Here is a 56,513-nt window from a genome sequence, read left to right on the forward strand (position 1 = left end):
CGGCCGCGTGGGCGCTGGCGCATTGCCGGGAGGGCCGACGCACGAGGCCAACAGCACCAGGAGGGACGAAGCGGTAGCAAAGGTCGAGGAAAAGCGCATGGTCCCCGTCATGCCGGACCGCGCCGAACGGCTCAACCCGAAAAGGACCGATGGTGCGATCAGCGCCGCCAGCGCGCCCAAATGGCGGTCGGCAGCAGCAACCCGCGCCGTTCCTCCCGCACCGCCAGTTCGCCTGCTTCCACCGTGCCGGGCAGGTCGGCGAACGCCTGACGCAGCAATTCCCCGATCGCCAGCGCCGACATGCGCACGGCATAGACGGTCAGGAACAGAAAATGGCTGTCGGCGTCTAGCAAGGCGCGGCAATTGGCGATCAGGCCCGGCAGATCCTCCTCCAACCGCCACACCTCGCCATCGGGGCCACGGCCATATTTGGGCGGATCGAGCAGGATGCCGTCATAGCGGCGCCCGCGCCGAACTTCGCGGGCAACGAATTTGGCGGCATCCTCGACGATCCAGCGGACCGGCCGGTCCTCCATACCCGACAGCGCCGCATTGGCGCGCGCCTGCGCCACCGATTTCTTCGACGCATCGACATGGACCATCCGCGCGCCGCCCGCCGACAGGGCCAGCGTGCCGACGCCCGTATAGCCGAACAGGTTCATGACCTCCGCATCGGGCTTGTCGGCCATGGAACCGCGCAAATCGTCCCACACCGGCGCCATGTCGGGAAAGAAGCCCAGATGGCGAAAGGGCGTGCAGCTCGACTGGAACGTTACCTCTTTCCAATGGAGCGGCCAGCCCTCGACCGGCACCGGCTGCTCATAATACCAGCGGCCGCCGCCATCCTCGTCCGATCCGGGAATGAATTCGCCGTCCGCGCGCCAATCGTCACTCGCGGGCTGCCACATCGCCTGCGGTTCGGGGCGGATGAAGCGGAAACGGCCATAGCGTTCCAGCTTGCGCCCGTTGCCCGAATCGATCAGGCCATAATCCGACCAGGGTTCGCCGATGAGAGTCGTGAGGTTCAAGCCGGACCGGCTCCGTGCCGCGGCGTCGCGCGCTCAGCGACATAGGTGGTGATGGCCTCGAACGTCGCGGGCAGACGGTCATAATGCTCTTCGCGCGCGAACAGGTCGCCCACCCGCGCCGGCAGCGGCGGACGCAGGCCGGTCGCCCGTTCCACCGCATCGGGAAATTTGGCGGCATGGGCGGTCGCCAGCGTCACCACGGGCACGTCGGCGCCAACGTCAGCGGCGCGTGCGGCGGCAAGGCCGATGGCACTGTGCGGATCGATCACGTGCCCCGCTGCGTCATAGGCCCAGCGCATCGCCATGGTCATGGCGTCGGCGTCGATGCGCGCCGATGACAGCAAGCGCGCCGCGCCGTCGCGCTGCGCATTGGTGAGGCGCATCGCACGGCTCGTTTCAAAGCCGCGCATTTGGTCGGCAAGCGCCGCGCCATCGCGGCCGCCCGCGTCGAACAGCAGCCGCTCGAAATTGGAGCTGACCTGAATGTCCATGCTGGGCGTGGCGGTGGGCACGACCTGGCCCTGGCTATAATCGCCCTCCCCCAGTGCGCGGTGGAGAATATCGTTCACATTGGTCGCGACGATCAGCTTTGCCACCGGCAGGCCCATCCGTGCGGCGACATAGCCGGCAAAGACATCGCCGAAATTGCCGGTCGGGACGGAAAAGGCCACGGCCCGTTCCGGCGCGCCCAGGCGCACGGCAGCGTAGAAATAATAGACGATCTGCGCCATCAGGCGCGCCCAGTTGATGCTGTTGACGGCGGACAGGTTGAAGCGGCTCTTGAAATCCGCATCGTTGAACATGGCCTTCACCAGCGCCTGCGCATCGTCGAAGCTGCCGGAGATCGCGATATTATGGATGTTGGGCGCGCGCACCGTGGTCATCTGACGACGCTGGACGTCGGACACGCGGCCTTCGGGGTGCAGCATGAAGATGTCGATCTTCGCACGTCCCGCCACCGCGTCGATCGCCGCCGATCCGGTATCGCCCGACGTAGCGCCGACGATGGTCAGATGATCGTCGCGGCGCGACAGGAAGCGTTCGAACAAATGGCCGAGCAGTTGCAGCGCCACGTCCTTGAAGGCGAGCGTGGGGCCATGGAACAGTTCGAGCATCCACTGCTGATGGTCCAGCTGGACCAGCGGCGTGACGGCCTGATGGCTGAACCGGGAATAGGCGGCCGCGCACAGGTCGCGCAATTCGTCTTCGCTGAGCGATCCGGCAACGAACGGAGTCATGACCCGAACGGCGGTTTCGACATAGGAGAGGCCGGCCATCGCGCGAATCTGGTCGGCGGTGAAGGCCGGCCATTGCGTGGGCAGGTAAAGGCCGCCATCCGACGCCAGCCCCGCCAGCGTCACATCCTCAAACCCGAGCGCGGGCGCGCTCCCCCTGGTGCTCTGATATTGCATGATGGCTAAGCGCGGTAGCGGCAGCGGGCGCGGGGAGCAAGCGTTTAGGCGGGCTTGCCGCTGCCGCCTCGCCGGCGCAGGGCCAATATGTAGATCACCACCGCCACCGCCGCGAAGAGGAACCATTGGACGGCATAGGCCAGGTGATTGTTGGGAAGGTCGGCGACGCTGGGTGGTGCCAGCGGCTTGAGGCCGGGTGGGGCGGATCGGGCGATCAGCATGGGTCGGAGTGGCGGAGCTGCACCGCCGACGCGCGTGAACAGCGGGCGATGGTCTGGTTCCTGGCTGATCCAGCCGGCAATCTGGCCGCCGGTCCAACTGGGCACCTGATCGGGCTTTTGTCCGACGCCGACTGCGACCAGCACGCCCGGCCCTTCCGCGCCGGTGGCGCACTGCGCGATATGGCGATAGCCGGTGCTGCCATCGGCCGCCCGCCCGGCCTCCACGCGCCAGTCGACCACGCGCAGGCAATGCACGGACGATCGGCGGAACAGCAGGTCGGGCGCAATCGGCGGCAGCATGGGAAAGGCGACGGAGGGACGCTGGGGATTTGCCGCAGCCAAGGCGATGGCGTCACGTTTTTCGGCGCGGCGCTCCAATTGCCAGATGCCAAGGCCGATCATCGTCAAGGCGGCCAGAATGACCAGCAATGTGGGCAGGGTCGGAATGCGTGTAGAAGGGTGAGACGGTCCGGTCATGCGGGATGCTTACCCAATAGCTGCCGATAGAGAAACGGCCGGCGTGTGAAGCGCCGGCCGTCGATCCTGATTGCAATATCGTCCGTGTGCCGGCTCAACCGCCGTGGACCGGCGCGCTCCAGCCGCCCCAGACATAGATGGCGACGAAGAGGAACAGCCAGAGGACGTCGACGAAATGCCAGTACCAGGCTGCGGCTTCGAAGCCGAAATGCTGGCGCGGGGTAAAATGCCCCTGATAGGCGCGGACCAGATTGACGATCAGGAAGATCGTGCCGACCAGGACGTGGAAGCCATGGAAGCCGGTCGCCATGTAAAAGGCCGAGCTGTAGGGATTGCCACCGAAGCCGAAAGGCGCGTGCATATATTCATAGGCCTGGATGCTGCTGAACAACGCGCCCAGAATGATGGTGCACCACAACCCTTTGATCAGGCCATCGCGGTCGCCATGGATCAGGCTGTGATGCGCCCAGGTCACGGTCGTGCCCGAACACAGCAGGATGAGCGTGTTGAGCAAAGGGAGCTCAAACGCGTTCATCACCTCGATATCCTTGGACGGGAACAGCCCCTCGATCGGCGGCAGCAGGCTGGGGAAGAGCGCAAAGTCGAAAAAGGCCCAGAACCAGCCGACGAAGAACATGACTTCGGACGCGATGAAAAGGATCATGCCATAGCGCAGATGGAGTTGCACCACCGGCGTATGATCGCCCGCATGCGCTTCGCTGATGACATTGCCCCACCAGCTGAACATGGTGAACAGCACGCCGGCCAGCCCAATCAGGAAGACCCAGCCGCCGCCCGGCCCCATGGCGTCGGGATGCATCCACATGATCGCGCCCAGCGCCATCACCAGCGCCGACATCGAGCCGAAAAACGGCCAGATGCTGGGCGGAAGAATATGGTAATCGTGATTCTTGGCGCCTGCCATGCGTATCTTCCCCGTTTCCTGTTCTGTGCCGGACCTTAGCCCGCCTTCTGCCTCTGCTCAACAGGGTAGAAAGTGTAGCTCAGCGTAATCTCTTGCGTATCCTTATTGTCGGGATCGGCCAATATCTTGGGATCGACATAATAGAGCACCGGCATCCGCACTTCCTGCCCCGGCTGCAATGTCTGCTGGGTGAAGCAGAAACATTCGATCTTGGTGAAATAAGCGCCGGCCTGAGTCGGAGTGACGTTGAAGCTGGCGGTGCCGGTGACGGGCCGATCCGACATATTTTTGGCGACGAAAATGGCCATCGACTTGGCGCCCACGGTTACGGTCTGCGTCGGGCGTTCCGGATGGAATTGCCAGGGCATGCCGGGCTGAACATTCGAATCGAACCGGATTGAAAGCATGTGCCCGGTCGCCTGCTGCACATCCACGCCAGCGTCAGCGCGCTGTGTCGTGCCATTGAAGCCGGTTTGTTGACAGAAGATACGATAGAGCGGCACCGAGGCGAAGCCGAGCCCCAGCATGGCGAGGCCGACGCCGATCATGGCGAGGAAGGTGCGCCGGTTGCGCCGCGCGCGATCAAAGGGCGAGGGCGGAAGCGTGGCCATCAGATCGCGTCGCTCGCGCCGATCTTCGCCAGCGTGATGGCAAAGAATAATATGACGAGAAAGCCGAGCAGCAGGCCGGTCACGATGGACCGCGACTTTTGCCGGGCGCGCACCAGATCCTGTTCTTCGGGGGTCATGCCAGCAGCCAGCGGTCAACGACCACCGCCCCAAACAAGAGGAAGAGGTAGAGGATCGAATATTTGAACAGGCGCTTTTCCGGCTTCATGCGCGCAGGATCGCTTTCGCGCCGGCGATAGACCTGAAAGGCGAACAGCGCGAACAGCGCCGTACCCAGCAGCGCAGTCGTGCCGTAGATGACACCGGTGAGATTCAGCAGAACGGGCGCGAGCGCCGCGACCGCCATGATGGCGGTGTAGAACCAGATTTGCCGCCGGGTCGCGACCTCGCCCGACACGACGGGCAGCATGGGGATGCCGGCGGCGGCATAATCGGTCTTCACGAACAGGGCGAGCGCCCAGAAATGGGGCGGCGTCCAGAAGAAGATCAGCATGAACAGGGCAATGGGCAGCGCGCTGACATCGCCGGTCACGGCCGCCCAGCCGATCACTGGCGGGAAAGCGCCGGCTGCGCCGCCGATGACGATATTCTGCGCCGTGCGGGGCTTGAGCCAGATGGTGTAGACGAAGACATAGAAGAGGATCGAGACGGCGAGCACGGCGCTCGCCAGCCAGTTGGTCGCCATGCCCATCAGGATGACCGAGAAGAAGGAGAGGCCGACGCCAAAGTGCAGCGCGGCTTGCCGGTCCATCCGGCCGGCCGGCAGCGGGCGGGAGGCGGTGCGCTTCATCTTTGCATCGATATCCGCTTCCCACCATTGGTTGAGCGAGGCGGCGGCGCCCGCGCCAAGCGCGATGCAGAGGATGGCGGTGAAGGCGAGGACCGGATGGATATGACCGGGCGCGGCGAGGAGGCCGCACAGGCCGGTGAACACAACCAGCGTCATCACGCGCGGCTTCGTCAGCGCGACGAAGTCGCGCCAATGGGCCGGCAGGACGGGCGTATGAACCCCGGTCAGGAAGGGCGAACTGGCCATAATCTCCTCATGCGATCAGCGCGCACCATATACCCGCGCGCCGATGTCGCGCAAATGGGCGGAAGGTCCAAGCCGTCCGCCCATGTGCGTCCCCGTTCGTCAGTCGACGACGGGCAGCGTTTCGAACTGGTGGAAGGGCGGCGGGCTGGTCAGCGTCCATTCCAGCGTCGTCGCGCCTTCGCCCCACGGATTGCCTTCCGCCTTCTTGCCGGCCGCGAGCGACCAGATGAGGTTGACGAAGAAAATCAGCATGCCCGCCGCCATGATTTCATAACCATGGCTGGCAATGCCGTTCCAATAGGCAAAGGCTTCGGGATAATCGGGATAACGGCGCGGCATACCCGACAGGCCCAGGAAGTGCATGGGGAAGAACAACAGGTTCACGCCGGCGAAGAAGACCCAGAAATGGAGCTGGCCGAGGAACTCGTTATACATTTTGCCCGACATTTTCGGGAACCAGTAGTAGAAGCCGGCGAACAGGCCGAACACCGCGCCCAGCGAGAGCACATAGTGGAAGTGCGCCACGACATAATAAGTGTCGTGCAGCACATCGTCGACGCCGCCATTGGCAAGCACCACACCGGTGACGCCACCCACGGTGAAGAGGAAGATGAAGCCCAGCGCCCAGACCATCGGTGTCTTGAAGCTGATCGATCCGCCCCAGATCGTCGCGATCCACGAGAAGATCTTGATGCCGGTCGGCACCGCGATGACCATGGTCGCAGCGGTGAAATACATCTTCACGTTCACCGACATGCCGGTGGTGAACATATGGTGCGCCCAGACGACGAAGCCGACCACGCCGATCGCGACCATGGCATAGGCCATGCCGAGATAGCCAAAGACGGGCTTGCGGCTAAAGGTCGAGACGATCTGGCTGATGATGCCGAAGCCCGGCAGGATCATGATGTAGACTTCGGGGTGGCCGAAGAACCAGAAGAGATGCTGGTAGAGTTCGGGATCGCCGCCGCCTGCCGCATCGTAGAAGGTGGTGCCGAAATTGCGATCGGTCAGCAGCATGGTGATCGCGGCGGCCAGCACCGGCAGGGCGAGCAGCAGCAGGAACGCCGTGACCAGCACCGACCAGACGAACAGCGGCATCTTGTGCAGGGTCATGCCCGGCGCGCGCATGTTGAGAATGGTGGTGATGAAATTGATCGCGCCCAGGATCGAGGACGCGCCGGCGATGTGCAGCGACAGGATCGCCATGTCGACGGCAGGTCCGGCCGACCCGCTGGTCGAAAGCGGCGCATAGACGGTCCAGCCGGTCCCCGCGCCATTGCCGGTGCCGCCGGGGACGAAGGTCGAACCCAGAAGCAGCGCGAAGGCAGGGATGAGTAGCCAGAAGCTGATATTGTTCATGCGCGGGAAGGCCATGTCCGGCGCGCCGATCATGATCGGCACGAACCAGTTGCCAAAACCGCCGATCATCGCAGGCATCACCATGAAGAAGACCATGATGAGACCATGCGCGGTGATGAGCACGTTCCAGAGGTGATAGGCCTGATCCAGCGTCGCCGAAGGGCCGTCGCTGAAGCGTGCCCAGGTCTGGAGATACTGGATGCCCGGTTCCGCCAGTTCGGCGCGCATCAAGCCCGAAATCGCGCCGCCGATGATGCCGGCGATGATCGCGAAGATCAGATAGAGGGTGCCGATGTCCTTGTGGTTGGTGGACATGAACCAGCGCTGGAAGAAGGCTGGCTTGTGATCGGCGTCATGATCATGCCCATGGGCGTGATCGCCATGATGATCTGCGGTAATGGTGGTCATGGCCTTGCCCCTCTCAAAGCGTCGTCGTGCCGGCGTCGCTGGCCGGCGGTCCGGGCAGTGCGCTGCCCTGTTGCGGTCCCATCTGGCCGGCCGGAGCGGCGGTGCCGCCCTTCAACGTGCCGCCCTGCGAGAGGACCCACTGGTCGAACTGAGCCGGCGGCAGCGCCTCGATCGCGATCGGCATGAAGCCGTGGCGCGCGCCACACAGTTCGGAACATTGCCCATAATAAACGCCGGGCTTGTCGATGGTGAAGCTCTTTTCATTGAGGCGGCCGGGGACGGCGTCCATCTTTACCCAGAGCGAGGGCACGGCAAAGCTGTGGATCACGTCGGCGCCGGTGATGATCAACTTGATCGGGCGACCGACCGGCAGCACCAGACGATTGTCGGGCGCCAGCAGATAGGGCTCGCCATTGGCCTTCGCCTGATCCTCCGTCAGCATGTTCGACACAAATTCAGGAATGCCGGCGTCGGGATATTCATAGCCCCAATACCATTGATAGCCCGTGACCTTGACGGTCAGCGCATCTTTGGGCGCGGGGCGATACTGGTCGGCGAGCAGTCCGATCGAAGGCACCGCGATCGCCAGCAGGATCAGCACCGGAACCACCGTCCAGACGACTTCGATCACGGTGTTGTGCGAGGTTTTGGACGGCACCGGGTTGGCAGCGCGGCGATAGCGCCACATCACATAGAGCATCAAAACCAGCACGAAGATCGAGATGATGGTGATGATCGGCACCAGCATGACATCGTGCAGCCAGCGGGCGGTCCTGCCGGTTTCGGTAAACTGTTCCTGCAACGTGATTTCGCCCGGACGCGGCATGCCGATGCCTTCGGTCGGCTTCATGCGCGGCGGCGGCGCAACCTTGGCCGCAGGTGCCGCTTCACTGACATTCGCGACATTGGCATCGGCCGAATCGGCAGGCGCGCCAGGATCGGAGGATTTGGGATCGGCATCGACCGGCGTGGCGGCAACGGGTGCGGCCGCTTCATTCTGCGCAAGCGCCTGGCCATTCATCGCCATCGCCGGCGCAAAAGCCAGCAGACCAGCGAGAATGAACGATTTCACCTTCATCATAGCGTCTTCGTACCCCTAACCCCTTGGCGCCGCTGCAACGAAAACGCATCCATTTTGCCGTCCTCGCCCGTTCGGTCTGCGGCGGCTTATAGGGATGCTTTCCCGCTGCCTCAAGCACAGATGGAGCAGATTTTCTTCGCTGTTGCAACGCATCCCCGGCCCGCCTATCTCGCTGCTTCGCGCACAGGGGCGCGGCATGGCGGCGTGTCTGCGCGCGGCCATGGGGTGAAGGCGGCCCGGCCACCGACAGGGTGCCGGCCGCGCGACGGGATGTGAATACGACATGACTGACGAGGACGTATTGGCGGAATTCCGGGCGGCGGGCGCGCTGCTGGAGGGGCATTTCATTCTGTCGTCGGGTCGTCGCAGCGGCAATTATCTGCAATGCGCACGGGTGCTGATGAATGCCGAGCGCGCCGGCAAGCTGGCGCGCGCGATGGTGCAGAAACTGCCCCGCGAAGTGCGCCAGGACATTGATCTGGTGGTGTCGCCGGCGATGGGTGGCCTCATCATCGGGCATGAAGTCGGCCGCGCGCTGGACCGGGACGCGATTTTTCTGGAGCGGCCGGAAGGGACGTTCGAATTGCGCCGGGGCTTTGCCATCACGCCGGGGCAAAAGATACTGATGGTCGAGGATGTCGTGACCACCGGCCTGTCGTCGCGCCAGGCGATCGAGGCGGTGGAGGCCGAGGGCGGCATCGTGATCGGGGAAGTCGCGCTGGTCGACCGGTCGGCGGGCGAGGTCGATTTGGGCGTGCCCTTCTATCCGCTCGTGTCGATCAATTTCCCGGTCTATGACGCGGACGCGCTGCCACCGGAACTGGAGGCCATTCCCGCGACCAAGCCCGGCAGCCGGAAGCAATAGCTCCATGCCCACGCCGCTGCGCCTCGGGGTCAATATCGACCATGTCGCGACCATCCGCAACGCGCGGGGCGGCGCGCATCCCGATCCGGTGAAGGCCGCGTTGCTGGCCGTGAAGGCGGGCGCGGACGGCATCACCGCCCATCTGCGCGAGGATCGCCGCCATATCCGCGACGAGGATATCGCGATGCTGATGGCAGCGCTGGACGTGCCGCTCAATCTGGAGATGGCGGCGACGCAGGAAATGCTGGAGATCGCGCTGCGCCACAAACCGCACGCTGCCTGCATCGTGCCCGAAAAGCGCGAGGAGCGCACGACAGAAGGCGGGCTGGACGCAGCGGGGCAGTATGAGGCGCTGGCACCGATCGTCGAGAAGCTGGTCGAGGCCGGCATCCGCGTGAGCCTGTTCATCGAGGCGGACGCCGCGCAGATCGACGCAGCCATCCGGCTCGGCGCGCCCGTGGTCGAATTTCACACCGGCGCCTATGCCCATCTGGACGGAGCGGCGCGCGCGGGCGAACTGCGCCGAATCGCCGATGCCGCCGCGCTGGCAGCCAAGAACGGGATCGAGCCGCATGCCGGCCATGGCCTGACCTTCGACAATGTCGGACCGGTCGCCGCCATCCCGCAGATCGCCGAACTCAATATCGGCCATTTCCTGATTGGCGAGGCGATTTTCGGCGGGCTGGAAGGCAGCATTCGCGAGATGCGGCGGCAGATGGATCTGGCGCGGTGATGCTCCCAAGCAGGTATCCCGGCAAAGGCTTGGATCGCAGGCGTCAAGGGTTCAATCTGGATGCCCAAGACCCCGGCCTTCGCTGGGGTGACGGCCTTGGACGGCCATCATGATCATCGGACTTGGATCCGACCTCTGCAATATCGAGCGAATCCAGAATTCGCTCGATCGCTTCGGCGACCGCTTCATCCAGCGGGTCTTCACGTCGGTCGAGCAGGCCAAGGCGGCGCGACGTCCGCTGACCCGCGCGGGCACGCTGGCCAAGCGCTTCGCCGCCAAGGAGGCTTTTTCCAAGGCGGTGGGGACGGGGTTCAAGGCAGGCGTGTTCATGAAGGATATCGGCGTCGTTAACGCGCCGTCCGGCGCACCGACGCTCGCGTTGACCGGCGGCGCGCTGACGCGGCTGGAGTCGATTGTACCGGTGGGTTATAGGCCGGTCATTCACCTGACGCTCACGGACGATCATCCATGGGCGCAAGCCTTCGTCATCATCGAGGCGCTGCCTTCGTGACCCTGCCCCCCGCCGAACGCCAAGAGACTTCGCCCATGCCGGCCATCGACACGCCCCAGGACAGCGCCACGCCTGCTGGGGAGCAGGAAAAGGACGGCGTCAACTGGTGGCATGAACTGCGCAGCATCACGCTGCTGATCCTGGCGGTGCTGGCGTTCCACAGCTTCGTCGCCAAGCCTTTCTACATTCCGTCCGAATCGATGATGCCGGTGCTGCTGACCGGCGACCGGCTGGTGGTGAGCAAATTCCCCTATGGCTGGTCCTATGTCTCGCCCAGCTTCCACCCCCTGCCCTTCCTCAAAGGGCGCGTGCTAGGGCGCCTGCCCCAGCGCGGGGACATCGTCATCGTGTCCCCCCACAACCGGCGGGAGGATTATATCAAGCGGGTGATCGGCCTGCCAGGCGACATCATCGAAGTGCGAGGCGGGCAGGTGATCCTCAATGGCACCGCGGTCAAGCAAAAGGCGATGAAGCCGCTGCGCCTGCCGGTCGATGGCAACGCCCCCTGCTCGCCCGATCAGTTTCCCGGCGCGCGCGTACGCGGCGCGGACGGTCGCGACTATTGCGAACTGCCGGTGCGGCAGGAAATCCTGCCCAATGGCAAGACCTACCTCACCATCGACATGGGACCAAGCGCGCTAGACTGGTACGGCCCGGTGCGCGTGCCGGCCGACCATGTCTTCCTGATGGGGGACAATCGCGACAACAGTGCCGACAGCCGCGCGCCGCTGGCGGAAAACGGCCTTGGCGGGCCGGTGCCGTGGGAGGCGATCGGCGGCCGGGCCGAATTCATCACCTTCAGCCTGGACGGCGACGCCAGCTGGAATCCGCTCAGCTGGATCCACGCCTTCCGCAGCGGTCGAGCCGGGAACAGCCTGCGTCCACGGAGCGTTGCTGCCCCTGATTGACGATCAGAGGGGCACGGGGTTTTGAGCGAGACACACAAGCATGTCGAGGAACCCGGCCCCAGCGAAGTGCGCAGCCCCCTGGTCCAGCAGGAACTGAAGCGCGCCGGCGTCTGGTTCGGGCTGGCGATCGCCATCGCGCTGACGGCGCTGCTGGCGCAGCCGCTGATGCTGATCCTTGGGGCGATGGTGCTGGCCACGATGATGGACGGCGGATCGCGGTTACTGGGGCGTATCCTTCCGATCGGCAGGGGCTGGCGGCTGACGATTGTCCTGTTGAGCGCGGTCGCTTTTCTGGTGTGGACATTCTACCTTACTGGATCGAGCCTGGCTGCGCAGGCGCAGGCGATGCGCACCATCGTCGAGGCGCAGGTCACGCGGATTGGCGGCTGGATGCAGCAACTCGGCATCACGGCCACGCCCAGCGATTTGAAAGGCCTGGCCCAGCAGGCAATGAGTTCCATGGGGCGCGTAACGGCGGCGCTCGGCACGGCAATGGGTGCGATCACCGGCGGCGCGATGATGCTGGTACTGGCCATCTTCCTGGCGACCGAACCCAAACTCTACGAGCGCGGGGTCGCCTGGATGCTGCCGATGGACAAGCGCGCGCAATTCTACACCATCGCCGACAAGATGGGCTGGACGCTGCGCCGGCTGATGTTCGGGCGAATCATCGGCATGTCGGTCGAAGGCGTGGGCACCTGGCTGCTGCTGTGGGTGTTCGGCGTGCCGATGGCGGGGTTGCTGGGCATCCTCACCGGCCTCCTCGCCTTTCTGCCTAATATCGGGGCGATCATATCGGGCGTGCTCATTGTCCTGGTGGGCTTTTCCGGGGGCATGGACACGGGTCTCTACGCCGTGGGGGTTTATCTGGTCGTGCAGATCGTCGACGGCTATCTGATCGTGCCGATGGTGGCCAAGCGCGCGGTCGATTTGGCCCCTGCGCTGGTGCTGGCGGCACAGATCCTGTTCGGCGCACTGTTCGGCATCATCGGCCTGTTCCTGGCTGACCCGATCGTCGCGATGATCAAAGTCTATCTGGAGGAACGGTCAAAAGCATCCAGGTCCGACAGGGACAAGGCGCTGCTACAGCCCGCCGATGGTTGATCCAGGGTCAAATATCATAGGGAACATACGGGCTTTCCGTCGCTTGCTTTCAGCGTAAGATAGAAAAAATTGAAAGGAGCGGATCATGATGATGGACCTCGACAAGCAGAAGAAATTGCATTTCGATCTCACCAATGTGGGATTGCGCGCGCAGGCGACGGCGGCTGGATTGCTTCAGCTGTGCCTTGAACTGCGCGATTCGGGTATTCTGGACGAACCGGCGATCGACAGGATCAAGAATGCGATCGCCTGCGATATCGAGGTGTCCGCGCCCCGGTCAGTTGCCTGCCCCGAATATCGCCGCGATGTGCGCGAGCGGCTCGACAAGCTGTTTGCCGGACAGGCCAAGGTCGGCGATGCAGGGGCGCTTGCCTTTGGCGAGACGCCGGAAACCATCTGCAGCGACAACCAGTAAGGCAAAAGAAAAGGGGCCGACAGGCGGCCCCTTCCTCTCACTCGACTGGTTGCACGGCTGACTTATTGCCCCGGCTGCGGCGCCGCGCCCTGCTGCTGCATCATCTGCTGCTGCAACTGCATCAATTCCGCCTTGGACTTGAAGTCATGCAGGGTCACATCGAAGACCAGCACCGAGCCACCGGGGATCGGGCCATTGTCTTCAGCACCGTAACCCAGTTCCGACGGAATCCAGAGCCGGTACTTGCCGCCCTTCTTCATCTTTTGCAGGCCTTCGGAAAAGCCGGGCACGACGCCATCGACCGGCATCGGCGCCTGCGGATTTTCATCGAACACCGTGCCGTCCAGCAGCGCCCCCTTATAGCCGACAAGCGCGACATCGCTGCTCGTCGGGCTGGGGCCGCTGCCCTCTTCCAGCACCTTGTACTGGAGGCCCGATTCGGTCGTAACCACGCCCGTTTCATGGGCATTCTGAGCCAGGAAGGCAGCCGGCGACGGCGCGACGCCCTGCTGCCCCGCCCAGGCGAGGCCGCCCGCCGCCAGCGCGACGATGGCAACGCCGATCCAGAGCCGGGTCAGCGACCCCTTAGCGATGGGACGAAGGGGAACAGCCGTCGTGGACATGGGCTATGCTCGCTAAAGTCAGGGCAGGAAAGTCGTCAGCGGACGGGGCGGCGGCGCCCTCGTCCGGGATCAGGCGTCTTAACGAACGCCGTCGCGCTCGGCGCGCTTGCGTTCCATCTTGCGCGCGCGACGAACAGCGGCCGCCTTTTCACGAGCGCGCTTTTCCGACGGCTTCTCATAGTGACGGCGCAGCTTCATTTCGCGATACACGCCCTCGCGCTGCAGCTTCTTCTTGAGCGCGCGAAGAGCCTGGTCGACATTATTGTCGCGAACGATGATCTGCATAAGTCCGTCAATCTCCAATCAAAAACGGGCGGGTCGCCGGGACGTTTCTGTCCTTCCCGACGGCTCGACCGAATAGCAAAGCCAGTGAGTCGTCGCAGGTCGCCCTGCGCCATGTGGGCGGCGCCCTACCAGCAGAGTCGCGCAAACTCAAGCCTAAAGGCCATGATCTCGACTTTTGCGCCGGGCGGGCGGATAGTGGCCCGATAATAGACAGGAGGATCGCCGATGGCCAGCGCCGCACACAAAGCCGACATGACACCGCAGGAATGGGAAGCGCGCCAGCAACTCGCCGCCTGCTACCGCATATTCGACCATATGGGATGGTCGGAACTGATCTACAACCATATCACGCTGCGCGTGCCGGGCGAGGAGAGCGCCTTCCTGATCAACCCGTTCGGCCTTGGCTATCAGGAGGTGACGGCATCCAATCTGGTCAAGATCGACATTGACGGCCAGGTGCTGGACGGCAGCCCCTATCCAGTGAACCGCGCAGGGTTTACCCAGCATAGCGTCTTTCACCGCCACCTGCCCGACGCCCATTGCATCATCCACACCCACACGACCGCAGGGATGGCGGTGAGCGCCTGCGCCGAAGGATTGCGGCCGATCAGCTTCTACGCCGCCGCCTTTGCAGGGCAGATCGCCTATCATGATTTTGAAGGCGTCACGATCCGGCCGGAGGAAGGCGACAGGCTGATCGCCAATCTGGGCAGCAAGCGGGTGATGATGCTGCGCAATCATGGCACGCTGGTCATGGCGGCGAGCCTGCCGGAGGCCTTTTTGAAACACTGGTCCTTGCAGCGCGCCTGCGAGATCCAGGTTGCGGCCAGCGCGGCGGGCACGCCGGTCGACATCCCGGCCGACGTGATCGCCGTGCATCAGCGAGACCTGGCCGGCGTGCAATTGCCGGTTGGGCCGGGCGTTCCCGATTTCCAGGCGATGGTGCGGGTAATCGACCGGATCGATTCAAGCTGGAGGCAGTAAGCCGGGGCCGCGGGTCAGGCCTTGCCGAACCCGCCGCCACCGGGCGTTTCGATGATGAAGGCGTCGCCGGCGCAAAGCTCGACCGTGGCGGTGCTGCCAAGCGGTTCGACGGTGCCGTCGGCGCGCTCCACCCAGTTGCGCCCCGGCGCGCCGTCCGCGCCGCCGTTCAGGCCGAAGGGCGGCACCGTCCGTCGGTTGGCCAGGATGCCGGCCGTCATATCCTCTAGGAAGCGAATGCGGCGCACCGCGCCATCGCCGCCCCGATGCCGCCCTGCCCCGCCCGAACCCGGCCGGATCGAAAATTCCTCCAGCAATACCGGGAAGCGGGTTTCCAATATTTCGGGATCCGTCAGCCGGCTGTTGGTCATATGCGTCTGGACCACCGAAGCGCCGTCAAAATCTGGCCCCGCGCCCGATCCGCCAGCGATCGTCTCATAATATTGGTGCCGGTCATTGCCGTAGGTGAAATTGTTCATCGTGCCCTGCGCGCCGGCCATGACGCCCAGCGCGCCGAAGATCGCGTCGGTGACGACCTGGCTGGTTTCGACATTGCCCGCGACCACGGCAGCGGGGTGACGCGGCCGCAGCATCGACCCTTCGGGCACGATGATGGTGATCGGTTTTAGGCAGCCGTCATTCATCGGCACAGCCTCGTCAATCAGCGTGCGCACGACATAAAGCACGGCGGCGCGCACGACCGACAGGGGCGCGTTGAAATTGCCGGGCAGCTGGTCCGACGATCCGGTAAAGTCGATGGTGGCGGCGCGCGCGTCGGCATCAATGGCGACGGCGACTTTGACATGTGCGCCATTGTCCATGGCATAGGTGAAGCTGCCATCGTCGAGCCGCCCAATCAGCCGGCGGACGGCCGATTCGGCCTGATCCTGAACATGGGCCATATAGGCTGCGACGGTGTCGACCCCATATTCGTTACTTATCCGTATCAATTCGGATGCACCCTTGGCGCAGGCGGCGATCTGGGCGGACAGGTCGGCGATATTCTGGTCGATATTGCGGGCGGGATAAGGCCCTGAGCCAAGCAGGTCGCGAATCGCCACTTCGCGAAAATCGCCGCGATCGACGACCAGCAGATTGTCGAGGATGACGCCTTCTTCCTCCACCGACTGGCTACCCGGTGGCATCGACCCGGGCGTGATGCCGCCAATATCGGCATGATGCCCCCGCGCCGCGACGTGGAAGGCAGGCGCGGCGCGGCCTTCGACGAAAACCGGCATGATGACCGTGACGTCGGGCAGATGGGTGCCGCCGTCATAAGGCGCGTTGAGCGCGTAGACATCGCCCGGCTGCATGCCGCGCCCGTCGATCGGCCGCCCGTCCGCACCGGGACCGCGGCGTTGCAGGATAGCGCGGATACTGTCCCCCATGCTGCCCAGATGGACCGGCATATGCGGCGCATTGGCGACCAGATTGCCGGCGGCATCGAACAGCGCGCAGGAAAAATCGAGCCGTTCGCGAATGTTGACGGAGGAGGCGCTATGCTGAAGCGCGGCGCCCATTTCCTCGGCGATCGCCATGAAAAGCCCGCCCATCACCTCGAGCCGTACAGGGTCGACGCCGCTGCTTCGGCTCGCCTCTGGCGCGGGGCGGGGCTGGTGCCGGCTGAGGATGAGATTGCCGACGGCGTCCACGCGCGCGCGCCAGCCCGGCTCCACGACGGTGGTCGATACCGGGTCGATGACAAGCGCGGGACCGTCAATGTCGCTGTCGCGATTGAGGCCGGCGCGATCATGCACGGGCGCGGCACGGCCGCCGCAATCGACCTGCGCCAGCGGAGGCGCAGCCGCATCAGGAAAGAAGACAATATCGTCCATCGCCGCCCGGGTGGACGCGATCGCCTCGACCCGCGCCATGTCAATCAGGATCGCGCCACGCCCGTCGAAGCCGAAGCGCGCGCGGTGCTGCGCCAGGAAGTCCGCGCGCATCGCCGGCAAATCAGCAAGCGGCACGTCGAACAGGCTGTCGGTACGGTCATAGCGAAGCCGCAGCAGGATTTCGGTCCGGTCCGCCTGCGGCAGATCGGCGCGCGCGTCCGCCTCCATGGCGGCGAGTGCGGCCTGCAGCTGGGACATGGCGTCAGGCGCGAGCGGCAAGGCGAGCGTGCGTTCCCGCACCGCCCGCCGGTCGGCCAGACCCATGCCAAAGGCCGACAAGACACCGCCAAGCGGATGGATCATCACTCGGTCCATGCCGAGGGCGTCGGCGACCAGACAGGCATGCTGCCCGCCCGCGCCACCAAAACTGGCCAGGGTATAGCGCGCCACGTCATGGCCGCGCGCGACGGAAATGCGCTTGATGGCGTTCGCCATATTGGCGACGGCAACGGCGATGAAGCCCTCCGCCGCCTCGCGCGGGGTCATCACGCGGCCCGTTTCCTCCTTCACCTGCGCGCAGAGGGTGGCGAAACGCTGCGCCACGACGTCGCGATCCAATGGCTGGTCCCCGTTCGGGCCGAAAAGGCTGGGGAAGAAACCGGGCTGGATCTTGCCCAGCATGACGTTGCAATCGGTGATGGTAAGCGGCCCGCCGCGCCGGTAGCAGGCCGGTCCCGGCACCGCGCCCGCGCTTTCCGGCCCGACGCGAAAGCGACCATCGACAAAGGTGCAAATGGAGCCACCGCCCGCCGCGATCGTGTCGATCCGCATCATCGGCGCGCGCAGGCGAACGCCGGCCACCCGCGCTTCATTGTCCCGTTCATAGCTGCCAGCATAATGGGAGACATCGGTCGATGTGCCCCCCATATCAAAGCCGATCACGTCACGGAAACCCGCCTGTTCCGCGGTGCGCGCCAGACCGACGATGCCACCCGCCGGCCCGGACAGGACGGCGTCCTTCCCCCGGAACAGTGAACCGGGCGTCAGGCCGCCATTGGATTGCATGAAGAGCATGTCGGCCCGCCCGCCTAGAGCCGCGTGAAGCCCATCCACATAGGCGCGCAGCACAGGCGAGAGATAGGCGTCGGCCAGCGTGGTGTCGCCCCGGCCCACCAGCTTGATCAGCGGCGTAACATCGTGGCTGACGCTGATCTGGGTGAAGCCGACATCGGCGGCGATTTGCGCCAGTCGTTGTTCATGCGTGGGGTAACGATAGCCGTGCATCAGCAGGATCGCGACAGCGCGCAGCCCCTGGCCATATGCCGACTGGAGCGCGGCGCGCGCGGCCGGTTCGTCCAGTGCCACGCGCACGTCGCCATTGGCGGTCATCCGCTCGTCGATCTCGATGACGTCGTGATGGAGGGGATCGGGCAGGCGGATATTGCGCGCGAACAGATCGGGGCGTTCCTGCGTACCGATGCGAATGGCGTCGCGGAACCCGCGCGTGACGGCAAGGAGGACGGGCTCACCCTTACGCTCCAGCAAGGCATTGGTCGCGATGGTCGTGCCGATGCGCAGCGAACAGGGCGGGATAGGGCCGTCGCCTACGCCAGTGAGGCGGCGAACCGCTTCGACCGCGGCATCGGTATAGCGTTCAGGATCGCTGGAGAGCAGCTTGGCAGTGTGCAACCGCCCATCGGGGTCGCGCGCGACCACGTCGGTGAAGGTGCCGCCACGATCGATCCAGAAATGCCAGGTCATGGCATGCTGATGGCTGGCATCATGGAATATGGCAAGACGGGTTTGGGCGAATGCGGAACGGCTGCAGTCCTAAAAGCCGTTCCGCACCCCAACTCTCAGCCCGGGCGGGAGAGAGGTGACTGGTGAGAGACGGAACGAACAACCAGTGCCCGTCCCGTCCCTTCAAACATCAGAATTTCGCGACGACACCGGCCATCGGACGGATCGAGCGGAAATTGCCCAGCGTGTCGGCCTGAACGCGCAGACGGATGTTGCTGCTCTGGGCCGAGCTGCCCATGTCTGCGGGCGACAGTTCGACGCCAGCACCATAGGTCGTGCCATGAAAGTCGGGGCTGTCAGGACCAAGCGCGTCAAAATTGACCCACTTGTAGCCGACCTTGCCAAAAATCAGGCTGTCCTTGCCCGCTTTGACCCCCGCGCGGCCCGCCACGCCATATTCCCAGTCGATGTCGCCCGACACACCTTTGGATGCGGTGCCCTCGACGCCGACCACCAGCGGGCCAGCGACATTGTAATTCACGCCGGCGACGCCTTCGACCATGCGGCCCTTATAGCCGACGGGCGGGATGCCCTCCTTGCCGGTTTCGCTATCGAAATTATGCACGCCACCCATGACGCCGACATAGGGTTCGATGCGGCGGGTAGCGCCGGCGTCATCGACTGACCCGCTTTGGGCCATCGCGACGGCGGGAATCAGGGACGCGGCAGCGGCTGCCGAAATTAGCAGTGTCTTCATGGGGTTTGACCCTTTGATCTGTTGTTGATGCTTGCGGCGGTTTGGACCCGCCGGGCCGCGCAAATGGTGCTTCAAGCGACCGGAGCGGCAGGGATCAAAATGACCTTGGGCATCGGAAGGTTTCCCGCCTGAATGACGAAAGTGCGGCAAAGCGCGATATTGTGGCGCAGAAAACACGGTTTCTGTCAGCCATATGAACAATAGGCGTGTTTCCTGAACGCTGCATAAATCAAAGTTTCGCGAGGGATCGGCTATTCACAACCAATTCAAACTCCACGCGTTAGGCCAAGCAGCAAGAGGATAAGGAGACAGGCGATGACTGGACCTGCAAGACGGTTTCTGGCCGCCATCGGCTTGGCTGGCGCGTTGGCACTGGGCGGTTGCGCCTATGACGATGGCTATGGCTATGGCGGGGTGGGTGTTGGCAGCGGCTATTATGGCGGCGGCTATTATGACCCCTATTACAGCCCGGGCTATGTCGGCGGCGGCTATGGCTGGTACAATGATTTTTATTATCCGGGCACGGGATATTATGTCTATGATCGCGGCGGCCGGCGTCATCGCTGGACGGCCAGCCAGCGGCGCTACTGGGAAGCGCGGCGAAACGATCGGCGCGACGGCCGGTGGCGGGACCGCGATCGTGACGGACGGCCCGGCTGGCGTGGCGATGGACGGCCCGATCGTGATGGACGCCCCGGCAATTGGCAACGGCCGGATCGCGATGGACGACCCGATCGTGATGGGCGTCCGGGCAATTGGCAACGGCCGGACCGTGACGGACGTCCCGGCAATTATGGTCGCCCGCGTCCCAATGGCAATGACGGTCGCGGAGACGGGCGTGGTCGATGGAATGGCGGGCGCGGGCGCGATGGCGCGGCCACGGTCCGTCCGTCGCCCAGGCCCCAGGCAAGTCAGCCCCGGCCCCAACGCAGCATGAACGCGCGGCCTTCGCCAGGATCGCGCATGTCCCGGCCGATGCGGTCGGGCGGCGGCCGTGAACCGGCAAATCGGGTGCGCCCGAACTGATGCGGGGAGCGATCAGGACAAGCACGCTGGCCACCCTCCTGCTCGTCGCGGCCTGCGACGGGCGGGAGGAGAGCGCAATCGACAATCTGGCCAATGGCGCCAACCAGGCGCAGGTGCAAAATAATGTGCGCGCCGAAGCGATGGCGCTGATGGAACCGCTCACCCCGCCGGAACCCGGCACGCCGGGCGGCCTGCCGGTGGATCCCGCGCCCATCGAAGAAGGGTCGATCGACCCGGACAGTGCGCAGGGCGCGGCCCAGGTGGTGCAGGGCTATTATGGATTGCTGGAAGAAAAGCGGTTCGAGGATGCGCAGGATATGTGGAATCCCGCAACAGCGATCGGCGCGCAGGATGACGCGCATTTCGCGGCGCGGTTCCGGGGCTTCAGCGAAATCCACGCCAATATCGGTGCGCCGTCAGAGCCCGAGGGTGCCGCCGGCTCGCTCTATGTGACCGTGCCGGTTCAGGTTTATGGGCGCATCGCCGCAAACGGCAAGCCTTGGTATGCGCTGCGGCAGGTGACGCTGCGCAGGGTCAACGACGTGCCCGGATCGACCGAAGAACAGCGCCGCTGGCACATCCAGTCGATCGGCGCCTATGCTCCTGAGGAGGCGCAGGTTGCGTCCAGTGTGACCGCGCCGATTTCCATCACCGATGGCATGGCGCGCAGGAAGCAGGCAGAAGCGAAATGAGGGTCGCGGGGCGATGGCCGGGATATCCGGCTATCGCCCCGCTGCCAGTTCAGGCGACGGTCGCCTTGACAATCTTGCCGGGCGTGCGCGGCGGCTCGCCCTTGGGCAGCGCGTCCACATGCTCCATGCCCGACGTCACTTCGCCCCAGACGGTATATTGGCCGTCGAGGAAGGTCGCATCGTCGAAACAGATGAAGAACTGGCTGTTGGCGCTGTTGGGATTGGACGCCCGCGCCATCGAGCAAACGCCGCGCACATGCGGCTGACGGCTGAATTCGGCCTTGAGGTCGGGCTTGTCGGGATGGCCGCCCATGCCGGTGCCGGTCGGATCGCCGCCCTGCGCCATGAAGCCGGGGATGACGCGGTGGAAGACGACGCCATCGTAAAAGCCTTCCTTGGTATTTTCGACGATGCGCGCGACATGGCCGGGCGCAAGGTCGGGGCGCAGCTTGATGACGACGTCGCCGCCGCTGTCGAGGGTGAGGGTGAGCGTTTCGTCGGCCATGAAAAATCCTCTCTTGCCGGGGACATGGGAATGGAGCCCATATAAAGGCTAATGAAGGGGATGGAAGCGCTGTCTCCTTATTGCATTTCCGGTGGGCATGGGCGAAAGCGACGATATGTTACAGGAACCGGACAGTAGGGGGCGCCATGAGCGAGCGCGGCGATGTGGCCGAACCCCTGGTGCATGGGGATGATTTCGAAGATCCGGTGATCGAGGCGGCGGAGGCCAGCCACGATGAGGACGACCGGCTGAAGCCCGAATATCTGACGGCCGTGCTCGACGCGGTCGAGGATGGCGACAGCGAAAAAGCGCGCGAGCTGGTGTCGCCGCTTCACCCCGCCGACATTGCCGACCTGCTGGAACTGGCTCCGTCCGAGCGGCGCGCCGACGTGGCCGCGGCGCTGGGCGACCTGGTCGGCGCGGAAGTCCTTTCCGAACTCAATGATTATGTGCGCGACGACCTGATCGGCGCGCTGGCGCCAGAACAGGTGGCGGAATTCGCGTCCGAGCTGGACACCGACGACGCCGTTGCGATCATTGAGGATCTGGAGGAAGCCGACCAGCAGGCGGTGCTGGAGGCGATGGAGCCGGAAGATCGCGCCGCGATCCAGAGCGCGCTGGCGCACCCGGAGGAATCCGCCGGCCGCCTAATGCAGCGCGACTTGGTCGCGGTGCCCGAACATATGACGGTCGGCCAGGTGATCGACTATCTGCGCGACAGCGGCGACCTGACGCGGGATTTCTGGGAAATCTTCGTCGTCGACGAAGGCCATCGGCCGATCGGCACCTGCCAGCTCAGCTGGATCCTGACCTGCCCGCGCAACGTGCCGATGAGCGACCTCATGAAGCGCGAACAGACGCTGATCCCGGTCGACATGGACCAGGAGGAAGTGGCGCTGCGCTTCCAGAAATATGCGCTGATTTCGGCCGCCGTCGTCGACGGCTCCGGCCGGCTGGTGGGCATGATCACGGTGGACGACATCGTCCATATCATCAGCCAGGAAGCGGGCGAGGATATTTTACGCCTGTCGGGCGCGGGCGAAGGCGACATCAACGAGCCGGTGCTCGACAGCTATCGCGCCCGCGTGCGGTGGCTGCTGACCAATTTGCTGACGGCGCTGGTCGCATCCACCATCATCGGCATTTTCGAAGGCACGATCCAGCAGATGGTCGCGCTGGCGACGCTGATGCCGATCGTCGCGGGGGTGGGCGGCAATGCCGGCAGCCAGACGATGGCCGTGACCGTGCGCGCGCTCGCCACCAACCAGATTACCGGGTCCAACGCCCGGCGCACCATCTTGCGGGAAATTCGCGTCGCGGTGCTCAATGGCGCGACCGTCGCCATCGTCCTGGGGATCGGTGTCTCGCTGGTGTTCCAGAATATGGCGCTGGGCGGCGTCATCGCCGCCGCCATGGTCACGAACATCATCACGGCGGGCCTGGCCGGCGCGTCGGTCCCGCTGGCCTTCGACCGGATGAACCTGGACCCGGCTGTCGCATCCTCCATCTTCGTGACGATGATCACGGATTCAATGGGGTTTTTCGCTTTCCTGGGGTTGGCGACCGCGGCGGGATTGACGAGCTGATCCGAGCGCCCATTTAAGCCCGTAATGCCCCTCCATATGACCAAGATCGCCTTCCGCAGCGAAGGCCCCGCGTCGCTGCGCGCCTGGCTGGAAAGCCAGGCCGGATTGGGCGAGGCGCGGATCACCACCCGCTATCTGCCCAAGCGCGTCGAGGAGATGGCCGGCGGATCACTTTACTGGATTCACGCGCACACTATCATCGGCCGCAGCCCGCTGCTTGGTTTTGAGGAAACGGGCCAAGGGCGATATTGGGTGCGGCTGGCGCCCCGACTGATCCCGGTGCGCGCCATCCCCAAGCGCGCGCATCAGGGATGGCGCTATCTGGAGGACAAGGACGCGCCGCCGGATTTGGGTAGCGGTGAGGCAGATGATCTGGAGGCGATGCCGCCCGCCATGCTCGGCGAGTTGACCCGGCTGGGACTGGTCTAGCGCCAGGACTCTCAGAGCGGCATGAGCGCCGCGACGATCCAGCGTTCCTCGGCGCGCAACACGCCCCAGGCGCGCGCGGCGGCGCGGCTGTCCATCGCTTCGACACCGATGCCCCGCGCTTCCAGGGCGCGCACGAAGGACCGTGGTGGCTGGCGCAGACCAGCGCCCGTGCCCAGCAGCATGAATTCCGGCGCAGGGTCGAGGGTCAGGAGATCGTCGAACTGGGCCATGTCGAGCGCATCGATCGGCGGCGCATCGGTCCAGGCCAGGGCACGCAACGGGCTGAGCAGAAGGCCGTCGGGGAACACATCATCGCGCACGCGAAAGCCGCGCCCCTGAAAGCCGGTGACGATCGGCCCCTGCCCGCTGTCGTCGCGGCGCAGCTTGATGCCCGAATCGGTCAGGGTCGCGCCCCGTCATCGCGCGGCCCGACACGCTCCGCCTGCGCGGCGAGGCCGGCCTTCGACGCCTTTTTCTCCGACGCCTGCGGGGTGAGGCCGAGCGAGATGAGCAGCGACGACGACACATAGATGGACGAATAGGTCCCCACCACCACGCCCAGCATCATCGCGGCGGTAAAGCCGCGCAGCACATGGCCACCAAACAGCAGCAGCGACCCCAGCGCCAGCAGGATGGTCAGCGACGTCATCACGGTGCGCGGCAGCGTTTCATTGACCGACAGGTCGATGAGCGCCTTCATGTCCATCTTGCGATATTTGCGCATATTTTCGCGAATACGGTCGTCGATCACCATCTTGTCGTTGATCGAATAGCCCACGATCGTCAGCACCGCCGCCACGATGTTGAGGTCGAATTCCAGCTGGGTGATGGCGAAAAAGCCGAGCGTCATCAGCACGTCGTGCATGATCGCGACGAAGGTCGAAACGCCGAACTGCCATTCATAGCGCAGCCAGGAAAAGATCGCGATGCCGACCACGGCCAGCACCACGGCCAGGATGCCGTTCTGGATCAGTTCGCCAGACACTTTGCCCGACACCGTGTCGTAGCGGGAAAAGGTGACGCCCGGAAACTGCGCCGTCATCGCGTTACGGGTCTTTTCCACCACCGCGTTGGCCGCGCCCGCGCCGCCCTGCTCAGGCAGCGGCAGGCGGATTTGCACCGTCTTGGGATCGCCGAACTGCTGTAGCGAGCTTTCGCCCACGCCCAGGCGGGCGATGGTGGCGCGCACCCTGTCGGTTTCCACCGCCTGCGGGAACTTCGCCTCGATCATCAGGCCGCCGACGAAATCGACGCCCAGATTGAGACCCCTGTGGGCTACGGCACCAATCGCCAGCACCGTCAGCAAGGCAGTGAGCGCGAACGCCCATTTCCGCATCGCGACGAAGCCGATATTGGTGTTGTCGGGGACAAGCTTGAGCAGTTTCATGGCTTAAAACCTAATGCCGTTCGGGCTGAGCCTGTCGAAGCCCAGTCCTTTTTGAAGACCAGTTCCCTTCCGAAGAAAGAACAGCCCTTCGACAAGCTCAGGGCGAACGGAGATGCGACGCGCGCGCATCAGATCGTGATTTCGGTCGGCCGCTTGGCGCGGACCCAGCGCGACGCCAGCAGGCGTGTGAAGGTGACGGCCGTGAACACGCTGGTCGCAATACCGATCAGCAGCACGATCGCGAAGCCCTTGACCGGCCCGGAACCGAGCGCGAGCATGATGCCGCCAGCGATCGCATGGGTGACGTTGGCTTCGAAAATGGTGCGGCTGGCTTCCTTATAGCCATGTTCGATCGCCTGCACCACGTTACGGCCGCGTCGGCGCTCCTCACGGATGCGTTCATAGATGAGCACGTTGGCGTCCACCGCGGTGCCGATCGTGAGCACGAAGCCGGCGATGCCCGGCAGCGTCAGCGTCGCGCCCAAAATGCCCATCACGCCCAGGATCACCAGAACGTTGATGGCCACGGCGATATTGGCATAGACGCCGAAACGGCCATAGCTCACGAACATGAAGGCGGCGACCGCGACCACTGCGATGATCGATGCGATGAGGCCGGCGCGGATCGAATCGGCGCCAAGGCCCGGCCCGACCGTGCGTTCCTCCACCACCGTCAGCGCGACGGGCAGCTTGCCCGAGCGCAGCGCGATGGCGAGCTGATTGGCGCTTTCCACGGTGAAATTGCCGCTGATCTGCGCGCTGCCGCCAAGGATCGGTTCGTTGATGTTGGGGGCGGACAATACCCTGCCGTCCAGGATGATGGCGAAGGGGCGATTGACATTCTGCGACGTCACCTGCCCGAACTTGCGGCCACCAGAGCCATTGAAGCGGATGTTGACGATCGCCTGGTTATTCTGGTCATAGCCCTGCGTGGCGTCGGTCAGATCCTCGCCCGACACCATCACCTGCCGCTTGACCGCGATCACGGGAACGCCGGACGGATTGTCGGGATAGGGCAGGACTTCGCTGCCCACCGGCGCACGGCCCTGCGCGACTTCCGCCGGATTGGCGGCCGTGTCGACCAGCTTGAATTCCAGCTTCGCGGTCTGGCCGAGCAGGTCCTTCAACGCCTTGGGATTCTGAAGACCCGGCACCTGCACGACGATGCGATTGTCACCCTGCTGCTGGATCGTGGGTTCGCGCGTGCCCATTTCGTCGATGCGCTTGCGGATCACTTCGGTCGCGACTTCCATCGCGCTCTTGACCGCATTGTCGATGCCGGCATCGGTCGGCGTGATGACGATGGTGGAGCTGTTGACCACTTCGACATTGAAGTCGCGCTGGCCGGTGAGGCCCGCCCCCTGGGTCAGCGGACGAATCCGTTCGACCGCGGCATCGACCTGGGCCGGATCGCGGACCATGAAGCTGAGCTTCCCATCGCGACTGGAGATATCGCCGATCGCGATGCGTGGGTCGCCGCGCCGCAATTCGGTGCGGACCTGCTCCTCCATATTGACCAGCCGCTGCCTGGCGACGTCCTGGGTCGATGCCTCCAGCAGCAAATGGCTGCCGCCGGCAAGGTCGAGCCCCAGATTGACGCGCGTCTGCATGAAGCCGGGCAGCTTCGCGACGGCCGCGTCGGGCAGGAAGCTCGGCACGGCGCACAGCACGCCGATCAGGAGCGGCAGGAGGATCGCGGCGATCGCCCAGCGCGAAAAGTTCAGCATGACGCCGCTCAGTCGTTCGCGGGCTTGGCGGTCATCGGATCGATGACGTCGGTCAGCGTGGCCTTGACAGCCTTGACCTTCATGCCCGGCGCCAGTTCGACATCGGCGTAGATATCATCGACGCGCACCACCTTGCCCACCAGGCCGCCGCCGGTGACGACCTGATCGCCCTTCTTCACCGCGTCGATCTTGGCCTTGTGCGCCTTCATCTTCTTTTGCTGCGGACGGATGAGCAGGAAATAGAAGACGACGAAGATCAGGACCAGCGGCGCCATCTGCACCAGGATACCGGCGCCCGAGGCTTGCCCGCCCGCGGTTTGGGCAAAGGCTGGGGTAATGAACATGGGTGGGACTGCCTTGTTGTCTGTCGGTCGCGGGCCGCCACACGGCACCCACGGATCAAGGGCGGGCGGCTAACACAGACAAGGGGGCAGAGGCAATATGATAAGGACATGGGACGAGACGCGCGCGCCAATGCGATTGAGCCCTTGCATCGGGGCGATCATGGCTCTATTGGGCGCCCTCCGGTCGGGACGTAGCGCAGCCTGGTAGCGCATCACACTGGGGGTGTGGGGGTCGGAGGTTCGAATCCTCTCGTCCCGACCAATAATTCAATGACTTAGCCTCACCTACCCTGCCCCACATGGCGCGCGGGCGGGTTATGGGCAGTTTCCACGACCTATCCGGCTAGCCAGTCTGGCAATTAGCTGTTGGTATGTGGCGAAGGCTGCGACGGCGCGTTGAATAGCCGATTCGACAGAATGTGCGTAGGTCTGCGATTTAGAGTTAGACCTTGAGAGCGACGTTTCCTTTGCTAATCTTGAACCATGGGAACGATAGAACTCGCGACGGTTGTGCAAGCCGTTTCTTCCGTTTTGGCCTTTATCGCGGCTTTGATCGCCGTTTTGGTTACATACAAGGCTCCCGCTCAAGCGGCAAATCTTCAGAGAGAACATGATGCGGAATTGGAGCGATAGGGAGAACGTTATCAAATACTGAAAACACTCATGGAGTATCGTGGGGTAGACATTTCAGCACCAGAACCCGTCGCAGCACTCAATATGATAGTCATCGTCTTTCAAGAAGAACGCAATGTTTTGGATGCTTGGCATGAGTTTCTTTGCTACACTAATGGAGCTGATAATCACACCAATCGCTCAAACGCATATATGGGCATAATAGTGGCGATGGCGAAGAGCCTCGGATATTCGGACCAACTTACCGTCGCAGCTATCGACCGAGGATATTACCCACGCACAACGTAACAAACCCCGCCTACGACGGCCGTTCATATTTTGGGAAATGTAGGCGATTTTCCCCCATCGCGGGCCAACCTGTTCGTTCTGGCCGGTTCGTTCCGGTTTGCGGAATATTTCTGGCGGGGGCCGATGCCTTTGTCCTTCACCGACGTCTTCCCGGTATCGTTGCCGCCAAAATAGGCAAATTAAGTGCGCATTGGCCTTCATCCTGATAGGCGGTGAGCCGATCATGTCGACGCCCAACGGTCGACCAGCGCCCGGCGAGGGGGCTATGGTGATCGGCAAGGATACAAGGGGTGTTTCAAGGTCGGATGACTGACGCTATCTTTTACAGCTTCCGCCGCTGCCCTTATGCGATGCGCGCGCGTATGGCTGTTGTCGTCAGCCAGGCCCGCGTCGAACTGCGGGAGGTCAAGCTATCCGCAAAACCGCAGGCTCTGTTGGCGGCCTCACCCAAAGGCACTGTCCCCGTGCTCGTCTTGCCCGAGGGCCGGGTTATCGACGAAAGCCTCGACATCATGCGCCATCTATTGGTCCGGAATGATCCTGACGGCTGGTTGAACCGCGATGACTCGGAGCTGATCGCGCTGAACGACGGCCCTTTCAAGCATGACCTTGATCGATATAAATATCCTGAGCGTCATGGATCGGATTCTCTGTCTCATCGAAGCGCTGCGGTGGCGTTTCTCGAAAGGCTTGAGCGCAGGCTGGCGTGCAATCCCTATCTGGCCGGTGGCGCATGGGGGCTGACGGACGCAGCCATTATGCCGTTCATTCGACAATTCGCCGCGGTCGACCAGGGTTGGTTCGACACTCTCACGCTTCCGGCCGTCAAAAGCTGGCTGCGCGCCTGTACGTCGTCGAACCTGTTTGCCACGGTGATGGTGCGCCCATCCCCCTGGATGCCGGGAGACGCTCCAGTCCATTTCCCGTCATGAGCTGATGTTGGACACGCGGCTGCCGGCGGACTGGTTGCCGTCAGCACGCGACGCCATTCGATCGCAGGCGTCAGCGCGGTACCGACCCTGATCCTGTCCGCCCCCCCCCCCAACGCGCACCGGAATGGGATATATCATGCCATGACGAGCAGGCGGACCAGCGCGTCAGCGCTGTCGCTGCGCTCTGCCGATCAACAAAGTGGTGATGCTGCCAATCATGGTCAACGTCGCCAGCGGGATCAGCGCCATCGGAAAACTGCCCGTCTGATCCTTTATATGCCCCAGCACGGATGTCGCGCCGCCTGTGCCGAGATGGGCTATGGTGTTGATGGCAGCCACGCCTGCGGCGGCCATGCTGGGTGGGAGCGTTTCGGTCGACAGGGCCCAAAATGGCCCCTTGATGGCGTAATTGCCGATCAGAACAAGGGTGAGCAGGATCATGGTAATGGTCAATGACCCCGTCAGCAGCGTCGCGAACAAGCTGACCGAGGTCAGCGCCAAGGGGATAGCCGTCGACCACATCCGCTCTCCCGTCTTATCAGCGATACGGCCCCAGATGACCATGAAAATGGCGGCGAACCCAAACGGGATCATATTGAATAGTCCCGTTTCCCAAGTGCTCAGGCCAAAGGATTTGAGGATTTGCGGCTGCCAGATGGACAAGGCGTTGCTGGTGGCGGAGCTGCCGCAATACACCACCGCCAACGCCCATACTTTGCCATTGGTCAGCGTGCGCCACACCGAACCCGGCTTTGCGGTGCCCGGTGCATGCTCGTTCGCCAGCGTGTCTGTCAGCCAGCTGCGTTCTTCGGCCGACAGGAAGCTCGCGTCCTTAGGACGGCTCGGCAGAAGGAACAACGCGACCAGTCCCAGCAGAACGGCCGGCAAAGATTCCATAATGAACAGCCATTGCCACCCCGCAAAGCCCGCCATCCCATCCAACGAAAGCAACAGCGCGGAAATGGGCGATCCCAGAAAATTGGACAGCGGAATTGCGACCATGAAGGTCGCCACGATCCTGGCCCGATATGCGCGCGGAAACCATTGCGCGAGATAGAGCACCGCGCCGGGGAAGAAGCCCGCTTCCGCCGCCCCCAGCAGGAAGCGCAGGCCATAGAAGGAATAGGCGCCCGTGACAAAAGCCATGCCGATCCCGACCAGACCCCAGGTGATCATGATCCGCGCGATCCAGACCCGCGCGCCGAACTTCTCCATCGCGACGTTGCTCGGCACTTCAAATAGCACATATGCGATAAAGAAGAGGCTGCCGCCGATACCAAAGGCTGTCTGCGTCAGTCCAATGTCGGCGTTCATGGTGAGCGCGGCAAAACCGATATTCACCCGATCGACATAGGCGATGAAATAGCACAGGATCAGGAAGGGAACGATCCGCCACGCCACCTTGCGCATCGTCCGGCGCTCTATCTCGCTCACCAACGCATGGGAATTGGCGGACGTGCCGTCCGGTACAATGGATATGGTCATCAGCTTTCCTTTGTCGGGGAAGATGTCATGCAATCAGAAGGAAACGGCGACGCGGCCAACCACGGTGTTGCCTTCGTCGGCGCCGGCAAAGGCGCCCGCGCGGTTTTCGGTGCGCCAGCGGATCCAGTTCGGGGTCACGCGAACCCAGTCGAGCAGATACCAGTTGAGCCCCAGCGTGGTGGAATAGCCCTCGCCACCCAGAGGGCCGGAATAGGAGACTTGGTCGTAGCGAGCGGCAATTTCGACCGCGCCCCAGCCGCCATCGGTTATGGGCCGCAATACCCGCGGCTTGGACCAAACGCCGCCGCGCGCGACATAGGGCGGCTTCTCTCCGGTCAGATAGACACCGGTGCCGATCGATCCGGCGCGCACGCCGACATGCCGGCCGCCCGCACTGTCGCGCGCCCACACATCGCGCTCGCCATATTCGCCGAACATCCAGAAACTCTTGTAGACGCCCCCCAGTTCAAGGCCAAAGGCTTGCCCATGATCGGGATCGAGCAGACTGGATGCCTGGACGGTGATGAGTTCGTTGAAACGGCCGCCGATGCGGGTCGAGAGCGGGATGCTTGCGACTCCGCTCGAAAAATCTTCGCGATACCCCCAGGCCCCCAGATGGACGATAGCCTCACTGTTGCGCCACGGATTCCAGTGGACCCGGCCGGTCAAGGTCGTGCTGTCGCTCACGCTACCATTGGTGCTGGCTTCGTTGCCGTCGAGCTGAACGGCGGCGTGCCAGGTTTTGCCATAGACCCGCGCCATGGCGCCCAGGCCGAACGATCCCTTTCGCGGGGCTGTTGCCAGCGCTGTGGCATTGCGTTCTAGAAAGGGCTGGCTGTCGGAGCTCGACGCCCCTTCCATCGACCGGTCCGTAAGCCTGTTGCCCAGCGACAATTCGTAAATATTGTCGCCCCATTTCTTGGTGAAGGATAAATAGGCGCCGCGCAGTGCGGCCTGATTGTCGGTTAGATCGAATTCGACCTGATAGCCGATCATGTCGCCAAGCTTGCCTTCGACGCCCAATCGGATCGCGCGCGCCTTGGTCCCGGTGATGTTGCGCCGGTCGAAATTCGACCCGAAGCTGCTCGACGTGTCGAACAGCATCCGGCCGCGAAGCCGCATGGCGGACTTGCCGTCTGCACTGGTGATCTGGGGCAGGCCCTTGGTCCAGTCAAAGCTTTCGTCATCCACATTGGCCGCCTGCGATGGCGATGGTGCAGTCAGCGGATCGGAAGCAGGCCGCATCGCCGCGTTCCCAGCCGGCAGGTTGCGCAGTCGCTCCAGCCGGTCGAGGCGCGTTTCCACGACAGGCCTTGCCTTCGCCACCTCAGCCGCGGTGACCGCCGTTTCCTGCACCACAGGCTCCAGCGCGGCCAGGCGGCGTTCCAGCGCATCGATCCGTGCCTGCTGCGCTTCCAGCGCGGCAGCCTGATCCCTAACCAGTCGTTCGAGCCCCAGCTGCGATGTCTGGGCCGTCGCGGGAAATGCAGGCAGCAGGAAGAGCGCGGCGCCGGCCGCCTTTTGCATGGACATCAGCGTGCCTTGAAAGCTTTGAACCCAAATAGTCGGGTCGGCGTGGATGTGAGGATCGCGGATCTCGCGGCGGGGTCAGGCACCCAGCGGTCCAGCGCGCTGCGGCATTCGCCCGCATCAGCGACATTTTCGAACTGGGTATGAGGCCAGTCACTCCCCCAGAGCAGTCGATCCGGACCAAAGGCGTTCAACAACCGGGGCGCTGCGTTCTCGGCCAGTTTCGCCCCGATCCGATAGGGCGCCGACAATTTTACATAGACCTGGCCGCTGCCGGCAGCCTCCAGAAGATAGCGAAAGCCAGGATCCTTAACGCCAAGGACGGCATCGGGTCGACCGAAATGATCGACCACCACCGGCGCTCCGGACTGGACCAAAGCCGGCAGAAGGCCGGGCAACCGGGCGGCTTCGCATTGGATTTCGATCTGCCAGCCAAGCTGTGCGACGACTGCAAGATGCCGGCGCCATTCAGGACTGCCAAAGTCGGGATCGTTACGGCCGATGAGGTTCAGCCGAATGCCAGCGACTCCCGCCTTTGCCAGACGCGCCATGTCATCGGCCGGCGTCTGGCGCGGCAGAGCCACTATTCCGCGCAATTGCTCCCCATGCTGCTCGAGCGCACGGAGCAGATAGCTGTTGTCGAAGCCCAGGAAGCTGGGCTGGATCAATACGCCCCTGGCCATGCCATTGGCGCGCAACATGATCAGATAGTCATGCAGCGTGGCGTCGTAATCGACAGTGTAGCGACGGCGCTGCGCGAGGGGCAGGTCGCGCCGGAACACATGGGCGTGCGTATCGATTGCGGCTGTTCCTTGGAAATCCCTGCCAAAAGCTGGCGACGCGGCAAAAGCGATCGCGCCTTGGAGGAAGGATCGACGAGCGATCATGCGGTCGCGCCTTCGATCAGATTGACGTCGCGGGTTTCGGGCAGCGCCGGCAGGATAAGAACGACCAGGCCATAGCTGGCCGCAGCAACGATCCCGATCAGAATGTCGAGCGGCATCGCCGCCGATGCCCAGCCGATAAGGCCAGGCAGCAAGGCGGACGCCAACCGCCCGCCATTATAGGCCAGCCCGACGCTGGCCCCGCGCACGGGAGCGGGAAACATCTCGGCAAACCAGCAACCCAATATCGCAGGCGTGCCGCCGGCGGCGAAACCGACGGGCAAGGCAAGGATCAGGATGATCGCTGGCCCGCCATCGGTGAGGGCAAAGAGCAGGGCGAACAGGGCAGAGCAGGTTGCGAACAGGGCAATGACCGGCCGCCGCCCGAGCCTGTCCGACAGAAATCCCGCGACGAGGCAGCCAGTCGCGAAGGCGAGCGTCATCAGCAACAGCGCAAGCCCGGTCAGCGTCGGCGAATAAAGCCGCACCGTGCTGAGCAGCGTCGGCAGCCAGGTGAACAGGCTGTGAAAACCACCATGTGCGCCCAGGCCGACGAGCGAGGCGAGAAGCAGTCGTTTCCGGACAGAAAATTCTGCCAGAGGCGCAATGCCCGCGTTGTTAAGCGCGCCTGGCGCCCGCTCCCGCGCGATGAGCCGCCGGCGAAACCAGAAAATCAGGGCGGCAGGCGCTATGCCGATCAAAAACATCGCGCGCCAGGCCAGATCGCCGGGGAGCCAGAGCGTTGCCGCCAGATACACCAATACGGCAGCCGCCCAGCCGACCGACCAGGCGCTTTGCATCATGCCCAGGAAAGATCCGCGCTTTCGCGGCGGTGCGATCTCCGCCAGCATGACCGCCCCGACGGACCATTCTGCGCCAAATCCCAGCCCCTGGGCACCCTTGAGGACCATCAACTGCCAGGGTGCCGTGACGAAGGCCGCCCCGAATGTCGCAATGGCGACCACCAGGATCGATATGGTGAGAATCCGGATGCGTCCGAAACGATCCGCCAGATGGCCACCCAGCGGACCGCCGACAGCAGCACAGCCAAGGCCGAATGTGATGATCGAACCCGCCTGCTGCGGGCTGAGATGCCAATTGGCGAGCATCAAGGGCAGAGCAAGACCGAACAGCTGATAATCGAAAGCATCGGCTGCCCAGCCGCCAAAGCTGGCAGCAGCTACCGCCTTTCGATCTGTTGGGGCGGAATCACCCTCGACCATTCACCTACTCCTATAGTCATCTATATGACATTAGCGGCACGAGGCTGTCAAATGTCTTTCCGATGAATGTTCGTCAGTGAACTTCGACTTCGTAGACGAACTGGTCCGCCAGACCGTGGGAGGTGCGCCATTCCAAGGGATGGTCCGCATGATCTATCGCTTGCCGTTCGATCCGCACGACACTGGATCCGGCCGGCGCCTCCAGATCGCACGCGACGTCCGCATCCGCGGTCTCCACTGTCAGACGCTCTTTCGCGCGCGCGACGATGCGGCCGAAATGCCGTTCATAGGCCGGATATAGAAGCGGCGTCAGCATTGCGATGTCCATATCCAGTATCGGTCCGAACAGGGTGGCCGATAGCCATATTTCCTCGCGCAGCAGTACTTTGCCTCCGTCGGTTCGCAGACGGATCATGCGGATTGCGTTTTCCTCAGGACCAAGGCGCAGCCTGTCCCGGACGATATCCGAAGGGGTGGCCAATGACCGGGATAATATCCGACTGTCCGGCGCGATCGACCGCTCTCCACACGATCCCAGACGGAAGAAACGGAACAAGGATGTGCTGAAATCGGCGCGCCGCACGAACATCCCTCTGCCATGCGCCCGCTCGATCACGCCGTCGCTGGCCAGCTCATCGATCGCCCGGCGGATGGTGCCGATGGCGACGCCATAGATGCTGGACAACTCCGCCTCCGTCGCGATCGCCTCACCCGCCTTCCACTCGCCGCGCGCAATGCGGGCAGCGATATCGTCGCGGATCTGCTGATACCGTGGCAATCGGGGATCGGCCTTGATCACGATGCGGTCCCCTTTGCTATGCCGGGAGAGCGGATCAATATGCCCTCCATGTCCACCAAAAGCGGTCGCCCGGCAGAATGGGAGTGCCGCCCATTTCGATGACGCCATCAATGTCGCCGACGTCACGATCCGCCGACCTGCGCGGCATCGTACCCAGGCACGCGATGCCGATATCCCTCTCTGCGAGCGCCATCATGTCGCTGACCGCGCCTGGAATGATAAGGTCGCGGGTCGCAAACATGGGATACTCCAAAGTCATATATATGAGCTGGTTAGCTTCGAATATGGAGCAAGGCCAGAATAAATGGATATGTGGCAAAGCCTCGCTCTGCCCGGACGATGGGGCAAAGTGTGAAATGCCCCATTTGCCGACGGCCCAGGCCATTCTGCCTGTTTGGTGCACGGAACAGCGACGTCCTCATTGTCGTCGGCGACGCCCGCCCCGTTAGACAAGACCGATCCGTCGCCAAAACGCGAACGATATCGAGCGGCCCTTTGCCCCGGCGCTCTTCTCGTGCTCTGAGGATGAGAAATGGTGCTGCTGGCGAGGATTGAACTCGCGGCCTCTCCCTTACCAAGGGAGTGCTCTACCACTGAGCTACAGCAGCAAAACCAACTCGATCGGCTCTCCTGACTGCTCTACAGAGCCGGCAGGTTCGCCGTGACTTCCTACGCAGCCCCGCTTTTGCTCGGCAGGCCCCCTCTCAGGGAGCGCTTACCGCCGAGCCAAGGCAGCCCTACGTCCGGTCCGCAACGCCATCTGCGCCTTTGGAGGCCGGGCCTATGACCGCCAGAACCGCTTGTGTCAAGGCGGCTTGCTGCGGATGATGAATTTTGCTTATGCCGCTTTCATGGCTGAAACGCAGGACGAGAAAAAGGCACGGCTGGCGCAGGCTTTGCGAGACAATCTGCGCCGTCGCAAGGCGCAGAGCCGGGACGCTGTCCGCGAAGAGGGGGACGCGTCGCCCCCGCCCGACCCGTCCCGGCGCTAGACATCAAAGCGGCGCGCAGGCGTCCTTGAGCCATATGTGGGCGTCGCCATCCAGTTGCGGGCCGACTACCTCCAGCACTCGGGCGTGATAGGCGTCCACCCATGCGCGTTCGTCGGCGCTGAGCATGTCGACAGCAATCAGCGCGCGATCAATCGGTGCGAAGGTCAGCGTTTCGAAGCCAAGCATCTCCTTTTCCGCACCGGGGATGGCGCGCGGCTCCACCAGGACAAGGTTTTCGATGCGGATTCCATATTCGCCGGTCTTGTAATAGCCCGGCTCATTGGAAAGAATCATGCCAGGCACCAACGGTTCGTCGCCACCGCCAAAGGTGGCGATGCGCTGCGGTCCTTCATGCACCGACAGGAAGCTGCCCACGCCATGTCCGGTGCCATGGGCATAGTCCAGCCCTTCGGCCCAGAGATATTGGCGCGCCAAAATGTCGAGTTGCCCGCCCCGCGTTCCCTTCGGGAAAATGGCGCGGGCCAGCGCGACATGCCCCTTGAGCACCAGCGTGAAGTGGCGCTGCATGGCCTGGGTCGGCTCGCCTACCGCGATGGTGCGCGTCACGTCGGTGGTGCCGTCGCGATACTGGCCGCCCGAATCCACCAGATAGAGCGTGCCGGGTTCGATCGGGCGGTTGGTCTTTTCCTCGACGCGATAATGGACGACCGCGCCATTGGGTCCGGCGCCGCTGATCGTGTCAAACGACAAATCCTCCAGCAGGCCAGTATCCTTGCGGAAAGCCTCCAGTCGATCTGCCGCGGACAATTCGGTAAGGCCGCCCTTGGGCGCTTCAACCGACAGCCAGTGGAGGAAGCGGCTGAGCGCCGCGCCATCGCGCGCCTGGGCAGCCTTGTGCCCGGCGATTTCGGTGTCGTTCTTGATCGCCTTGGGCAGGACGGCCGGATCGCGGAGCGCCAGCACCTTGGCACCGCCCTGTTCCAGCGCCTCGAAAATGGCGGCGACAGCGCGTTCGGGGTCCGCGACGACACTCTTGCCCTGCAAGCCCGCCAGCGCGTCCGCAAAGGCGGCGCGATCATGGACGCGCACGCCATTGCCCAGATGCTGAGCGACGGCATCGTCCATTTTTTCCGGCGCAACGAAAAGGTCAGCGGTGGCATCGGCGTGGACGATGGCATAGGCAAGGGCGACCGGCGTGCGATCGACATCCTTGCCCCGTATGTTGAAAGTCCAGGCGATCGAATCGAGCGCCGACAAGATCGCGGCGTCCGCCTTCTTCGATGTCAGCCAATCGGCCATGGCAGCGCGCTTTTCCGCCGCGCTGCGCCCTGCAAAACGATCATCATGCACGACCAGGCGGGCGTCGCTCGGCGCCGGGCGATCGGGCCAGACAGCGTCGATGGGGTTAGTGTCGACCGCGACGAGTTCCGCTCCCTGCTCGGCCAATGCTTCGGTCGCCTGCCGAACCCAGCTGCGCGTGTGGAGCCAGGGATCATAGCCGATCCGTGCACCCTGCGACGCATGATCCTTCAGCCATTGCGCAATCGAGGTTTGTGGCACGCTTTCATAGTGCCAGTGCGCCCCATCCACCTGTTCGCGCACTTGCAGCGTATAGCGTCCATCCACGAAAATTGCGGCTTCCTGCGGCAGAACGACGGCGCTGCCTGCCGACCCCTGAAATCCCGTCAGCCAGGCGAGCCGCTGGGCATAGGCGCCGACATATTCGCTCATATGTTCGTCGGTCAGCGGCACAACGAAACCGTCCAGCTTCTGGCGCACAAGCTGCGCGCGCAGGGCTTTCAGGCGATCTTCATAACTGGACATCGGTCATTCCTTGGATCATTCCGGCCTCTTGCGCCGGCGACAATGTCGACAACATAGAGGGCCACGCCGCCATATGCCAGCGCGGCCCCTGTCTGGAACATGGATAGTTAATGACCGACCTTATGCAGCCTGCCCCATCCTCACTGTCTTCCCCGCCAATCGCCGCATGTCGTCAGCACAGCGTCACCCATCATGGCATCACCGTGGATGATCCCTACGCCTGGCTGCGCGACCCGGACTACCCCGACGTCAAGAACAAGGAAATTCTGGCCTATCTGGAAGCGGAGAATGCCTGGTTCGAAGCCGCGATGGCGCCGCACAAGCCTCTGGTCGATCGGCTGTTTCAGGAGATGAAGGGCCGCATCAGGGAAGATGACCAGTCGGTCCCGCAAAAAGATGGCGACTATGTTTACTGGCGCGCCTTCGAAATCGGCGCGCAATATCGCAAATGGTATCGCCGTCCTGCCGCGGGCGGGCCTGACCAGTTGATCCTGGACGAACCTTCACTGGCGGATGGCCATGACTATTTCCGTCTTGGCGCACTCTCGGTCAGCCCGGACGGGCGCTACCTCGCCTATGCGATCGACACCAACGGGTCGGAACGGTTCGAGGCGCGGATCAAGGACCTGGAAAGCGGATCATTGCTGCCAGAGATCATTCCCGGCACTTTGTCGTCCCTGGTCTGGACGTCGGACAGCAAGGGGCTGCTCTATGGCCTCGCCAATGAAAGTTGGCGCACCGACAATGCCCGGCTACATTGGCTGGGACAGGATGTCGCCAGCGATGTCGAGCTGTTTCACGAGGATGACGAGGGCTTTCGCGTATCCATCGGCCTTACCTCCTCGGAAAAATATATCGTCATCGCGACCGGCGACCATGTGACGAGCGAAGCGTGGCTGCTGCCCGCCAATGACCCCACGGCAACGCCGCTTCTGGTAGCTGGTCGGCACCCCGGCCGCGAATATGACGTCGATGAACATGACGGGACGCTCTATATTCGCACCAACGACAGCCACCCCAATTTCCGTCTGGTAAAGGCGACGCTGGAAGCCCCTGGCGAATGGGAGGAAGTGATCGGCCCGGACGCGCATTTCTATCTGACCGATTTCACCCTCTTCAAACATTTTTACGTGACCGAAGGGCGGCAGGACGGGCTCGACCAGATCGAGTTGCGCGACTATGCGACGCATGAAGCCAAGCGCATCCCGTTCCCGGAGGCGAGTTATTCGGTCAGCCTGGACGATAATCCCGAATATGATGTGACGAAGCTGCGCATCGGCTATGAATCGATGGTCACGCCAGACACCATCTATGATTATCATCTGGATACGGGCGAACTGGAAGTACTGAAAGTCCAGGAGATCCCGTCGGGCTATGACGCGACCCGCTATGCGACCGAGCGGCTGATGATCCCGGCGCGCGACGGCACGGACATCCCGGTGTCGATCGTCTATCCCGCCGATTTTCCCAAGGATGGCAGCGCGCCGCTGCATCTTTATGGCTATGGCGCCTATGGCATGGCGATGGAGCCGGGCTTTTCGACGAGCCGCCTGTCGTTGCTTGATCGCGGGTTCGCCTTCGCCATCGCCCATATCCGTGGCGGCGACGATCTGGGTCAGCAATGGTATCTGGACGGCAAACTGGACAAGCGCGGCAACACCTTCACCGATTTTGTCGATGTGGCCAAGGGGCTGATCGAACGCGGCTATGCCGCCAAAGGGCGGGTGAGCATTTCGGGCGGCTCGGCCGGTGGCGAACTGATGGGCGCTGCCATCAATTCCGATCCCGATCTGTTCGGCGCGGTCGTCGCACATGTCCCTTTCGTTGACGTGCTCAACACGATGCTGGACGCCAGCCTGCCGCTGACGCCGGGCGAATGGCCGGAATGGGGCAACCCGATCGAGGATGCGGAGGCGTTTCGCACCATTCAATCCTATGATCCCTATGGCAATGTCAAAGCGCAGGCCTATCCGCCGCTGATGGTGACGGCCGGTCTGAACGACCCGCGCGTCACCTATTGGGAGCCGGCAAAATGGGTGGCGCGGCTGCGCGCAACGAAGACGGACGAGAATATCCTGCTGCTCAAGACCAATATGGGCGCTGGCCATGGCGGCAAATCCGGGCGGTTCGAAAGCCTGCATGAAACGGCCGAGGAGTTCGCCTTCATTCTCTGGCAATTGGGGGTGAAGGGCTGATGGCGGCGAGCTTCACCAAACAGATCACCGCGCTGCCCGAGCATATTGACGAACTCGGCCATGTGAACAATGCCGTCTGGGTGCAGTGGATGGAGCAGGTGTCGGTGGAGCATTGGCGACAGGACGCCGATCCTGCCCATGTCGAAGCCTATATTTGGGTCGTGACCCGTCACGAAGTGGACTATCGCGGCAATGTGAAGGAAGGGGAGAAGGTGACAGCGCGCACCTGGATACCCGAAGGTCCGCGCGGGGCGCGGTTCGACCGGATGATCGAGTTTATCGGTCCGGATGACAAAGTGAAGGTGGCGGCCAAATCCACCTGGGCGATCATTGACAAAGCATCGGGCCGAATCCTGCGCGTACCGGCCGAGGTGGCGGCGAACTTCGTGTGAGCGCGCCGCCAGCGTCGAGCGCGGTCGAGGAGCAGGAAGCGCGCTTGCCCTGTTACTCGACTGCGCCCGAAACCAAGGACGACTAGCTCAGGCGGCCTGCGCCTTGAGCAATTTGTCGATAGTGAGCGGATAGTCACGCAGGCGGATACCGGTGGCATTGTAGATTGCGTTGGCCACCGCAGCGCCCGCACCACAAATGCCCAGTTCACCCACGCCCTTCGCCTTCATCGGTGAACTTTTGTCGTCCAGTTCGTCCACGAACAAGACGTCCTGATGCGGGATGTCGGCATGCACGGGCACCTGATATTCGGCCATGTCATGGTTGACGAAGAAGCCGAAACGGGTGTCGACGTCCAACGCCTCCATCAACGCAGCACCGACGCCCATGGTCATCGCGCCGATCACCTGGCTGCGCGCGGATTTGGGGTTGAGGATGCGCCCTGCGGCAAAGGCGCCGCCCATGCGGCGAATACGGACTTCGGCGGTGTCCATGTCGACCCCGACCTCGCAGAAATGCGCACCGAACGTCGCCTGCGCATATTTCTTGTCGAGATCGCCATATTCCATGCTGTCTTCGGCCCACAGCCCCTGCGCGCCGGCAAGCGACGCCAAGGTCTGCGACTGGTTGCCCATTCGCACCAGCCCATCTTCAAATTGCGCCTGCTCGGCCGCATAGCCCGCTTTTTCGGCCAGCTTGGCGCGCAGCGCCATAGCGGCGGCATAGACGCCAGCGGTGGAACTGTTGGCGCCCCACTGGCCGCCTGACCCGGCCGACACCGGGAAGCGGCTGTCGCCCAGGCGGACCGTGACCTGATCGAGATCGACGCCCAGCATTTCTGCGGCGGTCTGCGCGATGATCGTGTAGCTGCCGGTGCCGATGTCGGTCATGTCGGTTTCGACGATGACCTTGCCACTGCCGTCCACGCCGATGCGGGCACCCGACTTTTCCGTCAGATTATTGCGGAAGGCCGATGCCATACCCATGCCCACGAGCCAGCGGCCGTCACGGACCTGGCCCGGCTTGGGATTGCGCCTTTGCCAACCAAAACGATCCGCACCCGCGCGCAGGCATTCCACCAGCTTGCGGCTTGAAAATGGCCGTTGCGGCCCGGCTTCGGGGTCGAATTGCACATCGTTACGGATGCGCAGTTCGACCGGATCGACGCCGCAGGCTTCTGCCAGTTCGTCCATGGCGACTTCCAGCGCGAGCAGTCCGACCGCTTCGCCCGGTGCACGCATGGCATTGCCTTCAGGCAGGTTCAACGTGACCAGGCGGTGCGCGGTCATACGGTTTTCACCACGATAGAGCAGCCGCGTCTGCTGCGCCGCCGTTTCCGCGCCGCCGCCCGGCAAGTCGCCCGACCAGACTTCATGTGCGATCGCGTCGATCACACCATCCTTGTCCGCGCCAATCCGGATGCGCTGAATCGTTGCTGGCCGGTGCGTCGTATTGTTGGGGATTTGCGGGCGGGCAATCGCCACCTTGACGGGCCGGCCCACCTGACGGGCGCCCAGCGCCGCCAGCAACGCATCAGCGCGCAGGAACAATTTGGAGCCGAAGCCGCCACCGATATAGGGCGACACGAACCGGATATTCTCCTTGGGAATGCCCAATGTCTTGGCCATGTCGCCCACGCTCCAGGCGATCATCTGGTTCGATGTCCACAGCGTCAGCTTGTCGCCGTTCCAGGCGGCGATGCTGGCATGGGGCTCCATCATCGCATGACTTTGATCCGGCGTGGTGTAGGTCTGTTCGACCTTGACCGCCGCCTTGGCAAAGGCACCGTCGAAATCGCCAGCCTTGGTATCGGCCAGGCCACCGAAGCCCTGCGGCGGAATGACGCCGTTCAGCCGCTCGGCCGCAAGATCGAATTTGCCATCTTCCGGCGCATAGTCGATACGAACGAGGGCCGCGGCGGCGCGCGCATTTTCAAATGTATCGGCAACGACCAGCGCCAGCGCCTGCTCATAATGTTCGATCTGCGGGCCGCCCAGCAGATGCGCGGTATTCATATTGCCTTTCGACAGTTTGCCGGCGTTGGCGTGGGTCACGATCCCCAGGACGCCAGGCGACGCTTCCGCCGCGGTCAGATCCATGGCGGCGATCCGGCCTTTGGCAATGGCGGACCCGACAATCCAGCCATAGGCGGCGTTGGGCGCGGCGTCGTGACGTTCATAGGCATAGGCTGCCGTGCCCGTCACCTTGGCCGGGCCATCAATCCGGTCATGCGCAACGCCGATGACGCGCCCCTTGTCGATCGGGTTCGGTCCTGCTGGGGTATCGAACTTCATGCCCGTGCCTCCTGCTGGCGATAAAGCGACGCCAGCGTCCTTTCGACCAACGGTCGTTTGAAATCATTATGTTCGGTCGTCCGTGCACCGGCCAGCGCGGCCTGCGCCACCGCCTTCGCGCCTTCGCTCGCGGCGGCGTCTGCCTCCGCCGTGCGCCAGGGCTTGGCGCCAATCCCGCCGAAAGCGAACCGGGCGGTTCCGTCCTTGCCGAAAATCGCCGCGACCGAAACCAGCGCAAAGGCATAAGAGGCGCGGTCACGCACCTTGCGATAGACATGAGTGCCCGCCACTGGCTTGGGCAGCGTCACCGAGGTGATGATCTCGCCCGCATTCAGCACCGTTTCCTTATGCGGGGTTTCGCCGGGAAGCAGGTGGAAATCGGCGATCGGTATCGCGCGTTTCGTCCCATCGGCCCCCATCGTCTCGACCTGCGCATCGAGCAGGCGCATCGCCACTGCCATGTCGCTGGGATGCTGGGCGATGCAGGCATCGCTGACGCCCAATATCGCGAGGCTGCGGCTCATGCCCTTGAGCGCGCCGCAGCCGCTGCCGGGCTTGCGCTTGTTGCAGGGCATGCGGATGTCGTAGAAATAGGGGCAACGGGTGCGCTGGAGCAGATTGCCCGCCGTCGTCGCCTTGTTGCGCAACTGGCCCGACGCGCCCGCGACCAGCGCGCGGCTCAACACGCCATAATCGCGGCGCACGGTTGTGTCCGCCGCAAGATCGGTATTGCGCACAAGCGCGCCGATGCGCAGGCCGCCCTCTTCCGTCTTTTCGATGCGGTCGAGGCCGAGCCGATTGACGTCGATCAGATGGGTCGGCGTTTCAATCTGCAATTTCATGAGGTCCAGCAAATTGGTCCCACCGGCGATGAAGCGCGCGCCCTGGACTGAGGCTGCGGCCTTTGCAGCCGCTTCCACGCTGTTGGCGCGTTCATAAGTGAAAGGCTTCATGCCTTGGACTCCCCGGCTACATCGCTAATAGCGGCGATGATATTGGAATAGGCTGCGCAGCGGCAGATATTGCCACTCATGCGCTCGCGCACTTCGTCCTCGCTGAACGCGACCCGATCGAGATTTTCGGTAACATGACTGGGAACGCCCGCCTTGATTTCCTCCAGCACCGACACGGCCGAACAAATCTGACCCGGCGTGCAATATCCGCACTGGTAGCCGTCATGGACAACAAATGCCTTCTGCATCGGGTGCAGGGCCTCGGGCGTGCCCAGCCCCTCGATCGTGGTGACTTGTTCGCCGTCATGCATCACCGCGAGCGTCAGGCAACTGTTGATGCGTCGCCCTTCGACGATGACGGTGCACGCGCCACATTGGCCATGATCGCACCCCTTCTTGGTGCCGGTAAGCTTGAGATGCTCACGCAAGGCATCCAGCAGGCTGGTGCGCGGGTCCAGCTGCAAATGGACTTCCCGGCCGTTCACGGTGAGTTCGACAGGCGTCATCGGGGTTCCTTTTTTGGCAGGAGCGGACGGCGCGGCGTTCACCTGCGTGGCAAGGGGAGCCGCCGCAGCAAGCGCTGCGCCGCCCTGGAAAAGCCCGCGGCGGGTAACATGATCGGATGTCATGGCTGGTCCGTCCCTCTCAATCTGTCGATGATTACGAAGCGCGGCGCGAAATGATCCGCCGCGTCAAAAAGTTTCGCTGGTGGCATGACGATAGAGCGTTTTGGGTAAGGTGAAAAGCCGGCGCGAACGGCGATCGATCCCATGACGCAATCCAGCTCCAGATTTCTGGACGCCGCCCATCTGGCGGCAAGCTGCTGAACTAATGTGACTTTTATCCTTACGGGAGGATAATTTCACTTTTCTGCAATTCTCCCCTTGCCCCCATGGCAGACCGCTGCTAGTTCGCCGCCACCCGCCGAGAGGAACACAGCCTCCGGCCGCCAGAGCGGGCGTAGCTCAGGGGTAGAGCACAACCTTGCCAAGGTTGGGGTCGAGGGTTCGAATCCCTTCGCCCGCTCCAGTTTTCCTTCGAAAATCAGCCATTTAGAAATCCGCTGGGACGGAAAATCTTATTACGCGCACCTGTCAAAAGGGCAAAGTAATAAGGACGTAATATGCCGGGACCGCATCCCCGGGCATCTCTGGCGTGCAATCGGCGGGCCTTTCCAACCGCATCCGCCTAAGACACCAACCATACCGAGGCCTCTCACCGGCGATCCGCCCGCCAGCGATTCGATATCGCCTCACAGTGCGCCGCTCCGGCGTCACGTCGTTCGAAGCGTGTGATCTCATCCCGCGAGAGGTAGAGGTCCGAGGGAATTTTCCGTGACGGGTTGAGGGCTGGGAGAGAGGCTCCCGGCGCCCGTCATGGAGATGTCCCATGACTCAGGTGCAAGTTCTGGACGCCGCGCGCCAAGGCGCTGGCGGTTACAAGGTTGATGTAAGCCGGGGGGAACGCGTCGGCCGCGTGTCCTCGGAGTGGTTTTCTCGTCCGGCCGATGAACGCTATCTCTCGCTGTCGGACCTGTTTGCCGCCGTCCATGGCCGCGCCGAGAGGAGCCGGACCCGGACGATCGAGAGCGCTGCGATCCGGGTGGAAGCGAGCCGCGACGATGCCGAACGCCTCGCCCTGATGCTGCCCGGCTCTGACCGGCCGGTGGCGCCCACTCATTGGAGCTTCGGCCAACTTGCCAGTCTGGTCGGCGCCCCGGCGGCCTATCTGCGCCAGCTTCCAGCCCCGCTTGCCGGGATCAACCTGCAATATGGTCTCACCTCGCACCGCGCCGAGCAGGTGAAGACGCTCGAAACCGACGATGGCCGGACTGAACTGCGCGCCGTCACCGGCCCGGATTATGGTCGCATCCATGACCACGAGCTGGTTTCGGCAGTGCAGCGCATCGCCGGGAACGGCACTGGCGATACGCGCTGGAAAGTCCCTGGCGTGCTCGACTGGTCCACCGGGATCTACAATCCACGCGTCGACGTCACCCAAGACACGACGACGCTCTACGCCTCGGACCGCGATGTCTTCCTGTTCCTGGTCGACGATCTCAATCCGATCGAGGCCGGCAAGCTGCCTGACGGTTCGCCCGACCTCTACTTCCGGGGCTTCTATTGCTGGAACTCGGAAGTGGGCGCCAAGACGCTGGGCATCGCCAGCTTCTACCTGCGTGCCGTGTGCCAAAACCGCAATCTGTGGGGCGTCGAGCAATTCGAGGAGATCACGATCCGGCATTCCAAATATGCCGCCTCGCGGTTCGCCAATGAAGCGACTCCGGCGCTGACCCGCTTTGCCGATTCCTCGCCCTTGCCCTTCGTCAACGGCATCCGTCCAATAGCGCCGAATTCTGGGGGGCGCGTGCAGACATCTCCTACGAACTGACGGACAGCCTCACCCTGCGCTCCCTCTCCGCCTACCGGAGCAGCGACTTCCTGGTGGAGAGCGACCTCAACCCAGTTGGCGTCAACCTCTTTCCGATCGACTTCGGCGAGACTTCGGACGAATATTCCCAGGAACTTCAGCTCAACCTGAACACCGACCGCCACAAGCTGGTCGTCGGCGCCTTCTACATGCATGAGAATATCGACGGGTTCATCAAGGGGCCGCTCAATCTTCGCGCTGTCGGTGGGCCGGACTTGTTCGTCCAGGGCTTCTACTCAGGCGGACGACTGAAGACCGACGCAGCCGCCGTCTTCGCCCAGGACAGCTATTCCGTCACGGACCGGCTCCGGTTGACGCTGGGTGCACGCTACAGCTGGGAAAGGAAGAAGGTGGCGGATCAGTCCGACTTCAACTTCGACGATCTCTATGATGCGGCCAACGGTCCTCGCGGTCCAATCCATCACGCGGCCAGGAGCTTCAACGCCTTCACCCCCAAGATCGGTGTCGACTTCGACATCGCGGACAAGGTGATGGTCTACGCCTCCTATTCGAAGGGGTTCAAGGCAGGCACCTTCAACCTTGGATCTGCCGGGCCAGCACTCGATCCGGAGAAGGTCGACGCCTATGAGGTCGGCTTGAAGTCGACCCTGCTGGATGGTCATCTGCGCGCCAACATTTCCGGCTTCTATTATGATTATTCGGACCTCCAGGTCGGAAAGGTCCAAGGTCAGCTTCTCGTCCTCGAAAATGCGGCTGCGGCCGAAATCTACGGCATTGAGGGCGAGTTGACGCTCGAGCCTGTTCGAGACCTCATCATCGGCCTCAATGCCAGCTGGCTCCATGCGCGATTCAAGAGCTACATCACGGCCGACCAGGCCCGGCCGGGGGGCGATGGGGCCACGGTCGACGAGAATGGGGTGCCCGCGTTCGACCTTTCGGGCAACGCACTACCCCAAGCCCCCGACTACACGATCGACCTGTCGGCTCAGTACAGCTTCGACGTGCCCGGTGGTTCGCTGACCATCAGGGGCGAGAGTAACTGGTCCGACCGGGTGTTCTTCTCACCCTTCAACCTCAACTATATGTCACAGGCTGCCTATGATGTGCAGAACGCCTATGTCACCTATCGCATGGACAGCGGGCTGCGGTTGACCGGCTTCGTGCGAAACATCGGAAACGAGACGATACGAGCATCGGGGCAGGTAGCTACGACGATTCTGGGCTCGCCTGTGATCGGCTTCGTAAAGCCCCCGCGCACCTACGGGCTGACCGTCGCTTTCGACCTTTGAGCGAAACGTTAATCGTAGACATGGCTGGCGCCAGGTCGACATGCAGGCCTGGCGCCACCTCCCCTTATCATTGCAAGCCGAGATCCGTTGACGTCGATCCTCAGGCCCTGCGTCGATGGAAACCTAAGGCTGAGCACACCGAGTCCGATCAGGCCGGTAGCCGCAATCACGCATTGACGCCATTAACGCGCGCATCGACTGGTCCGGACCATGGCCAAGTCCAGCGATGCGAACACTTCTCCAGCTGCAGTTAGTAGCGTCTGGCGCGGCCTTATCATCTAGATGGCAGCTTTCGTCCGATCCTGACATCGTCTGTCTTTATGATGATCGACCTGCTTTGGTCGCGTGCTTCCAGAAGCCGAACGCGGCGTCGTGGGACGAAGCGGCCGTTCTTAAGGGCGACCGTGAATGACGGGTGCCGCCCAAACCCGTCATTGGCGGATGCGCGACCCCAGGGTCATCCCGCTTTCTGTAAGCGCATACCCCGCGCCATCAACCCGCGAGATTGCATCCACCAGATCAGTTCATCGAACCAGTGGTCGCTGGTAGTGCCCTTCGGCTTCAGATCGAACCCGTGTCCGCCGCGCTCATAGATATGAAGCTCAGCAGCAGCACCCGCCTTCCGCCAGGCGGTATAGAGCTGGACAGCATCGTTCGGCATAAATTCGTCGTCCGCGGCGCCGGCAATGAACGCGGGCGACGCATCGGTGGGAACCGGCGTGCGGAGTCCGCCATAGATCAGGCCGACAAAATCAGGCCGTGACGCCTTGTCCCCGATGGCGAGATCGGCGGCAAGGAATGCACCCGATGAAAAGCCGATGAACCCGATACGCTGGGGATTGATGCCCCATCCAGCAGCGCGTTGCCGCACGATCGCCAGCGCACGTGCACCGTCCTCGACCGCATGTTTCTCGCCGGCGAAGGGTGGCACTTCCTCAGGTACGCCGCTCTTTGCCCGCGCCATGATGCCCTCCATCTCCTTCATATGGATTTCGGGCATGTGCATGGCGTCATTGGGGCTTTTGATCGTGCGGTATTTTAGCACGAATGCGGTGACGCCGCGCTGCGCGAACTGACGAGCGATAGCCGTCCCGCCAGCTTCATATCCGAGACCAACGAAACCGCCTCCGGGTGCAACGATGACCGCTGTGCCGTTGGCTTGTCCGGCATCAGGTCGAAACATCTCCAGCGTGGGGTCGCTGACGTTGAAGATCATCGTCTCGCCGGTTTCGAGCGTGTCCCTTGTTTCCGGGACACCCAGCGAAGCGACTGCCCCCTTGGGGTAGAGCGGAATGATCTCCCCGCCCGTTGTCGTTTGCGCCCTAGCAATAGTCGCGGTGAGCATGGCTGCCGCCATCACGAGGCACGCCGCACTTCCCAGATGTTTCATGAATGTCGCCATCGTCAAATGCGTGCCTTGACCGTGACAAAGGCCGATCGTGGCTGATTGGGCGAGACGACCGGATAGCCCAGGTAGCTGTGGGGATCCCAGGCCTTCCGTCCGCCGAGATTGACGACGGACACGGCAATGAAGAACCGGCCGACGTCATAGGAGGCTTGCGCATCGACCACGGCATATCCGGGAACCGCGATGCTGTTGGGCAGCGTCAGTTCGCGCGCGGTGAAGGCGGTGATCCCCGCCCCAAACGACAGACCCTTTGCAGGACCATCAAGTATCCGATAGCGCGCTGCGACCCGCCCGCTGCTCTTGGGCACGCGGGCTAGCGAGTCGCCGGGGGCAACGCCATCGTCGCGGGTATCAGTATAGGCATAGTTTGCCAGCAGCGAGAAAGCCGGGGTCGGCTCCCAGACCAGATCGGCTTCCACGCCGCTCGCGCGTTGTCGCCCGCTCTGGATGTAGAAGCCCACATTATCCCGATCGGCCGTGACGACATTGTCGTGGGTCTGCCGGAAGGCGGCAATCGTACCCGATAGCCCGGCCTTGGGCAGCGCCAGCTTCACACCGCCCTCGATATTGCTGGAGGTCTCGGGCTTTCCCGCCTGCATGCCGATGAACCCGAACGGCGCGCGGAACGCTGTCGCATACCCCGCGAACAGCGCAATGCCCGGCACCACGTCGAAGGTCGCGCCGATCCGGGGCGAGACGTGGGCATAGGTCTTGTCGTTGGCCACGCCGATATTGCTGTTCTCGATGAACTTCAGCGAGGTAACGCGCAGGCCGCCGGTCAGATGGAGCCTGCCATAGGTCGCCTGATCCTGCACATAGAAGGCGAATGTCTCGAAGCGGTCGTCCGTGTAGCTGTTGACCGGGGTCTGGGGCGTGTAGCGCAGGTCATAGGCGGGATTTGAGAGGTCGATCGTGCCGGATGGGCTGTCGCTGACAAACAGGCCCATTGCGCTGTAGAAGCTGGTCCAGTCGTAGTTGGCGCCGACGAGCAGGATATGTTCGCCGCCAAGCATATCGGCCTTCACGGCCAGATTGGCGTCGATGGTCGCCTCCTTGGTGCGGTTGACCATCGTAATCGGAAATACATCATAGTCTGGCGCGACGGTGCCGGTCCCGGCCAGGCCGGGATAGACGAAGCTCCCGCTCTCATCGACGTTGTTGTCATAATAGCGGCCGGTGACGGTCAGTTTGACGCGATCCGAAAAGGCATGGCGCAGCGTCGCCGTGCCCATGTCGTTGTCGTTTCTCGTGCGGGGCTGGCCGATCGGCGATCCGGGAAAGGCATTGCGATCGAGGATCCCAGCCAGCGCCGCATCGGCAGGCAGGCCAGAATATTCCAGTTGGCGGCGGCGATTGAACTGCCCCTGCAGAAGCAGGTCGGTGTCCGCGTCGATCTGGAAAGAGACGCTTGGCTGAATAGACCAGCGCTCGCCGCCGACCTTGTCGATCCAGCTCTTGTTGCTCTGATACTCGCCCGCAACCCGTGCCGAAATGCCGGACGAGAGCGCCAAGTTGATGTCGCCATAAGGGTTCCATGTCGAGAAGCTGCCGGCGCGCATCGCCACAAATCCGCCCGTTTCGTCGGATGGCCGCTCGGTCACGACATTGATGATACCGCCAAGCGGGGTGCCGAGACCGCCCCCATAGAGGGTGGCGCTTGGCCCCTTGAGCACCTCGATCCGCTCGACGCCGATCAGGCTGCTTGGGTCATAGGCCTGCTGGTTACCCGCGAAGATCGGCAGGCCATCGAGATAGACCTCACCCGGAAACCCTCGGAGGATCGGCGGGATGAACAGGTTCTCCTCCGATCGCGTCGGCGTCACGCCCGACACATTGACCAGCGCTTCGCCGAGCGTGCGGCGATCCTGCTCCTGCAAGAGCGAACGGGTGACGACCTGCACCGACTGCGGTACCTCAATCAGTGGCGTGTCCGTGCGGGTGGCAGAAGATGAGGTCGGCGCCGCATAGCCTTCGCGGTTGCCCGTGACGACGATGGTGCTGGTGGTCCAGCTTGCCTCGCCATCATTCTGCGGTGTCTGGGCATGGGCAGCCTGTGCGATGCACAGAGCCATCAACATGGCGGTAGAAAGACGAAGTTGGGTGTGAATTTTAGGTGTCATGTTACCCCCCGGCGCCGGACTAGGCCGGCCATGTTGAAAATGGATTGATTGATGGGCTTGCGGCAGTCAGTCGCTCTCCCGGATCTGTCTGACGAGCATTTCAGCCGCGAAGTCCGGCACGCCGGCACGCTGCAATTGGGCCTGGTTGCGGATCGGCCCATTACCGCAGAGCAGTTGCGACCACCGACCTGACCGGCGTGCAAGCACGATGTCGCCCTTCCGTTCGCCCTGCGACCAGAAGCCGAGCGCATAGTCGCCGCTGAGATAGATACGTTCGACTGCGACTGGCGAACCATTGACGCCAATGTTTTGCACGATAGCGCCGCGCACCTGATCGCGGTCGAGCGCGCTTTTTGGGATGCACGCGCTTACCGCTGCCAGGCAAAACGGCAAGAGCGCCAGAGACCTGCTAGGCATCGATCAGCTTGCGCAGCCGGTCGACGCTGGTCGCGGGCGGTTCGGTCGGATCCATCATATCGACGAACTTACCTCGCTGGTCGAACAGCAAGACACCCGCTGTATGATCGATCGTGTAGTCCCCGCCCTCGACTGGCACCCTGGCGAAATAGATGCGATATGCGTCAGTGATCTGCTTAATCTGGGCGTCCGATCCCGTGAGCCCGATGATCGGCGTCGGGAACAGATTAAGGTAATTGCCAATATCTTCCGGCTTGTCGTGGCCGGGATCAACCGAGACGAAGACGATGTTGAATTTCATGCCGTCCGGCCCGAGTTGCTTGCGCAACTGGGTCATCCGGCTGAGGGTCGTAGGGCAGACGTCGGGGCACCGGGTGAAGCCGAAGAAAATGGCATAGGGCTTACCGATCATCGAGCGGTCGGTAACGGTTCGGCCCTTCGTGTCAGTCAGGATAAACGGCCCGCCGGGACCCACTGCAACCGCTGCCGTCGGCGCACTCCCGGTCCAGCGCTGTGCAGCTACCAGCACCCCAACCACGCCGAGCAGCAGCGCCACTAGGCCGATGATGATGAATTCCGTACGGCGTGGGCGCGCTGATACGGAAGGTCTGTCCTTCGGTTCAATGTCCGTCATGGCCACCTTCCATGCCATAAGCGACGCGCTCGACCTTGAGCTGGACCGTCACAGTGCCCGCTTTGGCAAAGCGCAAGGTCAACGGCACGCTGCTGCCGAGCGCAAGCGGCGCCTTGAGACCGATCAGCATGATATGAAAACCGCCAGGCTTCAGTTCTAACTTGCCACCGGCAGTGACAGGCAGGCCATCCGGGACAGGCCGCATCCGCATGATGCCGCCATCCATGGTCATGCTATGGATTTCGACCTTCTGCGCGGCAGGCGAGGTTGCGCTCACCAGCCTGTCGGCATTCCTGCTGCGGTTGGAGATGGTCATGAAACCACCTCCAACAGATTGTCCGGGCGCGGTTTGACGGGTCCAGGGTTCGGCGATGGACAGTTCATTCTTGCGAACCACCTCGGCTGAGGCGGGGACAGCAAGAGAGGCGATGGCAATAGCGGTGAACATATGACGGGTCATGGTCTGGCTCCTTTGTCGAGCAAATGGTCGATGCGGGAAAATCAGAGGGCTTTTGCTGCCGCCGCGTAGCGGTCGGAAACCGCCTTCCAGTTTACGACCTGCCACCAGCCATCGAGATAATCGGCGCGGCGGTTCTGGTATTTGAGATAGTAGGCGTGCTCCCACATATCGTTGCCCAGGATCGGAACGCCCTTCACATCGGCGACATCCATCAGCGGATTGTCCTGATTAGGCGTGGAGGTGATCGCGAGCTTGCCGTCTTTGCCGACGATCAGCCACACCCAGCCTGACCCGAAGCGGCCAGTTCCAGCGGCCTTGAACGCCGCCTTGAACTTATCCAGAGAACCGAAATCACGCTCGATCGCCACCTTCAGCGCTCCCGATGGCTGACCTGCCTGCGCCAGCGGCGCCATCGTTTGCCAGAAGAAGCTGTGGTTCCAGTGCCCACCGGCATTGTTGCGCACCACGGGAGGAAGCGTCCCGGCGCGGGCGACCAGTTGTTCGAGCGACTGACCCGCGAGCGCGGGGTTTTCGTTTACAGCCTTGTTGAGCGTATCGACATAGGCCTGGTGATGCTTGTCGTGATGGATGGTCATCGTCTGGGCATCAATCGCTGGCTCAAGCGCATCGGCGGCGTATGGCAAAGGCGGTAAGCTGAATGCCATTGTCCGCTGTGCCGAGGCCGAGGTCGCCGACTGCGACAGCGCCACTCCCGGCGACAGGAGGACTGTGCTGGCCATGATGAGGGGGAAGGCAAAACGCATTGTACAATCTCCTTGGGGGTCAGGATCTGGATGACAGGATGGATCGGCGGCAGAGCCATTCAGCCGCCAGGACAAAGATCAGTGAAGCGCCGAACAGCGGGAGCAGGAGGGCAAGCACCACAAGCGAGGTGATCATCCAGCCCCTGGCCTTTCCTTCGACGACAGGCGGGGCACCGACGCTGCCTTGCGGTCGCCGCTTCAGCCACATCAGGACGCCGAGAATGCTCACCGCGATCAGCGCGATCGCCGTCAGGACACCGATCAGCTGGTTCACCCAGCCAAACAGTTGCCCTTCGTGCCACGCGACGCCGGTATTTACGATCCGATCGATCACATGCTGATCGTCGAACCCTCGGCGCCCTGTCTCGCCACCTGTGGCGGGGTCGTAAGTGACCTGTCGGCCGAGCCAGCGGTTCTGCGCTTCGGATTTGGCGGTCCACTCATTGCCGGTAGGCGGGCCAAAGCGTTGCGGCGCATGCGGTGGAAGTATGATTGCCGGAAAGGCCAGATGCTCAGCCTTCGCCTTCTGGACGAACACAGACAGTGGCAAGCCAGCTTTTACGGGTATCGCCGGCATGGCCATCTGCATGCCCGAGTGATGCCCTGCGTGGCCGCCTTCTGCGCCAACCTTCCAGTCCTGCGGTCCGTTGACCAGACCCAGCTCTGTGCGGGTCCATTTGAACGTGCTCCCCCACACGCCTGCCCAAGGTAAGCCACTGGCGAGCATCACGAGCACAAGGCCGGCGAGCCAGAAGCCGGTTGCCCGATGAATATCCTTGAGCAACGGCCGCCCTTTGAGGGACAGGCGGGGCCACAGAGTTCCGGCAAATCGAAAAGGCCTCGGCCACCAGAGGTAAAGGCCGGTGAGGATCATCACGATCGTCCAGCTTGCCGCCAGTTCGACCAGCCAGTCACCCCATGATCCTATCAGCAGCGAGCCGTGGATACGGGCAATAGTCTCGGAGATCTTCGCTGAAGGATCGCGTTCGCCAATCACCTTGCCCTGCGGCGAAACAAAGATGTCACGCTGCGCGCCATCGACGCCGATCACATGGATCATCGCTGCATCGCCCGGTCGCTCGGGCAGGCGGTAATAGTTGAAGCGCACGCCGGGACTGGCGGCCATGGCGGCGGACAGTTGCCTGTCGGGAGAGACCGTACCGGTCGTGACCAGCCCCTGGTAAGCGCGCTCCTGCCACCGATCGATCTGCGGTTTGAACAGGTAGATTGCGCCCGTGACCGACAGGATCAGTATGAAGGGCAGCACGAACAGCCCGGCATAGAAGTGCCATCGCCAGATCGTACGATAGGCGTGGCTTCCCGGGGTCGCGGATGACTGGTTGCGTGTCACCATGTGAAGCGCACACCGCCGAAGACGGCACGACCAGTTCCGGGATTGAAGATTTCCGCATCGGCACCGGCGACACCGGCGATGGCGACCGTCGCAATATAATGCTTGTCGGTGAGGTTACGTCCTTCGACGTAAAGCGACCAGTGCTCGGCCAGATCGAACCCGGCCTTGAGGTTCAGCAGCGCATAGGGATCGACTTTCAGGCTGTTGGCATTGTCCGCGAAATAATGGCCCGGCGCCCATTCGATATTGGGACCGGCGGAAAAGCCGCTGGCCTGTTTGTAGAGCAACTCGGCCCGCAGATAGTGCTTCGGGATGCCGGGCAGCTCATTGTTGCCATAGTTGGGATCGCCGTCGAAGTTGAAGTCGCTGTAGGTATAGGCTGCGGTCAGCACCAGCGTGTCGCCCGACGCGGACACAGGAATGGTGGCATCAAGCCCGGCCTCGATACCCTGATGGACCGTGCGGCCTGCGTTTATGATCGAGCAGGCGCTGAACGGGCCGGTCGTCAGGCACTGAAGCTCGTCGCGGATTTCCGAACGGTAGAGCGACACATCCCAATGGAGGACCCCGCTGGCGCCTCGCGTGCCGATCTCATAGGTGGTGGCGCGTTGCGGCTTCAGATTGACGGCCGTGATGACATTGGCGTCGTAGCTCGGCACCTCGGCGCTGCGCGAGATATTGGCAAACAGTTGCACACCCGACCGGGCGTCCCAGAGAAGGCCGAACTTCGGACTCCAGAGGCTGAAATCCTTTCGGCCCGACTGATCGCCATTGGACAGAAACCGGTCACGCCGGTCGCGGCTTGCGTCGAGATATTGCACTCCCGCAACCAGTGCCAGATCGGGTAGCACGAAGAGCGAGTCCTCGGCGTAGAAAGATAGATTACGGGATTTGTCGACCATAGAGGCAGCAAGCGCGCCTTTGGTAGCGGCGGCGTTCACATACTGATTGGTATCGATCGTCCCGTTGTGGAGATTGGCGCCGGCGACGAGGCGATTGCGCAAGCCCCCGATTGTCCGGTCGTCGACGACGCGGGCGAAGAGGCCATAATCGTCGACAGTGAAATCGAGATACTGGAAGATCGGATGATCCACGTGCCGCCAGTTGTAGAAAGCGCCGACCTCCAGCGCCGTATCGCCGAGCGCGAAGCTGGTCTTGTTGGAGATGCGAACCGACTCGACGTTGCGCTGCTGATCCTGGGCGACCCAGACAGGGTTGGCGGCACGGGGCGCGTTCAGCGCCGATGCCTTACTCACCTCGCCCGGAATATGCTGATTGGTTCTGGCGGCCGTCACATAGAAGCGCGTCCCGACCTTGTCGGAAAAGCGATAGCCGACATTGGCATTGCCGCGGATCGCATTGCCGTTGCTGTGATCACGATAGCCATCATTGGACTGTGCCGAAATCGTCGCAAACCAGTCGAAATCGCCCGAGACGCCGCCCGTGCTGGCCTGCCCCTTGATGTAGCCAAAGCTGCCGCCATCTATCCGTGCATCCAGCGGCGACGTATCGCGTCCCGTCGGCGTCACCAGATTGATGGCCCCGCCCAGCGCGTTGGCCCCATAACGCAGCGCATTGCCGCCGCGATAGACCTCGACGTACCGATAGGCGCTGGGATCGATCTCGAAGAAATCCACCAGCCCGTCAGACGTGTTCATCGGGACGCCGTCGAGATAGAGCGCGATGCCGCGAATGCCGTAGGCGCGCGAAAGTCCCGATCCACGGATCGATACGCGAGCATCGTCGCCCATACGGGTCTGGGTGATGACGCCGGGGACGTAGCCCAATATGTCCTTGATGTGCTGGACCGGCGTGTTCTTGAAAGCCGTGTCCGGCACGATTGCCACGCCGCCCGGCGTGCGCTGGATCGCGGCGCCCGCCTGTTCGGTGGTAGGGGTGGCCGTCACCACGATGTCATCGGAGCGGACACGCCTCTCATTTTCTGGCACACGATCCTGCGCGAGGGCCGGCGATGCGAGGAGGGACGCAGTGAGGGCGAGATAGGAAATTTTCACGTCGACATACTCCCTGAGACTTTTGTTTTGTTTGTTAGGTGCGGGCTGCTTGCAAAGCAGCGGCGATGCGTGGCGCCAGACGAAGCCGTTCGGCGCTCGAAACGAACTGGCCGATGCGATGACGCTCCCGGCGGAAAACGAGCCAGAGATCGCAGTCGATTTCAGATCGCCCCGTCTTTTCAAGCCGGGTCCAGAAGGCGGGCAGCGTCACCTGAGTCTGCCGGCCGCGCCCGTCGAAGCGCACAA

55 protein-coding genes and 3 tRNA genes (1 of these 58 running past the window's edge) are annotated in these 56,513 nt (G+C 63.0%); 20 read left to right on the top strand and 38 right to left on the bottom strand.

The genetic code is table 11. From position 1 onward, the window contains the following. Window positions 1-158: 158 nt before the first annotated feature. From B2V90_RS01510 to coxB, 9 genes are all read right to left on the bottom strand, one after another. On the bottom strand, window positions 159-1,028 hold the full coding sequence (locus B2V90_RS01510) for a class I SAM-dependent methyltransferase (RefSeq protein ID WP_228221043.1): 870 nt from the start codon (window positions 1,026-1,028) through the stop codon (window positions 159-161). After that, window positions 1,025-2,440, bottom strand: coding sequence for a threonine synthase (gene thrC / locus B2V90_RS01515; protein WP_228221044.1), 1,416 nt, complete (start codon window positions 2,438-2,440; stop codon window positions 1,025-1,027). The genes B2V90_RS01510 and thrC overlap by 4 nt, the downstream gene beginning before the upstream one ends. A 44-nt stretch (window positions 2,441-2,484) precedes the next feature. Continuing rightward, window positions 2,485-3,138: an SURF1 family protein gene (locus tag B2V90_RS01520; RefSeq protein WP_228221045.1), complete on the bottom strand. Its 654-nt coding sequence runs from the start codon at window positions 3,136-3,138 to the stop codon at window positions 2,485-2,487. A gap of 94 nt (window positions 3,139-3,232) precedes the next feature. Continuing rightward, window positions 3,233-4,063: a cytochrome c oxidase subunit 3 gene (locus B2V90_RS01525; protein WP_228221046.1), complete on the bottom strand. Its 831-nt coding sequence runs from the start codon at window positions 4,061-4,063 to the stop codon at window positions 3,233-3,235. A gap of 35 nt (window positions 4,064-4,098) precedes the next feature. Further along, entirely contained in the window at window positions 4,099-4,674 is a 576-nt protein-coding gene (locus B2V90_RS01530; protein ID WP_228221047.1) for a cytochrome c oxidase assembly protein, read from the bottom strand. Continuing rightward, window positions 4,674-4,811: a hypothetical protein gene (locus tag B2V90_RS01535; protein ID WP_009822907.1), complete on the bottom strand. Its 138-nt coding sequence runs from the start codon at window positions 4,809-4,811 to the stop codon at window positions 4,674-4,676. The genes B2V90_RS01530 and B2V90_RS01535 overlap by 1 nt, the downstream gene beginning before the upstream one ends. Then, the gene (locus B2V90_RS01540) at window positions 4,808-5,728 is read right to left on the bottom strand and encodes a heme o synthase (RefSeq protein WP_009822908.1); all 921 of its coding nucleotides are present in this window, start codon (window positions 5,726-5,728) and stop codon (window positions 4,808-4,810) included. The genes B2V90_RS01535 and B2V90_RS01540 overlap by 4 nt, the downstream gene beginning before the upstream one ends. A gap of 99 nt (window positions 5,729-5,827) precedes the next feature. Beyond that, a complete protein-coding gene (gene ctaD, locus B2V90_RS01545) occupies window positions 5,828-7,498 on the bottom strand; it encodes a cytochrome c oxidase subunit I (protein WP_009822909.1) in 1,671 nt (556 codons plus the stop codon). 13 nt (window positions 7,499-7,511) lie between these two features. Further along, window positions 7,512-8,579 carry a cytochrome c oxidase subunit II gene (gene coxB, locus B2V90_RS01550; RefSeq protein ID WP_228221048.1) on the bottom strand — a complete coding sequence of 356 codons (1,068 nt, stop codon included), beginning with the start codon at window positions 8,577-8,579 and terminating at the stop codon, window positions 7,512-7,514. A gap of 283 nt (window positions 8,580-8,862) precedes the next feature. On the opposite strand from coxB, the gene pyrE reads away from it, so the two are divergent. The 6 genes from pyrE to B2V90_RS01580 all read left to right on the top strand — a co-directional run bounded on the left by pyrE (window position 8,863) and on the right by B2V90_RS01580 (window position 13,115). Beyond that, window positions 8,863-9,444: an orotate phosphoribosyltransferase gene (gene pyrE, locus B2V90_RS01555; protein ID WP_009822911.1), complete on the top strand. Its 582-nt coding sequence runs from the start codon at window positions 8,863-8,865 to the stop codon at window positions 9,442-9,444. A gap of 4 nt (window positions 9,445-9,448) precedes the next feature. Next, the gene (locus B2V90_RS01560) at window positions 9,449-10,177 is read left to right on the top strand and encodes a pyridoxine 5'-phosphate synthase (RefSeq protein ID WP_228221049.1); all 729 of its coding nucleotides are present in this window, start codon (window positions 9,449-9,451) and stop codon (window positions 10,175-10,177) included. Window positions 10,178-10,286: 109 nt separating this feature from the next. After that, on the top strand, window positions 10,287-10,688 hold the full coding sequence (gene acpS, locus B2V90_RS01565) for a holo-ACP synthase (RefSeq protein WP_228221050.1): 402 nt from the start codon (window positions 10,287-10,289) through the stop codon (window positions 10,686-10,688). Between the two features lie 35 nt (window positions 10,689-10,723). After that, window positions 10,724-11,596 carry a signal peptidase I gene (gene lepB / locus B2V90_RS01570; protein ID WP_228221087.1) on the top strand — a complete coding sequence of 291 codons (873 nt, stop codon included), beginning with the start codon at window positions 10,724-10,726 and terminating at the stop codon, window positions 11,594-11,596. A 21-nt stretch (window positions 11,597-11,617) separates the two neighbouring features. Continuing rightward, window positions 11,618-12,700, top strand: coding sequence for an AI-2E family transporter (locus tag B2V90_RS01575; protein WP_009822915.1), 1,083 nt, complete (start codon window positions 11,618-11,620; stop codon window positions 12,698-12,700). An 85-nt stretch (window positions 12,701-12,785) separates the two neighbouring features. Further along, window positions 12,786-13,115, top strand: a complete 330-nt coding sequence (locus B2V90_RS01580) for a hypothetical protein (protein WP_009822916.1) — start codon at window positions 12,786-12,788, stop codon at window positions 13,113-13,115. Window positions 13,116-13,177: 62 nt separating this feature from the next. Here B2V90_RS01580 and B2V90_RS01585 read toward each other — a convergent pair whose 3' ends face one another. Both B2V90_RS01585 and rpsU read right to left on the bottom strand, forming a co-directional pair. Then, complete coding sequence (locus tag B2V90_RS01585; RefSeq protein ID WP_228221051.1) at window positions 13,178-13,738, bottom strand: FKBP-type peptidyl-prolyl cis-trans isomerase; 561 nt, start codon at window positions 13,736-13,738, stop codon at window positions 13,178-13,180. Between the two features lie 78 nt (window positions 13,739-13,816). Next, window positions 13,817-14,023, bottom strand: coding sequence for a 30S ribosomal protein S21 (gene rpsU, locus B2V90_RS01590; protein ID WP_021226581.1), 207 nt, complete (start codon window positions 14,021-14,023; stop codon window positions 13,817-13,819). A gap of 225 nt (window positions 14,024-14,248) precedes the next feature. Between rpsU and B2V90_RS01595 the strand changes: the two genes are divergently transcribed. Continuing rightward, entirely contained in the window at window positions 14,249-15,007 is a 759-nt protein-coding gene (locus B2V90_RS01595) for a class II aldolase/adducin family protein (protein WP_228228067.1), read from the top strand. A 14-nt stretch (window positions 15,008-15,021) separates the two neighbouring features. Here the strand turns inward: B2V90_RS01595 and B2V90_RS01600 are convergent, their stop codons facing one another. Beyond that, window positions 15,022-18,600, bottom strand: a complete 3,579-nt coding sequence (locus B2V90_RS01600) for a hydantoinase B/oxoprolinase family protein (protein ID WP_228221053.1) — start codon at window positions 18,598-18,600, stop codon at window positions 15,022-15,024. A gap of 169 nt (window positions 18,601-18,769) precedes the next feature. After that, entirely contained in the window at window positions 18,770-19,336 is a 567-nt protein-coding gene (locus tag B2V90_RS01605; RefSeq protein ID WP_037543164.1) for an outer membrane protein, read from the bottom strand. Between the two features lie 315 nt (window positions 19,337-19,651). Here B2V90_RS01605 and B2V90_RS01610 point away from each other — a divergent pair, with 315 nt between their 5' ends. After that, complete coding sequence (locus B2V90_RS01610; RefSeq protein WP_228221054.1) at window positions 19,652-20,362, top strand: peptidase; 711 nt, start codon at window positions 19,652-19,654, stop codon at window positions 20,360-20,362. Then, window positions 20,362-21,054 (top strand): hypothetical protein, encoded by a 693-nt coding sequence (locus B2V90_RS01615; RefSeq protein WP_228221055.1) that lies wholly within the window; start codon window positions 20,362-20,364, stop codon window positions 21,052-21,054. Before B2V90_RS01610 ends, B2V90_RS01615 begins: the two co-directional genes overlap by 1 nt. Window positions 21,055-21,103: 49 nt before the next feature. Here B2V90_RS01615 and B2V90_RS01620 read toward each other — a convergent pair whose 3' ends face one another. Then, window positions 21,104-21,559 (bottom strand): peptidylprolyl isomerase, encoded by a 456-nt coding sequence (locus tag B2V90_RS01620; RefSeq protein ID WP_009822923.1) that lies wholly within the window; start codon window positions 21,557-21,559, stop codon window positions 21,104-21,106. A gap of 146 nt (window positions 21,560-21,705) precedes the next feature. Between B2V90_RS01620 and mgtE the strand changes: the two genes are divergently transcribed. Beyond that, window positions 21,706-23,145: a magnesium transporter gene (mgtE, locus tag B2V90_RS01625; RefSeq protein ID WP_228221056.1), complete on the top strand. Its 1,440-nt coding sequence runs from the start codon at window positions 21,706-21,708 to the stop codon at window positions 23,143-23,145. A 24-nt stretch (window positions 23,146-23,169) separates the two neighbouring features. After that, a complete protein-coding gene (locus B2V90_RS01630) occupies window positions 23,170-23,574 on the top strand; it encodes a DUF1489 family protein (RefSeq protein ID WP_228221057.1) in 405 nt (134 codons plus the stop codon). Between the two features lie 11 nt (window positions 23,575-23,585). Here B2V90_RS01630 and B2V90_RS01635 read toward each other — a convergent pair whose 3' ends face one another. From B2V90_RS01635 to yajC, 4 genes are all read right to left on the bottom strand, one after another. Continuing rightward, window positions 23,586-23,927 carry an MTH938/NDUFAF3 family protein gene (locus tag B2V90_RS01635; protein WP_228221088.1) on the bottom strand — a complete coding sequence of 114 codons (342 nt, stop codon included), beginning with the start codon at window positions 23,925-23,927 and terminating at the stop codon, window positions 23,586-23,588. A 47-nt stretch (window positions 23,928-23,974) separates the two neighbouring features. Then, window positions 23,975-24,961: a protein translocase subunit SecF gene (gene secF / locus B2V90_RS01640; protein WP_009822927.1), complete on the bottom strand. Its 987-nt coding sequence runs from the start codon at window positions 24,959-24,961 to the stop codon at window positions 23,975-23,977. A 128-nt stretch (window positions 24,962-25,089) separates the two neighbouring features. Continuing rightward, window positions 25,090-26,688, bottom strand: a complete 1,599-nt coding sequence (gene secD, locus B2V90_RS01645; RefSeq protein WP_228221058.1) for a protein translocase subunit SecD — start codon at window positions 26,686-26,688, stop codon at window positions 25,090-25,092. Window positions 26,689-26,696: 8 nt separating this feature from the next. Further along, entirely contained in the window at window positions 26,697-27,032 is a 336-nt protein-coding gene (gene yajC / locus B2V90_RS01650) for a preprotein translocase subunit YajC (protein WP_009822929.1), read from the bottom strand. A gap of 185 nt (window positions 27,033-27,217) precedes the next feature. Here yajC and B2V90_RS01655 point away from each other — a divergent pair. The 3 genes from B2V90_RS01655 (at window position 27,218) to B2V90_RS01660 (ending at window position 28,885) form a co-directional block, all read left to right on the top strand. Next, window positions 27,218-27,294, top strand: a tRNA-Pro gene (locus B2V90_RS01655). A gap of 386 nt (window positions 27,295-27,680) precedes the next feature. Next, complete coding sequence (locus B2V90_RS23085; RefSeq protein WP_414711567.1) at window positions 27,681-27,953, top strand: DUF6680 family protein; 273 nt, start codon at window positions 27,681-27,683, stop codon at window positions 27,951-27,953. Between the two features lie 305 nt (window positions 27,954-28,258). After that, a complete protein-coding gene (locus tag B2V90_RS01660) occupies window positions 28,259-28,885 on the top strand; it encodes a glutathione S-transferase (RefSeq protein WP_228221059.1) in 627 nt (208 codons plus the stop codon). Window positions 28,886-29,050: 165 nt separating this feature from the next. On the opposite strand, the gene B2V90_RS01665 is transcribed toward B2V90_RS01660, so the two are convergent. The 7 genes from B2V90_RS01665 to B2V90_RS01695 form a co-directional block, all read right to left on the bottom strand. Beyond that, window positions 29,051-30,370, bottom strand: coding sequence for an MFS transporter (locus tag B2V90_RS01665; RefSeq protein ID WP_050763047.1), 1,320 nt, complete (start codon window positions 30,368-30,370; stop codon window positions 29,051-29,053). A gap of 33 nt (window positions 30,371-30,403) precedes the next feature. After that, entirely contained in the window at window positions 30,404-31,903 is a 1,500-nt protein-coding gene (locus B2V90_RS01670) for an OprO/OprP family phosphate-selective porin (RefSeq protein WP_228221060.1), read from the bottom strand. Continuing rightward, the gene (locus tag B2V90_RS01675; protein ID WP_228221061.1) at window positions 31,903-32,787 is read right to left on the bottom strand and encodes an amidohydrolase family protein; all 885 of its coding nucleotides are present in this window, start codon (window positions 32,785-32,787) and stop codon (window positions 31,903-31,905) included. Before B2V90_RS01675 ends, B2V90_RS01670 begins: the two co-directional genes overlap by 1 nt. After that, the gene (locus B2V90_RS01680; protein WP_228221062.1) at window positions 32,784-34,007 is read right to left on the bottom strand and encodes an MFS transporter; all 1,224 of its coding nucleotides are present in this window, start codon (window positions 34,005-34,007) and stop codon (window positions 32,784-32,786) included. The genes B2V90_RS01675 and B2V90_RS01680 overlap by 4 nt, the downstream gene beginning before the upstream one ends. Window positions 34,008-34,080: 73 nt before the next feature. Beyond that, window positions 34,081-34,806 (bottom strand): GntR family transcriptional regulator, encoded by a 726-nt coding sequence (locus B2V90_RS01685; protein WP_228221063.1) that lies wholly within the window; start codon window positions 34,804-34,806, stop codon window positions 34,081-34,083. 34 nt (window positions 34,807-34,840) lie between these two features. Further along, on the bottom strand, window positions 34,841-35,191 hold the full coding sequence (locus B2V90_RS01690) for a hypothetical protein (RefSeq protein WP_266103031.1): 351 nt from the start codon (window positions 35,189-35,191) through the stop codon (window positions 34,841-34,843). A gap of 148 nt (window positions 35,192-35,339) precedes the next feature. Continuing rightward, window positions 35,340-35,414: transfer RNA gene (locus tag B2V90_RS01695), tRNA-Thr, on the bottom strand. 216 nt (window positions 35,415-35,630) lie between these two features. On the opposite strand from B2V90_RS01695, the gene B2V90_RS01700 reads away from it, so the two are divergent. After that, window positions 35,631-35,798 (top strand): hypothetical protein, encoded by a 168-nt coding sequence (locus tag B2V90_RS01700; protein WP_228221091.1) that lies wholly within the window; start codon window positions 35,631-35,633, stop codon window positions 35,796-35,798. Between the two features lie 3 nt (window positions 35,799-35,801). Here B2V90_RS01700 and B2V90_RS01705 read toward each other — a convergent pair whose 3' ends face one another. Further along, window positions 35,802-37,583 carry an aminopeptidase P family protein gene (locus B2V90_RS01705; protein ID WP_293919474.1) on the bottom strand — a complete coding sequence of 594 codons (1,782 nt, stop codon included), beginning with the start codon at window positions 37,581-37,583 and terminating at the stop codon, window positions 35,802-35,804. Window positions 37,584-37,693: 110 nt separating this feature from the next. Here B2V90_RS01705 and B2V90_RS01710 point away from each other — a divergent pair, with 110 nt between their 5' ends. Together B2V90_RS01710 and B2V90_RS01715 are read left to right on the top strand one after the other, a co-directional pair. Beyond that, window positions 37,694-39,778, top strand: a complete 2,085-nt coding sequence (locus B2V90_RS01710; protein WP_228221066.1) for a S9 family peptidase — start codon at window positions 37,694-37,696, stop codon at window positions 39,776-39,778. Continuing rightward, window positions 39,778-40,170: an acyl-CoA thioesterase gene (locus B2V90_RS01715; protein WP_009822941.1), complete on the top strand. Its 393-nt coding sequence runs from the start codon at window positions 39,778-39,780 to the stop codon at window positions 40,168-40,170. Before B2V90_RS01710 ends, B2V90_RS01715 begins: the two co-directional genes overlap by 1 nt. Window positions 40,171-40,257: 87 nt before the next feature. Here the strand turns inward: B2V90_RS01715 and paoC are convergent, their stop codons facing one another. The 3 genes from paoC to paoA are packed head-to-tail and all read right to left on the bottom strand — an operon-like array spanning window position 40,258 to window position 44,044. After that, window positions 40,258-42,462 carry an aldehyde oxidoreductase molybdenum-binding subunit PaoC gene (gene paoC / locus B2V90_RS01720; RefSeq protein WP_228221067.1) on the bottom strand — a complete coding sequence of 735 codons (2,205 nt, stop codon included), beginning with the start codon at window positions 42,460-42,462 and terminating at the stop codon, window positions 40,258-40,260. After that, a complete protein-coding gene (locus B2V90_RS01725; RefSeq protein ID WP_228221068.1) occupies window positions 42,459-43,415 on the bottom strand; it encodes an FAD binding domain-containing protein in 957 nt (318 codons plus the stop codon). Before B2V90_RS01725 ends, paoC begins: the two co-directional genes overlap by 4 nt. Beyond that, window positions 43,412-44,044, bottom strand: a complete 633-nt coding sequence (gene paoA, locus B2V90_RS01730; protein WP_228221069.1) for an aldehyde dehydrogenase iron-sulfur subunit PaoA — start codon at window positions 44,042-44,044, stop codon at window positions 43,412-43,414. The genes B2V90_RS01725 and paoA overlap by 4 nt, the downstream gene beginning before the upstream one ends. Before the next feature lie 325 nt (window positions 44,045-44,369). Between paoA and B2V90_RS01735 the strand changes: the two genes are divergently transcribed. The 3 genes from B2V90_RS01735 to B2V90_RS01745 all read left to right on the top strand — a co-directional run bounded on the left by B2V90_RS01735 (window position 44,370) and on the right by B2V90_RS01745 (window position 47,095). Further along, window positions 44,370-44,444, top strand: a tRNA-Gly gene (locus B2V90_RS01735). A 360-nt stretch (window positions 44,445-44,804) separates the two neighbouring features. Then, a complete protein-coding gene (locus B2V90_RS01740) occupies window positions 44,805-45,806 on the top strand; it encodes a DUF932 domain-containing protein (RefSeq protein ID WP_293919478.1) in 1,002 nt (333 codons plus the stop codon). Window positions 45,807-45,820: 14 nt separating this feature from the next. Then, complete coding sequence (locus B2V90_RS01745) at window positions 45,821-47,095, top strand: TonB-dependent receptor (RefSeq protein WP_293919492.1); 1,275 nt, start codon at window positions 45,821-45,823, stop codon at window positions 47,093-47,095. 457 nt (window positions 47,096-47,552) lie between these two features. Here B2V90_RS01745 and B2V90_RS01750 read toward each other — a convergent pair whose 3' ends face one another. The 9 genes from B2V90_RS01750 to B2V90_RS23090 form a co-directional block, all read right to left on the bottom strand. After that, window positions 47,553-48,485 carry an alpha/beta hydrolase gene (locus tag B2V90_RS01750; protein WP_293919479.1) on the bottom strand — a complete coding sequence of 311 codons (933 nt, stop codon included), beginning with the start codon at window positions 48,483-48,485 and terminating at the stop codon, window positions 47,553-47,555. 14 nt (window positions 48,486-48,499) lie between these two features. Next, complete coding sequence (locus tag B2V90_RS01755; RefSeq protein ID WP_293919481.1) at window positions 48,500-50,623, bottom strand: TonB-dependent siderophore receptor; 2,124 nt, start codon at window positions 50,621-50,623, stop codon at window positions 48,500-48,502. Between the two features lie 66 nt (window positions 50,624-50,689). Next, complete coding sequence (locus tag B2V90_RS01760; RefSeq protein WP_293919483.1) at window positions 50,690-51,040, bottom strand: copper uptake system-associated protein; 351 nt, start codon at window positions 51,038-51,040, stop codon at window positions 50,690-50,692. Then, window positions 51,033-51,674 (bottom strand): SCO family protein, encoded by a 642-nt coding sequence (locus B2V90_RS01765; protein WP_293919493.1) that lies wholly within the window; start codon window positions 51,672-51,674, stop codon window positions 51,033-51,035. Before B2V90_RS01765 ends, B2V90_RS01760 begins: the two co-directional genes overlap by 8 nt. Next, window positions 51,661-52,134 carry a copper chaperone PCu(A)C gene (locus tag B2V90_RS01770; protein WP_293919484.1) on the bottom strand — a complete coding sequence of 158 codons (474 nt, stop codon included), beginning with the start codon at window positions 52,132-52,134 and terminating at the stop codon, window positions 51,661-51,663. Before B2V90_RS01770 ends, B2V90_RS01765 begins: the two co-directional genes overlap by 14 nt. Before the next feature lie 41 nt (window positions 52,135-52,175). After that, entirely contained in the window at window positions 52,176-52,799 is a 624-nt protein-coding gene (locus tag B2V90_RS01775) for a superoxide dismutase (RefSeq protein WP_293919494.1), read from the bottom strand. Between the two features lie 118 nt (window positions 52,800-52,917). Next, on the bottom strand, window positions 52,918-54,252 hold the full coding sequence (locus B2V90_RS01780) for a PepSY-associated TM helix domain-containing protein (RefSeq protein ID WP_293919485.1): 1,335 nt from the start codon (window positions 54,250-54,252) through the stop codon (window positions 52,918-52,920). Then, window positions 54,246-56,267, bottom strand: a complete 2,022-nt coding sequence (locus B2V90_RS01785; RefSeq protein WP_293919487.1) for a TonB-dependent receptor family protein — start codon at window positions 56,265-56,267, stop codon at window positions 54,246-54,248. Before B2V90_RS01785 ends, B2V90_RS01780 begins: the two co-directional genes overlap by 7 nt. 34 nt (window positions 56,268-56,301) lie before the next feature. Beyond that, window positions 56,302-56,513 carry the final stretch of a DUF2244 domain-containing protein gene (locus B2V90_RS23090; protein ID WP_414711566.1) on the bottom strand. It continues 283 nt past the right edge of the window, so only the last 212 of its 495 coding nucleotides appear in the window; its start codon lies beyond the right edge, outside the window; it ends in the stop codon at window positions 56,302-56,304.

It is taken from the genome of Sphingobium sp. UBA5915, from assembly GCF_002431195.1.
GTDB lineage: Bacteria > Pseudomonadota > Alphaproteobacteria > Sphingomonadales > Sphingomonadaceae > Sphingobium > Sphingobium soli.

Excerpts from the sequence above, each read along its gene's own strand:
- pyrE (WP_009822911.1), top strand. The coding sequence starts at position 8,863 with ATGACTGACGAGGACGTATTGGCGGAATTCCGGGCGGCGGGCGCGCTG.
- B2V90_RS01780 (WP_293919485.1), bottom strand. The coding sequence starts at position 54,252 with ATGGTGACACGCAACCAGTCATCCGCGACCCCGGGAAGCCACGCCTAT.
- B2V90_RS01715 (WP_009822941.1), top strand. The coding sequence starts at position 39,778 with ATGGCGGCGAGCTTCACCAAACAGATCACCGCGCTGCCCGAGCATATT.
- lepB (WP_228221087.1), top strand. The coding sequence starts at position 10,724 with ATGCCGGCCATCGACACGCCCCAGGACAGCGCCACGCCTGCTGGGGAG.
- B2V90_RS01660 (WP_228221059.1), top strand. The coding sequence starts at position 28,259 with ATGACTGACGCTATCTTTTACAGCTTCCGCCGCTGCCCTTATGCGATG.
- mgtE (WP_228221056.1), top strand. The coding sequence starts at position 21,706 with ATGAGCGAGCGCGGCGATGTGGCCGAACCCCTGGTGCATGGGGATGAT.
- B2V90_RS01525 (WP_228221046.1), bottom strand. The coding sequence starts at position 4,063 with ATGGCAGGCGCCAAGAATCACGATTACCATATTCTTCCGCCCAGCATC.
- B2V90_RS01765 (WP_293919493.1), bottom strand. The coding sequence starts at position 51,674 with ATGACGGACATTGAACCGAAGGACAGACCTTCCGTATCAGCGCGCCCA.
- B2V90_RS01530 (WP_228221047.1), bottom strand. The coding sequence starts at position 4,674 with ATGGCCACGCTTCCGCCCTCGCCCTTTGATCGCGCGCGGCGCAACCGG.
- secD (WP_228221058.1), bottom strand. The coding sequence starts at position 26,688 with ATGCTGAACTTTTCGCGCTGGGCGATCGCCGCGATCCTCCTGCCGCTC.
- B2V90_RS01670 (WP_228221060.1), bottom strand. The coding sequence starts at position 31,903 with ATGTCCATGCAAAAGGCGGCCGGCGCCGCGCTCTTCCTGCTGCCTGCA.
- acpS (WP_228221050.1), top strand. The coding sequence starts at position 10,287 with ATGATCATCGGACTTGGATCCGACCTCTGCAATATCGAGCGAATCCAG.
- B2V90_RS01585 (WP_228221051.1), bottom strand. The coding sequence starts at position 13,738 with ATGTCCACGACGGCTGTTCCCCTTCGTCCCATCGCTAAGGGGTCGCTG.
- paoC (WP_228221067.1), bottom strand. The coding sequence starts at position 42,462 with ATGAAGTTCGATACCCCAGCAGGACCGAACCCGATCGACAAGGGGCGC.
- B2V90_RS01680 (WP_228221062.1), bottom strand. The coding sequence starts at position 34,007 with ATGGTCGAGGGTGATTCCGCCCCAACAGATCGAAAGGCGGTAGCTGCT.
- B2V90_RS01770 (WP_293919484.1), bottom strand. The coding sequence starts at position 52,134 with ATGACCCGTCATATGTTCACCGCTATTGCCATCGCCTCTCTTGCTGTC.
- B2V90_RS01535 (WP_009822907.1), bottom strand. The coding sequence starts at position 4,811 with ATGACCCCCGAAGAACAGGATCTGGTGCGCGCCCGGCAAAAGTCGCGG.
- rpsU (WP_021226581.1), bottom strand. The coding sequence starts at position 14,023 with ATGCAGATCATCGTTCGCGACAATAATGTCGACCAGGCTCTTCGCGCG.
- B2V90_RS01610 (WP_228221054.1), top strand. The coding sequence starts at position 19,652 with ATGACTGGACCTGCAAGACGGTTTCTGGCCGCCATCGGCTTGGCTGGC.
- B2V90_RS01520 (WP_228221045.1), bottom strand. The coding sequence starts at position 3,138 with ATGACCGGACCGTCTCACCCTTCTACACGCATTCCGACCCTGCCCACA.
- B2V90_RS01775 (WP_293919494.1), bottom strand. The coding sequence starts at position 52,799 with ATGGCATTCAGCTTACCGCCTTTGCCATACGCCGCCGATGCGCTTGAG.
- thrC (WP_228221044.1), bottom strand. The coding sequence starts at position 2,440 with ATGCAATATCAGAGCACCAGGGGGAGCGCGCCCGCGCTCGGGTTTGAG.
- B2V90_RS01750 (WP_293919479.1), bottom strand. The coding sequence starts at position 48,485 with ATGAAACATCTGGGAAGTGCGGCGTGCCTCGTGATGGCGGCAGCCATG.
- B2V90_RS01620 (WP_009822923.1), bottom strand. The coding sequence starts at position 21,559 with ATGGCCGACGAAACGCTCACCCTCACCCTCGACAGCGGCGGCGACGTC.
- secF (WP_009822927.1), bottom strand. The coding sequence starts at position 24,961 with ATGAAACTGCTCAAGCTTGTCCCCGACAACACCAATATCGGCTTCGTC.
- B2V90_RS01725 (WP_228221068.1), bottom strand. The coding sequence starts at position 43,415 with ATGAAGCCTTTCACTTATGAACGCGCCAACAGCGTGGAAGCGGCTGCA.
- B2V90_RS01755 (WP_293919481.1), bottom strand. The coding sequence starts at position 50,623 with ATGACACCTAAAATTCACACCCAACTTCGTCTTTCTACCGCCATGTTG.
- B2V90_RS01710 (WP_228221066.1), top strand. The coding sequence starts at position 37,694 with ATGACCGACCTTATGCAGCCTGCCCCATCCTCACTGTCTTCCCCGCCA.
- B2V90_RS01600 (WP_228221053.1), bottom strand. The coding sequence starts at position 18,600 with ATGACCTGGCATTTCTGGATCGATCGTGGCGGCACCTTCACCGACGTG.
- B2V90_RS01580 (WP_009822916.1), top strand. The coding sequence starts at position 12,786 with ATGATGATGGACCTCGACAAGCAGAAGAAATTGCATTTCGATCTCACC.
- B2V90_RS01560 (WP_228221049.1), top strand. The coding sequence starts at position 9,449 with ATGCCCACGCCGCTGCGCCTCGGGGTCAATATCGACCATGTCGCGACC.
- B2V90_RS01630 (WP_228221057.1), top strand. The coding sequence starts at position 23,170 with ATGCCCCTCCATATGACCAAGATCGCCTTCCGCAGCGAAGGCCCCGCG.
- B2V90_RS01540 (WP_009822908.1), bottom strand. The coding sequence starts at position 5,728 with ATGGCCAGTTCGCCCTTCCTGACCGGGGTTCATACGCCCGTCCTGCCG.
- ctaD (WP_009822909.1), bottom strand. The coding sequence starts at position 7,498 with ATGACCACCATTACCGCAGATCATCATGGCGATCACGCCCATGGGCAT.
- B2V90_RS01740 (WP_293919478.1), top strand. The coding sequence starts at position 44,805 with ATGACTCAGGTGCAAGTTCTGGACGCCGCGCGCCAAGGCGCTGGCGGT.
- B2V90_RS01760 (WP_293919483.1), bottom strand. The coding sequence starts at position 51,040 with ATGCCTAGCAGGTCTCTGGCGCTCTTGCCGTTTTGCCTGGCAGCGGTA.
- B2V90_RS01665 (WP_050763047.1), bottom strand. The coding sequence starts at position 30,370 with ATGACCATATCCATTGTACCGGACGGCACGTCCGCCAATTCCCATGCG.
- coxB (WP_228221048.1), bottom strand. The coding sequence starts at position 8,579 with ATGATGAAGGTGAAATCGTTCATTCTCGCTGGTCTGCTGGCTTTTGCG.
- B2V90_RS01690 (WP_266103031.1), bottom strand. The coding sequence starts at position 35,191 with ATGGCCTGGGCCGTCGGCAAATGGGGCATTTCACACTTTGCCCCATCG.
- B2V90_RS01675 (WP_228221061.1), bottom strand. The coding sequence starts at position 32,787 with ATGATCGCTCGTCGATCCTTCCTCCAAGGCGCGATCGCTTTTGCCGCG.
- B2V90_RS01595 (WP_228228067.1), top strand. The coding sequence starts at position 14,249 with ATGGCCAGCGCCGCACACAAAGCCGACATGACACCGCAGGAATGGGAA.
- B2V90_RS01615 (WP_228221055.1), top strand. The coding sequence starts at position 20,362 with ATGCGGGGAGCGATCAGGACAAGCACGCTGGCCACCCTCCTGCTCGTC.
- B2V90_RS01605 (WP_037543164.1), bottom strand. The coding sequence starts at position 19,336 with ATGAAGACACTGCTAATTTCGGCAGCCGCTGCCGCGTCCCTGATTCCC.
- B2V90_RS01700 (WP_228221091.1), top strand. The coding sequence starts at position 35,631 with ATGATGAATTTTGCTTATGCCGCTTTCATGGCTGAAACGCAGGACGAG.
- B2V90_RS01705 (WP_293919474.1), bottom strand. The coding sequence starts at position 37,583 with ATGTCCAGTTATGAAGATCGCCTGAAAGCCCTGCGCGCGCAGCTTGTG.
- paoA (WP_228221069.1), bottom strand. The coding sequence starts at position 44,044 with ATGACATCCGATCATGTTACCCGCCGCGGGCTTTTCCAGGGCGGCGCA.
- yajC (WP_009822929.1), bottom strand. The coding sequence starts at position 27,032 with ATGTTCATTACCCCAGCCTTTGCCCAAACCGCGGGCGGGCAAGCCTCG.